The organism is Streptomyces sp. NPDC002467, from assembly GCF_042889825.1.
GTDB lineage: Bacteria > Actinomycetota > Actinomycetes > Streptomycetales > Streptomycetaceae > Streptomyces.
The window spans coordinates 113,944-169,370 of the sequence record NZ_JBIARJ010000002.1; the positions used below are offsets into that span (position 1 = coordinate 113,944).

The 55,427-nt window shown below is 72.5% G+C and carries 52 protein-coding genes and 1 pseudogene (2 of these 53 only partly in view); 31 read left to right on the forward strand and 22 right to left on the reverse strand.

Features of this window, described 5'->3' with window-relative positions; genetic code table 11:
• From ACFYYJ_RS03860 to ACFYYJ_RS03875, 4 genes are all read right to left on the reverse strand, one after another.
• Positions 1 to 170, reverse strand: the 5' portion of a protein-coding gene (locus ACFYYJ_RS03860) for a metal ABC transporter permease (protein WP_389128206.1). It extends 706 nt beyond the left edge of the window; the window shows 170 of its 876 coding nt (coding positions 1–170); the start codon lies at positions 168 to 170; the stop codon falls past the left edge of the window.
• Complete coding sequence (locus ACFYYJ_RS03865) at positions 167 to 802, reverse strand: ATP-binding cassette domain-containing protein (RefSeq protein ID WP_385357761.1); 636 nt, start codon at positions 800 to 802, stop codon at positions 167 to 169. Before ACFYYJ_RS03865 ends, ACFYYJ_RS03860 begins: the two co-directional genes overlap by 4 nt.
• Before the next feature lie 140 nt (positions 803 to 942).
• Complete coding sequence (locus ACFYYJ_RS03870; protein WP_385357759.1) at positions 943 to 2,154, reverse strand: RCC1 domain-containing protein; 1,212 nt, start codon at positions 2,152 to 2,154, stop codon at positions 943 to 945.
• 52 nt (positions 2,155 to 2,206) lie between these two features.
• Entirely contained in the window at positions 2,207 to 3,421 is a 1,215-nt protein-coding gene (locus ACFYYJ_RS03875; protein WP_389128208.1) for an RCC1 domain-containing protein, read from the reverse strand.
• Between the two features lie 680 nt (positions 3,422 to 4,101).
• Here ACFYYJ_RS03875 and ACFYYJ_RS03880 point away from each other — a divergent pair.
• From ACFYYJ_RS03880 to ACFYYJ_RS03910, 7 genes are all read left to right on the forward strand, one after another.
• Positions 4,102 to 4,593 carry a hypothetical protein gene (locus ACFYYJ_RS03880; RefSeq protein WP_389128210.1) on the forward strand — a complete coding sequence of 164 codons (492 nt, stop codon included), beginning with the start codon at positions 4,102 to 4,104 and terminating at the stop codon, positions 4,591 to 4,593.
• On the forward strand, positions 4,590 to 5,825 hold the full coding sequence (locus ACFYYJ_RS03885) for a hypothetical protein (protein WP_389128212.1): 1,236 nt from the start codon (positions 4,590 to 4,592) through the stop codon (positions 5,823 to 5,825). The genes ACFYYJ_RS03880 and ACFYYJ_RS03885 overlap by 4 nt, the downstream gene beginning before the upstream one ends.
• Positions 5,822 to 6,715 (forward strand): hypothetical protein, encoded by an 894-nt coding sequence (locus ACFYYJ_RS03890; protein ID WP_389128214.1) that lies wholly within the window; start codon positions 5,822 to 5,824, stop codon positions 6,713 to 6,715. Before ACFYYJ_RS03885 ends, ACFYYJ_RS03890 begins: the two co-directional genes overlap by 4 nt.
• Positions 6,716 to 6,728: 13 nt before the next feature.
• Complete coding sequence (locus ACFYYJ_RS03895; RefSeq protein ID WP_385357747.1) at positions 6,729 to 8,144, forward strand: hypothetical protein; 1,416 nt, start codon at positions 6,729 to 6,731, stop codon at positions 8,142 to 8,144.
• 83 nt (positions 8,145 to 8,227) lie between these two features.
• On the forward strand, positions 8,228 to 8,647 hold the full coding sequence (gene panD, locus ACFYYJ_RS03900) for an aspartate 1-decarboxylase (RefSeq protein ID WP_385125226.1): 420 nt from the start codon (positions 8,228 to 8,230) through the stop codon (positions 8,645 to 8,647).
• Positions 8,648 to 8,659: 12 nt separating this feature from the next.
• On the forward strand, positions 8,660 to 9,004 hold the full coding sequence (locus tag ACFYYJ_RS03905; RefSeq protein ID WP_385125317.1) for a GNAT family N-acetyltransferase: 345 nt from the start codon (positions 8,660 to 8,662) through the stop codon (positions 9,002 to 9,004).
• Positions 9,001 to 9,669 carry an aspartate/glutamate racemase family protein gene (locus ACFYYJ_RS03910; protein ID WP_389128217.1) on the forward strand — a complete coding sequence of 223 codons (669 nt, stop codon included), beginning with the start codon at positions 9,001 to 9,003 and terminating at the stop codon, positions 9,667 to 9,669. Before ACFYYJ_RS03905 ends, ACFYYJ_RS03910 begins: the two co-directional genes overlap by 4 nt.
• 244 nt (positions 9,670 to 9,913) lie before the next feature.
• Here ACFYYJ_RS03910 and gndA read toward each other — a convergent pair whose 3' ends face one another.
• Positions 9,914 to 11,359, reverse strand: a complete 1,446-nt coding sequence (gene gndA, locus ACFYYJ_RS03915) for an NADP-dependent phosphogluconate dehydrogenase (protein WP_389128219.1) — start codon at positions 11,357 to 11,359, stop codon at positions 9,914 to 9,916.
• Positions 11,360 to 11,544: 185 nt separating this feature from the next.
• Here gndA and ACFYYJ_RS03920 point away from each other — a divergent pair, with 185 nt between their 5' ends.
• Complete coding sequence (locus tag ACFYYJ_RS03920) at positions 11,545 to 12,795, forward strand: transglycosylase family protein (RefSeq protein WP_389128221.1); 1,251 nt, start codon at positions 11,545 to 11,547, stop codon at positions 12,793 to 12,795.
• A 24-nt stretch (positions 12,796 to 12,819) separates the two neighbouring features.
• Here ACFYYJ_RS03920 and ACFYYJ_RS03925 read toward each other — a convergent pair.
• Positions 12,820 to 13,632 (reverse strand): annotated as a pseudogene (locus tag ACFYYJ_RS03925) (DMT family transporter); the annotation flags it as partial.
• 270 nt (positions 13,633 to 13,902) lie between these two features.
• On the opposite strand from ACFYYJ_RS03925, the gene ACFYYJ_RS03930 reads away from it, so the two are divergent.
• Complete coding sequence (locus ACFYYJ_RS03930) at positions 13,903 to 15,390, forward strand: SDR family NAD(P)-dependent oxidoreductase (protein ID WP_385125220.1); 1,488 nt, start codon at positions 13,903 to 13,905, stop codon at positions 15,388 to 15,390.
• A gap of 32 nt (positions 15,391 to 15,422) precedes the next feature.
• Here ACFYYJ_RS03930 and ACFYYJ_RS03935 read toward each other — a convergent pair whose 3' ends face one another.
• On the reverse strand, positions 15,423 to 15,893 hold the full coding sequence (locus ACFYYJ_RS03935) for a hypothetical protein (protein WP_389128223.1): 471 nt from the start codon (positions 15,891 to 15,893) through the stop codon (positions 15,423 to 15,425).
• A 339-nt stretch (positions 15,894 to 16,232) separates the two neighbouring features.
• Here ACFYYJ_RS03935 and ACFYYJ_RS03940 point away from each other — a divergent pair, with 339 nt between their 5' ends.
• Positions 16,233 to 16,406 (forward strand): hypothetical protein, encoded by a 174-nt coding sequence (locus ACFYYJ_RS03940; protein WP_384589656.1) that lies wholly within the window; start codon positions 16,233 to 16,235, stop codon positions 16,404 to 16,406.
• A 240-nt stretch (positions 16,407 to 16,646) separates the two neighbouring features.
• Complete coding sequence (locus tag ACFYYJ_RS03945; protein ID WP_385125217.1) at positions 16,647 to 17,630, forward strand: NAD-dependent epimerase/dehydratase family protein; 984 nt, start codon at positions 16,647 to 16,649, stop codon at positions 17,628 to 17,630.
• Here ACFYYJ_RS03945 and ACFYYJ_RS03950 read toward each other — a convergent pair.
• The 3 genes from ACFYYJ_RS03950 to ACFYYJ_RS03960 are packed head-to-tail and all read right to left on the reverse strand — an operon-like array spanning position 17,616 to position 20,508.
• The gene (locus ACFYYJ_RS03950) at positions 17,616 to 19,067 is read right to left on the reverse strand and encodes a lipase maturation factor family protein (protein WP_389128225.1); all 1,452 of its coding nucleotides are present in this window, start codon (positions 19,065 to 19,067) and stop codon (positions 17,616 to 17,618) included. The two genes, ACFYYJ_RS03945 and ACFYYJ_RS03950, sit on opposite strands and share 15 nt — an antisense overlap.
• A gap of 20 nt (positions 19,068 to 19,087) precedes the next feature.
• Positions 19,088 to 19,621, reverse strand: coding sequence for a DUF1990 family protein (locus ACFYYJ_RS03955; RefSeq protein ID WP_389128227.1), 534 nt, complete (start codon positions 19,619 to 19,621; stop codon positions 19,088 to 19,090).
• Positions 19,618 to 20,508, reverse strand: a complete 891-nt coding sequence (locus ACFYYJ_RS03960) for a YndJ family protein (protein WP_389128229.1) — start codon at positions 20,506 to 20,508, stop codon at positions 19,618 to 19,620. Before ACFYYJ_RS03960 ends, ACFYYJ_RS03955 begins: the two co-directional genes overlap by 4 nt.
• A 116-nt stretch (positions 20,509 to 20,624) precedes the next feature.
• Between ACFYYJ_RS03960 and ACFYYJ_RS03965 the strand changes: the two genes are divergently transcribed.
• The 5 genes from ACFYYJ_RS03965 to ACFYYJ_RS03985 all read left to right on the forward strand — a co-directional run bounded on the left by ACFYYJ_RS03965 (position 20,625) and on the right by ACFYYJ_RS03985 (position 25,790).
• Positions 20,625 to 21,941, forward strand: coding sequence for a DUF6777 domain-containing protein (locus tag ACFYYJ_RS03965; protein ID WP_389128232.1), 1,317 nt, complete (start codon positions 20,625 to 20,627; stop codon positions 21,939 to 21,941).
• A 7-nt stretch (positions 21,942 to 21,948) separates the two neighbouring features.
• Positions 21,949 to 24,012 (forward strand): SpoIIE family protein phosphatase, encoded by a 2,064-nt coding sequence (locus tag ACFYYJ_RS03970; protein ID WP_389128234.1) that lies wholly within the window; start codon positions 21,949 to 21,951, stop codon positions 24,010 to 24,012.
• A 347-nt stretch (positions 24,013 to 24,359) separates the two neighbouring features.
• Entirely contained in the window at positions 24,360 to 25,220 is an 861-nt protein-coding gene (locus ACFYYJ_RS03975; protein WP_389128236.1) for an Fpg/Nei family DNA glycosylase, read from the forward strand.
• A gap of 26 nt (positions 25,221 to 25,246) precedes the next feature.
• The gene (locus ACFYYJ_RS03980) at positions 25,247 to 25,639 is read left to right on the forward strand and encodes a hypothetical protein (protein WP_389128238.1); all 393 of its coding nucleotides are present in this window, start codon (positions 25,247 to 25,249) and stop codon (positions 25,637 to 25,639) included.
• 22 nt (positions 25,640 to 25,661) lie between these two features.
• Positions 25,662 to 25,790: a hypothetical protein gene (locus ACFYYJ_RS03985; RefSeq protein WP_389128240.1), complete on the forward strand. Its 129-nt coding sequence runs from the start codon at positions 25,662 to 25,664 to the stop codon at positions 25,788 to 25,790.
• On the opposite strand, the gene ACFYYJ_RS03990 is transcribed toward ACFYYJ_RS03985, so the two are convergent.
• On the reverse strand, positions 25,766 to 26,230 hold the full coding sequence (locus ACFYYJ_RS03990; RefSeq protein WP_389129034.1) for a hypothetical protein: 465 nt from the start codon (positions 26,228 to 26,230) through the stop codon (positions 25,766 to 25,768). The two genes, ACFYYJ_RS03985 and ACFYYJ_RS03990, sit on opposite strands and share 25 nt — an antisense overlap.
• A gap of 217 nt (positions 26,231 to 26,447) precedes the next feature.
• Entirely contained in the window at positions 26,448 to 26,987 is a 540-nt protein-coding gene (locus ACFYYJ_RS03995; protein WP_389128242.1) for a sigma-70 family RNA polymerase sigma factor, read from the reverse strand.
• Between the two features lie 332 nt (positions 26,988 to 27,319).
• Here ACFYYJ_RS03995 and ACFYYJ_RS04000 point away from each other — a divergent pair, with 332 nt between their 5' ends.
• A complete protein-coding gene (locus ACFYYJ_RS04000) occupies positions 27,320 to 28,504 on the forward strand; it encodes a CapA family protein (RefSeq protein WP_389128244.1) in 1,185 nt (394 codons plus the stop codon).
• 191 nt (positions 28,505 to 28,695) lie between these two features.
• On the opposite strand, the gene ACFYYJ_RS04005 is transcribed toward ACFYYJ_RS04000, so the two are convergent.
• Positions 28,696 to 29,157, reverse strand: a complete 462-nt coding sequence (locus ACFYYJ_RS04005) for a universal stress protein (protein ID WP_384589622.1) — start codon at positions 29,155 to 29,157, stop codon at positions 28,696 to 28,698.
• 60 nt (positions 29,158 to 29,217) lie between these two features.
• Between ACFYYJ_RS04005 and lysX the strand changes: the two genes are divergently transcribed.
• A complete protein-coding gene (lysX, locus tag ACFYYJ_RS04010) occupies positions 29,218 to 32,523 on the forward strand; it encodes a bifunctional lysylphosphatidylglycerol synthetase/lysine--tRNA ligase LysX (protein WP_389128246.1) in 3,306 nt (1,101 codons plus the stop codon).
• A gap of 70 nt (positions 32,524 to 32,593) precedes the next feature.
• Positions 32,594 to 33,514 (forward strand): polysaccharide deacetylase family protein, encoded by a 921-nt coding sequence (locus ACFYYJ_RS04015; protein ID WP_389128248.1) that lies wholly within the window; start codon positions 32,594 to 32,596, stop codon positions 33,512 to 33,514.
• A gap of 117 nt (positions 33,515 to 33,631) precedes the next feature.
• On the opposite strand, the gene ACFYYJ_RS04020 is transcribed toward ACFYYJ_RS04015, so the two are convergent.
• Positions 33,632 to 34,294, reverse strand: a complete 663-nt coding sequence (locus ACFYYJ_RS04020) for a class F sortase (protein WP_385125197.1) — start codon at positions 34,292 to 34,294, stop codon at positions 33,632 to 33,634.
• Between the two features lie 363 nt (positions 34,295 to 34,657).
• Between ACFYYJ_RS04020 and ACFYYJ_RS04025 the strand changes: the two genes are divergently transcribed.
• Positions 34,658 to 35,161, forward strand: a complete 504-nt coding sequence (locus tag ACFYYJ_RS04025) for a hypothetical protein (RefSeq protein WP_384759339.1) — start codon at positions 34,658 to 34,660, stop codon at positions 35,159 to 35,161.
• 101 nt (positions 35,162 to 35,262) lie between these two features.
• On the opposite strand, the gene ACFYYJ_RS04030 is transcribed toward ACFYYJ_RS04025, so the two are convergent.
• From ACFYYJ_RS04030 to ACFYYJ_RS04040, 3 genes are all read right to left on the reverse strand, one after another.
• On the reverse strand, positions 35,263 to 35,826 hold the full coding sequence (locus ACFYYJ_RS04030; protein ID WP_385365730.1) for a hypothetical protein: 564 nt from the start codon (positions 35,824 to 35,826) through the stop codon (positions 35,263 to 35,265).
• A gap of 202 nt (positions 35,827 to 36,028) precedes the next feature.
• Positions 36,029 to 36,799, reverse strand: coding sequence for a hypothetical protein (locus ACFYYJ_RS04035; protein ID WP_385365729.1), 771 nt, complete (start codon positions 36,797 to 36,799; stop codon positions 36,029 to 36,031).
• A gap of 30 nt (positions 36,800 to 36,829) precedes the next feature.
• Positions 36,830 to 37,516 carry a hypothetical protein gene (locus tag ACFYYJ_RS04040; protein WP_389128251.1) on the reverse strand — a complete coding sequence of 229 codons (687 nt, stop codon included), beginning with the start codon at positions 37,514 to 37,516 and terminating at the stop codon, positions 36,830 to 36,832.
• Positions 37,517 to 37,831: 315 nt separating this feature from the next.
• Between ACFYYJ_RS04040 and ACFYYJ_RS04045 the strand changes: the two genes are divergently transcribed.
• Together ACFYYJ_RS04045 and ACFYYJ_RS04050 are read left to right on the forward strand one after the other, a co-directional pair.
• Positions 37,832 to 38,662: an SAM-dependent methyltransferase gene (locus ACFYYJ_RS04045; protein ID WP_389128253.1), complete on the forward strand. Its 831-nt coding sequence runs from the start codon at positions 37,832 to 37,834 to the stop codon at positions 38,660 to 38,662.
• Positions 38,663 to 38,778: 116 nt separating this feature from the next.
• Complete coding sequence (locus tag ACFYYJ_RS04050; protein ID WP_389128255.1) at positions 38,779 to 41,016, forward strand: putative bifunctional diguanylate cyclase/phosphodiesterase; 2,238 nt, start codon at positions 38,779 to 38,781, stop codon at positions 41,014 to 41,016.
• A gap of 57 nt (positions 41,017 to 41,073) precedes the next feature.
• Here ACFYYJ_RS04050 and ACFYYJ_RS04055 read toward each other — a convergent pair whose 3' ends face one another.
• Positions 41,074 to 42,144: an FAD-dependent monooxygenase gene (locus ACFYYJ_RS04055; protein WP_389128257.1), complete on the reverse strand. Its 1,071-nt coding sequence runs from the start codon at positions 42,142 to 42,144 to the stop codon at positions 41,074 to 41,076.
• 127 nt (positions 42,145 to 42,271) lie between these two features.
• On the opposite strand from ACFYYJ_RS04055, the gene ACFYYJ_RS04060 reads away from it, so the two are divergent.
• Both ACFYYJ_RS04060 and ACFYYJ_RS04065 read left to right on the forward strand, forming a co-directional pair.
• A complete protein-coding gene (locus ACFYYJ_RS04060; protein ID WP_385365725.1) occupies positions 42,272 to 42,931 on the forward strand; it encodes a TetR/AcrR family transcriptional regulator in 660 nt (219 codons plus the stop codon).
• Positions 42,932 to 43,067: 136 nt separating this feature from the next.
• Positions 43,068 to 43,232 carry a hypothetical protein gene (locus tag ACFYYJ_RS04065; RefSeq protein ID WP_385365724.1) on the forward strand — a complete coding sequence of 55 codons (165 nt, stop codon included), beginning with the start codon at positions 43,068 to 43,070 and terminating at the stop codon, positions 43,230 to 43,232.
• 262 nt (positions 43,233 to 43,494) lie between these two features.
• Here ACFYYJ_RS04065 and ACFYYJ_RS04070 read toward each other — a convergent pair whose 3' ends face one another.
• Complete coding sequence (locus ACFYYJ_RS04070; protein WP_389128259.1) at positions 43,495 to 44,373, reverse strand: LysR family transcriptional regulator; 879 nt, start codon at positions 44,371 to 44,373, stop codon at positions 43,495 to 43,497.
• Positions 44,374 to 44,445: 72 nt separating this feature from the next.
• Here ACFYYJ_RS04070 and ACFYYJ_RS04075 point away from each other — a divergent pair, with 72 nt between their 5' ends.
• The 4 genes from ACFYYJ_RS04075 to ACFYYJ_RS04090 all read left to right on the forward strand — a co-directional run bounded on the left by ACFYYJ_RS04075 (position 44,446) and on the right by ACFYYJ_RS04090 (position 48,753).
• A complete protein-coding gene (locus tag ACFYYJ_RS04075) occupies positions 44,446 to 45,150 on the forward strand; it encodes a succinate dehydrogenase (RefSeq protein ID WP_385127997.1) in 705 nt (234 codons plus the stop codon).
• Positions 45,151 to 45,152: 2 nt separating this feature from the next.
• Positions 45,153 to 47,147, forward strand: a complete 1,995-nt coding sequence (locus ACFYYJ_RS04080; protein WP_385127998.1) for a fumarate reductase/succinate dehydrogenase flavoprotein subunit — start codon at positions 45,153 to 45,155, stop codon at positions 47,145 to 47,147.
• Positions 47,144 to 47,884, forward strand: coding sequence for a succinate dehydrogenase/fumarate reductase iron-sulfur subunit (locus ACFYYJ_RS04085; protein ID WP_376655114.1), 741 nt, complete (start codon positions 47,144 to 47,146; stop codon positions 47,882 to 47,884). The genes ACFYYJ_RS04080 and ACFYYJ_RS04085 overlap by 4 nt, the downstream gene beginning before the upstream one ends.
• Before the next feature lie 215 nt (positions 47,885 to 48,099).
• Positions 48,100 to 48,753, forward strand: coding sequence for a hypothetical protein (locus ACFYYJ_RS04090; protein ID WP_389128263.1), 654 nt, complete (start codon positions 48,100 to 48,102; stop codon positions 48,751 to 48,753).
• 21 nt (positions 48,754 to 48,774) lie between these two features.
• Here ACFYYJ_RS04090 and ACFYYJ_RS04095 read toward each other — a convergent pair whose 3' ends face one another.
• Both ACFYYJ_RS04095 and ACFYYJ_RS04100 read right to left on the reverse strand, forming a co-directional pair.
• Positions 48,775 to 51,174, reverse strand: a complete 2,400-nt coding sequence (locus ACFYYJ_RS04095) for an ABC transporter (RefSeq protein ID WP_389128265.1) — start codon at positions 51,172 to 51,174, stop codon at positions 48,775 to 48,777.
• 38 nt (positions 51,175 to 51,212) lie between these two features.
• Positions 51,213 to 52,202 (reverse strand): MsnO8 family LLM class oxidoreductase, encoded by a 990-nt coding sequence (locus ACFYYJ_RS04100; RefSeq protein ID WP_389128266.1) that lies wholly within the window; start codon positions 52,200 to 52,202, stop codon positions 51,213 to 51,215.
• 52 nt (positions 52,203 to 52,254) lie between these two features.
• Between ACFYYJ_RS04100 and ACFYYJ_RS04105 the strand changes: the two genes are divergently transcribed.
• Positions 52,255 to 52,746, forward strand: a complete 492-nt coding sequence (locus tag ACFYYJ_RS04105; RefSeq protein ID WP_384725539.1) for a hypothetical protein — start codon at positions 52,255 to 52,257, stop codon at positions 52,744 to 52,746.
• A gap of 33 nt (positions 52,747 to 52,779) precedes the next feature.
• Here the strand turns inward: ACFYYJ_RS04105 and ACFYYJ_RS04110 are convergent, their stop codons facing one another.
• Positions 52,780 to 52,995, reverse strand: a complete 216-nt coding sequence (locus ACFYYJ_RS04110) for a dodecin (RefSeq protein WP_385128002.1) — start codon at positions 52,993 to 52,995, stop codon at positions 52,780 to 52,782.
• A gap of 167 nt (positions 52,996 to 53,162) precedes the next feature.
• On the opposite strand from ACFYYJ_RS04110, the gene ACFYYJ_RS04115 reads away from it, so the two are divergent.
• Positions 53,163 to 54,428 (forward strand): extracellular solute-binding protein, encoded by a 1,266-nt coding sequence (locus ACFYYJ_RS04115; protein WP_389128269.1) that lies wholly within the window; start codon positions 53,163 to 53,165, stop codon positions 54,426 to 54,428.
• 167 nt (positions 54,429 to 54,595) lie between these two features.
• Positions 54,596 to 55,427: the 5' portion of a GNAT family N-acetyltransferase gene (locus ACFYYJ_RS04120; protein ID WP_389128271.1), read on the forward strand. It continues 17 nt past the right edge of the window; only the first 832 of its 849 coding nucleotides appear in the window; the start codon lies at positions 54,596 to 54,598; the stop codon falls past the right edge of the window.

A 55,427-nucleotide genomic window follows, 5' to 3' on the forward strand; every position in this document is an offset into this window, starting at 1 on the left:
GCCACGTGCATCATCGCGAACCGGACCGGCATGATGTCGAGCCCGACGACGACGACCCCGATGACGGGCAGCCCGATCGCGGCGAGCAGCAGGGCGAGGCCCGCCCGCTGGACCGGCACCAGTTGGAGGAGCGCACCGAGATCGGCGCCGGCGAGGGTCGCCGAGGTCACCGCACCTCCCGCAGCCGGCCCGCGGCCATCTCCATGACGCGGTCGCAGCGATCGGCCAGGGCCCGGTCGTGGGTGACGACGACCAGGGTGACCGGCAGGGAGGTCAGGACGTCCGCGGCCTCCGCCTGCCCGTCGAAGTCGAGGGCGGCGGTGGGCTCGTCCGCCAGCAGCACCTGGGCGCCCGCCGCCACGCAGCCGATCGCCCGGGCCAGGTACATCCGCTGCAACTGGCCGCCGGACAGGGTGTGCAGGGGGCGTTCGACCAGTGCCCCGACCCCCAACCGGGCGGCGGCCTCGTCCGCCGCCTCCGGCGCCGCACTGCTTGCCAGGAGCTCGCGCCCGAGCAGGGGGAAGCGGCCGACGGCCGGCTTCTGGGGGATCCAGGCGCAGGCGCGTCGCCGTCGGGCCCACTCGGCGGCGGAGCCGGCCTCCCGGCCGCCGACCGCTATGGAGCCGGTCGTCCGAGGGTGCAGGCCGAGCACCGCGCGCAACAGCGTGGTCTTTCCCGATCCGTTGGTTCCGGTCAGCGCGACGCGCTCACCGGCGGCGATCTCCAGGTCCACGTCGGAGACCGCCTCCACCCGGCCGTGCCGGCAGGCCACCGCCCGCATGCGCACATCCAGACCGCCCATCCCGCACCTTTCCGCCGCTCCGGTCCATGTGGAGCGACGGTGTCCGCCGCCCATGTCCCAGTAGTCGGACGGCGAGGGACGGGAGTTCCCGCGAACCGGGGATTCCGGGGGTGCGACCCCGTGGTCAAACCGGCGAGCGGTCAGTACGCGTAGCTGGACCTGCCGTTCGTGGAGGCGGAGACGTGGCTGATGTCGCTCCCCGGAGGGAGGGCGACGACCGGAGAGTTCGACGCGGTGTTGACGCTTCCGTTGCCGAGCTGGCCGTTGGAGTTCGAGCCCCACGCGATCACGGAGCCGTTGTCGAGTGCGGCGATGGTGTGGTCCGGGCCGCCGGCGATCTCCTTCACGCCCCGGACGCCGTCGATGGGAACGGCGGTGGTCCGGTCGTCGGTGTATCCGTCCCCGAGTTGTCCGGAGCCGTTGTCTCCCCAGCCCCTGACGCTGCCGTCGTCCAGGACGGCGAAGCTGCCGTTCGTGGTCGCGGACACCTTGGCGACCGAGTCGAGGTACTGGACGGTGACGGGCACCGCGCTCTTCGTCGTGCTGTCGTTGCCCAGTTGACCGTCGAGGTTGCGGCCCCATGATTTGACGGTGCCGTCCGCGGCCAGGGCCAGGACGTGGTTGCAGCCGACCGAGACGGCCACGACGTCGGTGAGGTCCTTCACCTGCTTGGGGGTGTTGCTGGTCGTTTCGGCGCCGGTGCCCAGGCGGCCATCGGCGCCCGAACCCCATGCCCAGACGGTGCCGTTGTCGCGCAGGGCGACGCTGAAGTCGCAGCCGGCTCCGACGTCGACGACCCTGTCCAGGCTCTGCACGCGCACGGGGGTCTTCTGGACCCCGCCGGGGTCGGCGGCGTTGACGCCGTTGCCGAGCTGTCCGGAGGCGTTGCTGCCCCAGGACAGGACGCGGCCGTTCTGTACGGCGAGCGCGTGGTTGAGTCCGGCGGCGACGTGGCTGATGCCCGAGAGCCCGGCGACCGCGGCCGGTGCGTACTGGATGGTCTGGGTGCCGTTTCCGACCTGCCCGGAGGTGTTGGCGCCCCAGGACATCACGGTGCCGTCCTTGAGCAGGGCGACCGCGAACGCCGTGGCGGCGGTGGCCGGGGTGCCGGCGACGGCGTCCGCGCCGCCCGCTGCCAGTTCCTGTACGTCCTGCCGGGCGATTCCCTGGACATTGGTCGGGGTGGGCTGCTGCTGACTGCTGTAGTTGCCGAGCTGGCCGCCGGAGTTGTTTCCCCAGCTGCGGACCCACGGGTTGCTGCTGTCCGCGTGTGCGGTGAGGGCGGGCGCGCCGAGTGCCGTGAGGGCGAGCGCGGTGGTGAGGGTGACGGTGGTGGTGCGGGCGAGGGGCATGCCTGGGCCTTTCGACGGGGCGGGGGAGGCGGGTGCGTTCGCGGCGTTCACGTCAGTACGCGTACGAGGTGTTGCCGCCGAGCGAGGCCGTGACGTCCTTGATCGCGGAGCCCTCGTCGAGGATGTCGACGGGCGCGTAGCGGGCGGTGTCGGTGCCGTTGCCGAGCTGGCCCTCGCTGTTGTCGCCCCAGGTGAAGACCTTGTCGGCGGTGACGGCCATACCGTGACGCGCGCCCGCCGCCAGGTGCTGGACGCCCTCCAGACGGCGGATCTCGATGGGCGCGGTCCGGTTCGTCCGGGCGACGCCGGCCTCGAAGTTCTCGTCGGCTTCGAGGAGCTGACCGTACTGGTTGCTGCCCCAACCCCAGACCCTGCTGTCGCTGGTGCGGGCGTAGTTGTGGTCGGCGCCCGCCTCGATCTCGACGACGCCCTCCAGCCAGTCGACGTCGACGGGCACGGTGGAGGACGTGGTGCTCGAAACGCCCAGCTGGCCGTACAGGTTGTAGCCCCAGGACTTGACCGTGTTGTCGGAGGTCCTGGCGAGGGCGTGGTGGCAGCCCGCGTCGATCTCGACGATGTCGTCCAGCCCCTGGACCTTCACGGGTACGGAGCTCAGCGCGCGGCTGCCGTTGCCGAGTTGTCCGTGGACCCCGCGTCCCCAGGCGTACACGGCGCCGTTCTCCAGGAGGGCCAGGCTGAAGTCGCAGCCCGCCGAGATCTGCGAGACCCTCGGCGGCAACTGGACCCGGTCCGCGACGGTGCGGCCGTCGCCGGTGCGGTTGTTGCCGAGCTGGCCATAGGCGTTGTTGCCCCAGGAGTAGACCTGCCCCCGGGTGTCGAGGGCGAGGGCGTGCGACCCGCCGGCGGCGATGTCCTTGATGCCGTTCAGACCCGGGACGGTGGCGGGCACCGCCTGGGCGGCGCGTCCGCCGTTGCCCAACTGGCCCGAGGAGTTGTGCCCCCACGCCTTGACGGTCTTGTCCGTCAGGGCGAGGACGAACGAGTCGGACGAGGAGGTGCCGCCGGCCGACATCTTGTCCACGTCGTTCCTGAAGAGGCTCGTCACCGAAGCGGGAGAAAGGCTGTCGGCCCGGGAGCCGTTGCCGACCTGGCCGGTCCGTCCCGCACCCCAGGCCAGAACGGTCGGATTCCCCTCGTTGGCGCCGGCCGACGGGGTCGTGGCCGGTACGGCGGTCAGTGCCACGGCCGCCACGGCGGCGGTGGCGAGCGTACGCGGGGCCAAGGTGCGGCTCTTCGGACGGGGCATGGAGTCTCCTCGACGGGGGGTGGGGGCAGGCGGGGACGCGCCGGAGTGGCGCGGCGGGCCATGGCGCGCGGTGTTCGGGACGCGGCAGGGCTCACGGTGCTCGACGGTCGGAAAGGTGCCGAGGGCGTACGAGGCCCATGGCGGTGTCGGACGGACACCGGCACGCGAGTCAGGGATACCAGCGGATCGTCCGAATGATTCCGGAGTGTGAGCGGAAACCGCCGAACCCACCCGTGCGCCCGCCCTCCGTACGGGTTGCGGTGATCGGCGGTGCGCCTGCGCCGTTGCGGTGAAACCGGGACCGCCGCGGCGCGCCGCGGTGCGTTCCGCGCGGACGCGGCCGGTCGGCCGCGCCCACGGGGGTGAGCCGATCGCGTCCGAACGGCGTGTCGGTGGCCCGCGGTGCATCGAACGGATTCCGCGCGTCGGGGTCGTCGGCGGGCCGGGAGGGTGCCGCCCGCGTGTCGGAGGCCCTCGAACGGCTGTGGATCCGGCGGTTCCCCCGGGCCTCGCGCAAGATCGGCCGATGAGGTGAGCGGACCGCGCACCCCGCTCGGCGCATGGCGCACAAAGTGACGAATAGTTACTTTGAGTGCGCACCTCGATCGGTGCCACACCCCCCTTCGCCGTCCCCCGGAGCGGTCATGCCCCCGTGCGTTCGTCAGTCCCGTTCTCTGCTCGTGCTCGCGTCCCTCCTCACCGCTGCGGCCCTCTGCGGGCCCGCCTCCACGGTGGTCGCGGCGGCGGCACCCGCACCCCACTCCCGTCCGGCACCCGGCGACGACGAGGAGCCGTGTCCCGGTGGCGAACCGAAGCCGTGCGGTGCGGCACCGAAGGAGCGCGACTCCGTCGAAACCGACCGCAAGGACGTCACGAAGGACATCGGCAAGGCCAATGGCGACATCTCGGATGCCAAGAAGCAGATCGCGGAGTGCCGGCCCGACTCGAAGACGTGCATGACCGGCCTCGCCGGATCCGGGACGGAGGAACACAAGGGCATGGACGAGACCCGCAAGGGCCTGGACGCCTTCAAGCCCGCGCCGGCCGACAACGCCGGCGGGGTGGTGAAGGGAGCCTGCCCGGCGTTCGCCGCCGAGCTCCCCGCCGTGTTCGCGGCACCGGGCGGCGGCTCGTCCGAACTGACCGGCGTCTGCGAGCTGATGAACCCGTGACCGAAGCCAACCCGTCCGTCCGCCGCCCCGGCGCCCCCGGGGCCGTCGCCCTCGCCGCCGCCCTGGCACTGGTTCCCGCCCTGCTGCCCTCACCCGCGGCCGCCGAACCCGCGCCCAAGGCCCCCGCGATCCCGGCCGTGCAGGCCTTCGACGGCGACAAGCCGCTGGCCTCGGCGGCCCGTGTCCGCGAATACTGCGCGGCCCACCCCGGAGGCTGCCGCTTCACGATCGACCCCCTCGCGTCCGGCGAGTACTACAGCGCCGTCAAGTCCTTCGGAAACGCCGTGGTCAACTGCACCAAGGACCCGGTCACCGTGGTGCGCGACATCACCCTGCGCACCAGCAGCACCGACAACCTCGGCGGCGAGATCACCGGCAAGATCGCCGTCGAGGGCCAGATCAGCGCCACGGGCGAGGTCACCGCCGGGGTCACCGCCAAGGGCACCGGGGAATTCACCACGCCGAACAAGCAGCAGGGCCCCAGCGCCACGGTCGGTGCCGAGGCGGGGGTCAACGGCAGCGGCAAGGTGGGCGGCTCCGTCGGCGTCAAGGCCGCCTTCGAAGGAGCGTTCAAACTCTCCTACCAGCGCAGCTGGGTCACCGACCAGACCGAGAAGACCACCTACACCACCACGGTCCGGCCCGGCGAGGCCCTCGCCTTCGGCGCCAGCGCCGCCATGCAGCGGGTCGCCGGCACGCTCGCCACCGGCACCGGCCTCAGCGCCCGCAAGGTCGTCGTGGACGGCCCGTCCACCGTCAACAACAGCACCTTCATGGCGGACACGTTCCAGGTGCCCCGCTCGGTGTGCGACCGCTCGGGCACCAAGGGCAAGAGCGACGTCGAGATCAACGCCGAGGCGGCGCAGCAGATCACGGCACGCCAGGAGAAGAACCGGACCGCCGCGGAGACGACCGCCAAGGGGATCAAGGCCGTCGGCGACAAGATCGCGCAGTGCCCACCGGACTCCGCCACCTGCATGGAGAAGCTGTCCGGAAAGGGCGAGCGCGAGGAGGGCGGGATCAAGGGCATGGCCGACGCCATCACCTCCTTCCGGCCGGAGCCTTCCGACAACGGCGCCGACGCGGCCTCCACCGTCTGCAAGAACTTCCCCGGCTCCCTTCCGGGAGGCGCGGCGGACCAGGGCCAGGCACCCTTCCCCGCCTCGCAGGTCTGCTCGCTCCTCGAATCCGAAGCGGCACCCACAGCCCCACGGAAGGAGACCTCCCCATGAACCACCCCACCCGGCGCGGAGGCCGCCGGCTCCTGCCCGTCCTCGCCCTCGGCCTCGGCATCGGCCTGGTCGTACCGCCCGTCGGCACGGCCGCCGCCGACGCCGGTGCCCGGCCGGGCCCGGAGACCGTACCGGTGGCCAGGGGCCTGACCGCCGACGACCGCGAGGTGCGGGCGGACGAGATCGTGGAGTACTGCGGAACCCGGCGCGACGCCTGCACCTTCCTGATCGACACGGCCCGCAGCCGCGAGTACTCCACCGCCGTCACCTCCCTGGGCAACGCGGTCGTCAACTGCACGACCGACCCGATGACCGTCGACCGCACCGTCACCCTGCGCACCGGCAGCTCCGACAACATCGGCGGAGAGATCTCCGGGCGGGCCACCACCGAGGGCACCGTCACCGCGACCGGCGAGGTCACCGCCAACCTGGCCGACGAATCGTCCAACGGCCACAAGACCCCCTACCTCAACACCGGTCCCACGTCGGAGAACGGCACCAGGAACACCGTCTCCAGCGGTTCGAGGGAATCCGGTTCGACCAGCGTCAAGCAGGCCTTCGAGACGGCGTACAAGTCGACGTACTCACGCGCCTGGACGACCGAGAACACCGAGACCACCACCTACCGCACGACCGTCAAGCCCTACGACATGCTCGTCTTCGGCGCGAGCGCGGCGATGCGACGGGTCGTCGGAAGCCTCGTCACCGACCAGGGCAAGAAGCTCACCGACGTGGCGGTGGAGAGCCCCTCCATGGTCAACGCGAGCCGGTTCGTCGCCCAGACGTACGCCGTCCCCGACGGCCTCTGCGGACGCAAGCGCCCCGGCGGCGACACCGCCGCGGACGAGGACAACGCCCTTGCCGACCATGGCCGGCGCCCATCCCGCTGAGGAGTCCACCGCCATGTCACACCTTCTCCGTCCGGCCGTCCGCCCCGCCCTGTGCACGCTCGCCGCCGCCGGACTCGTGCTCCCCGCGATGCTCGCGACCGATGCCGCGGGAGCGGACGATCCCGCGAGGGCGGCCGCGGCCGCCGTCCGCAACGAAGTACCCGTCCTCAACGGTGACTTCACCGATCCCGCCATCAAAGGCGACCAGTCCACCGTCGCCCTGAACCACTGGACCGGACTCAACCAGCGCTTCTCGGCCGCCGCTTCGGGCCGGACCGACGGCGCGAACGGCGTCGGCCTCTCCAAGGCGGACAACACCCTCCAGCAACGGCTGCGCGGCGTGCGCACCGGATCGAGGGTCACCGTCACCTACGAGGACAGCCCCGCCGTGTCCAAGGACTGCGCCCCGGGAGACGTCGACGCCGGCCAGCCGTACACGGTGCACGGCAGCGGCGGCCCCGTCCAGGCGATGACCACGGCACCCGACCCGGGCCGCACCAAGGGCAAGCCGGGGCCGGGACGCTGGACGAAACGGACGTACGAGTTCACCGCCGACGAGAACGAGCCGCTGCTCACCTTCACCTCGAAGGTCACCTCCACCCTCACCCAGGTGCCCTGCTCGCCCATGGTCACCCGCGTCCGCGCCGGCGAGGTGCCGCTCCCGGCGGACAAGACGATCGACAAGTACGCCCTCGGGACCGCCGAGGCGTACAAGGACAACGAACGCGAGGCCTGGCTGCACAACGCCGCCGCCGCGTGCAACGGCGAGAACGCGTGCACCTTCCAGCCCGACCCGCGCGGCTCGTTCCGCTACTACGACAAGTCGCGGGTGATCGGAGAGGCCTTCGTCAACTGCACCCGCAACGCACTGGACCACAGCCGCACCCTCTCCTACACGGAGCGCGGCCACGACAGCATCTCCCAGACCTACGCCGCCGCCAATCTCCGCCTCGACGAAGTGGCCCGACTGCCCACCACCGGAGACCGGACGGAGGACAAGAAGCGGCTCGCCGCCCGCCCGATGGCAGCCCAACTGGCCCTCGCCTACGAGACCGCCTGGCAGCGCCCGTTCCAATGGTTCAGCAGCGACCAGCGAACGGTCGTGGAGCGGATCCAGCCCGGTGAGGTCAGCTGGGTGGAGATGCAGCCCAGCCGGGAGCGGGTCGAGGGGTGGTTCGTGAGCGGGAAGGACGACTACCGGCTGCACGCGGTGATCGACGCACCCTCCCGCGCCGTGCCGGACCGGATCTTCCAGCGCACGGGCCCCATGGCGGAAGCGGAGAAGCAGCGCTGCGCCGCCGCCCGCCCGATGACGACGACCCCCGTGGGAAGCGACGCCCCGGCCGCCTCGGCGGACAAGGGCCTCCTGGAGATCTCCCCACCGACCGCACCGAGCGTGCGCCCGGCCCGCAGCATCCCCCTGCCCTGACATGCGAATGGTTGTAGGGTGCCGGGGACAGCCCTTGACCCGCGAAGAGCGGGCAGGGAGCGGATATCTCGGGAGTTGTCGCCATGCTTCGCACCATGTTCAAGTCCAAGATCCACCGGGCCACCGTCACCCAGGCCGACCTGCACTACGTCGGCTCCGTGACCGTCGACGCCGATCTGCTCGACGCGGCGGACCTGCTGCCCGGCGAGCTCGTGCACATCGTGGACATCACCAACGGCGCGCGGCTGGAGACCTACGTCATCGAGGGCGAGCGCGGCTCCGGGGTCGTCGGGATCAACGGGGCGGCCGCGCATCTCGTGCACCCCGGGGACCTGGTCATCCTCATCAGCTACGCGCAGGTCGAGGACGCGGAGGCCCGGGCGCTCAAGCCCCGAGTCGTGCACGTCGACGCGGACAACCGGATCATCGAGCTGGGTGCGGATCCCTCCGCCCCGGTGCCGGGTACCGATCAGGAGCGCAGCCCCCACGCGGTGGCTGTCTGAGGGGGAGCGGGAATCGTGGCGGTCGAGTTCCAGGACGAGCGCAAGGCCGGGCGGCTCTTCGCGGTCGAGGACGGGGCGGTGGTCGGTTTCATCGCCTACTTCGTGCTCGCCGAGGCTCCCCACGCCCTGGTGGCGGTGCACACCATCGTCGAGCCCGACCACGAGGGCCGGGGCATCGCCGGCGGGCTGGTGAAGACCTTCTACGGGATCGCCGCCGCCGAAGGGGTGCCCGTGGTCCCGCTCTGCCCGTACGCGGCCGGCTGGGCCGCCAAACACCCCGACCAGGCGCCCCAGGCGCCGGCCGAGGTCGTGGCGGCGGCCAAGGCCCAGCTCGACGCGGACTCCGACCTCTGGTGACGGATCGGACGGCCCGGAGGGACCCGACGACCCCCGGGCTCGTCCTGCTGCACACCTCCGCCGCGCACGTCCCGGCCTTCGACGCACTGCGCGACCGGAACCACCCGGGGGCCGTCCTGCGACACCTGGTGGTTCCGGAGCTGCTGGACCGTGCCCGGGCCGAAGGGCCCGGTGCCGCGGCTCCGGCCCTGCTGGAGCTGCTCGCCGGGGAGGGCCCCCGCACCGGGCCCGTGCTGGTCACCTGCTCCACCATCGGGGCCACCGCCGAGGCGCTGGCTCCGGTGCTCGGTGCCCCGGTGCTGCGGGTGGACCGGCCCATGGCGGCCGCCGCGGTGCGCACGGGTGCGCGGATCGTCGTACTGGCCACCGTGGAGTCGACCCTCGCCCCGACGGCGGAGCTGCTGGCCGAGGAGGCCGGCGGGCGGCCCGTGTCGATCCGTACGCACCTGGTGGACGGGGCCTGGGAGCGGTTCGCGGCCGGAGACGGCGCCGGTTCCCTCGCCCGCGTGGCGGCCGCCGCGGACGCCGTGACCGACGCCGACGTCATCGTGCTGGCCCAGGTCTCCATGGCCGGGGCCGCGGAGCTCGTCACCACGCGGATCCCGGTCCTGTCCAGCCCCGCCGCCGGCCTGGCCGAGGGGCTGCGCCAGGTGGCGGCGTCGTAGGGGGCATTCCTCGGGGTATCCCGGGAAGGTGGTCCGTATGGTGCGAATGGTGCGAAATCCCGAAGAGACGCAGCCGCCGGTCCCCGAGCCCGAGCCGGCTCCGGATCCGAGCCCCTTCCCGGACCCCGGGCCGATCCCGCGCCCGGTGCCACCCGTGCCCGGTCCCTTCCCGGAGCCGGACCCGGTTCCCCCGCCGCCAGGACCCGCGCCGGTACCGCAGCCCGGGCCCTGGAGCTGAGGGCGCTCAGCCGGTCTGGACCTCGGAGCGGTCGCCGCTCCAGAGGGTGTGGAACGAGCCCGCGCGGTCGGTGCGCCGGTAGGTGTGCGCGCCGAAGAAGTCGCGCTGCCCCTGGGTGAGGGCGGCAGGGAGCCGCTCCGCGCGCAGCGCGTCATAGTACGCCAGTGAGGCGGAGAAGGCGGGCACCGGGATGCCGTGCTGCACGGCCGCGACCAGAACGGCCCGCCAGTCCTGCTGCGCCGCACCGATCTCGCCCGCGAACTCCGCGTCCGCCAGCAGGCTCGGCAGATCGGGCCGCGCGTCGTACGCCGCCCGGATCCGGTCCAGGAACGCGGCCCGGATGATGCAGCCGCCGCGCCACAGCGAGGCCACCGCGCCCAGGTCCACGTTCCAGCCGTACTCCTCGCTCCCGGCCCGGATCTGGTGGAAGCCCTGCGTGTACGAGACGATCTTCGAGGCGTACAGGGCCTGCTCCACCTGGGCCGCGAACGCGTCCGCCGCCTCGGGGGACAGTGGCGCGGCCGCCGGCCCCGGGAGCCCGCGCGAGGCCGCGCGCAGGTCGGCGTGGCCCGAAACGGAGCGGGCGAAGACCGCCTCGGCGATCCCGGACACCGGAACGCCCAGGTCCAGGGCGATCTGCACCGTCCAGCGGCCGGTGCCCTTCTGCTCGGCGGCATCGGCCACGACGTCGACGAACGGGCGGCCGGTCGCGGCGTCCGTGTGCGCCAGCACCTCCGCCGTGATCTCGATCAGGTACGAGTCCAGGCGCCCCCGGTTCCAGGTGCGGAAGGTCTCCGCGATCTCGGCGGGGGAGTAGCCGGCCACCTCGCGCAGCAGGTGGTAGGCCTCGGCGATCAGCTGCATGTCGGCGTACTCGATGCCGTTGTGCACCATCTTGACGAAGTGTCCGGCGCCGTCGGGGCCCACGTGCGAGACGCACGGCGTGCCGTCCTTCGCCTTCGCCGAGATCTTCTCCAGTATCGGACCGAGCGACGCGTACGACTCCGCCGAGCCGCCCGGCATGATGCTCGGACCGAGCAGCGCGCCCTCCTCGCCGCCCGAGATGCCCGCGCCCACGAAGTGGATGCCCTGCTCGCGCAGCTCCTTCTCGCGGCGGCGGGTGTCCTCGAAGTGGGCGTTGCCACCGTCGATGATGACGTCGCCCTCCTCCAGCAGCGGAGCGAACTCGCGGATCACGGCATCGGTCGGCTCACCGGCCTTCACCATGATGACGAGGCGGCGGGGGCGCTCCAGCGCGTCGACGAACTCCTTCGCCGACTCGGCCGCCACGAAGGAGCCCTCGTGCCCGAACTCCTCGACCAGGGCCGTGGTCTTCGAGGCGGTGCGGTTGTGGACGGCCACGGCGAAGCCGTTGCGGGCGAAGTTGCGGGCGAGGTTGCTGCCCATGACCGCGAGCCCGGTGACGCCGATCTGGGCTGTGCTCGTGCTCATCGTTGCGCTCCTGCGTGCGTCGGTGTGCGGGGAACACCGACGCTACCCCGGTGCCGGGCCGGATGGATCTCCAACTCGTCGTGGCGGGGTCAAATCCCGCTGGAGTGCGCCCTGTTGCGCCCCTTGTCATGCCCTGGTCGCATCGTTAGGTTGTGGGGTTCCTGATGTCTTCGATGGGGGCTCCCATGGGTGTACGGGGCCGGCACCGCCGGTATCAGCCGAGCAGCATCAACCGCGCTTCGCTCGTCGTCACCGCGGGCGGGGCCGGGATCGCGCTCCCCTTCATCGGCGCCGGATCCGCGCACGCCGCGTCCGTGGACACCTGGAGCAAGGTCGCCGCCTGCGAGTCGACGAACAACTGGCACATCAACACCGGTAACGGCTACTACGGCGGCCTCCAGTTCAGCCAGAGCACCTGGCGGGCCTTCGGCGGCACCGCCTACGCCCCCCGCGCCGACCTGGCCACCAAGGACCAGCAGATCGCGGTGGCGGAGAAGGTGCTGAAGGGCCAGGGCCCGGGGGCCTGGCCGAACTGCGGCAAGGCGGCCGGGCTGTCGCGCGGGGGACAGGCGCCCGCGGTCGACCCCCAGGGCAAGGCGGCGCAGCCGCAGCAGAGCGGGCAGTCCCCGCAGCCGCAGACCAAGGCGGTCCCGGCACAGGGCACGGCGCCGCGCCCCACCGGGACTTCCGTGCTGCCGAACCCGTACGTCGTCGCGCCCGGCGACTCGCTGTCCGCGATCGCCACCGAACAGCACGTCGAGGGCGGCTGGCAGGCGCTGTACGAGACCAACCGGGCCACCGTGGGCGGCAACCCGGACCTGATCTTCCCGGGGCAGCGACTCACCCTCCGCGTGACCGCCTCCCCGGCGCCGGTCGCGCCGCCGCCGCAGAACCCCGAGAAGCCGCCGCGCACCGCGGAACCCGTGAAACCGGTGGAGCCGGCGGCAGCGAAACCCACCGAGAAGCCGGCCGAGAAGCCGGCCGAAAAGCCCGCCGAGAAGCCGGATTCAGCGCAGCAGCAGCCCGCCGCCGGTGGATTCTCCGCCCCCGTCGACGCCGCCATCGGCACGCGCTACCACGTGGCGGGATCCTCGTGGTCCAGCGGCTACCACACGGGCGTCGACTTCCCGGTGGCCACCGGTACGACCGTCAAGTCCGTCGGCCCGGGCCAGATCGTCTCCGCCGGCTGGGCCGGGGCGTACGGATACCAGGTCGTCATCCGACACACCGACGGCCGGTACTCCCAGTACGCCCATCTCTCCGCGCTCGGTGTGAAGGCCGGCCAGCAGGTCTCCGGCGGCCAGCGCATCGGCCGCTCCGGCTCGACGGGCAACACCACCGGCCCCCACCTCCACTTCGAGATCCGCACGGGACCCGGCTACGGCTCCGACGTCGACCCCCTCAAGTACCTCCGCGGGCACGGGGTCGACATCTGACCCCCGCGCGTGCGGGGGCACGGACGTCAGCAGGATCAGGCCCGCGGCCGCCGTCAACGCGCTGAACAGCGCCGCCGTCGTGCCGAGGGCCCCGTAGCGGAAGCCCTCGCCGAACAGCGTTATGCCGACCGTCGCCGCGACCACCGGGTTGACCACGGTCACCGTGGCCAGCGGCGCGGTCAGCCCCGCGCCCCGGTAGGCGGCCTGCGAGAGCAGCAGGCCGCCCGCCGCCAGCACCGCGATCGCCGCGAGGTCCGGCCACAGCCCTCCGAACGCACCGCGGTCGGCGGACTCGGCCACGGACTTGGTGAACACCGAGGCCATGCCGAAGGCCGTACCCGCCGCCGCGGCCAGCAGTACGGCGCGCAGCACCGCCCGGTGCACCCGGTGCGCCGCCAGGAACAGCACGGCCACCACCGACGCGGTCACCATGAGCAGAAGACTCGACTCGGAGTTCGCCGGCGCCCGCTCGGCACGCGCGTTCCCGCCGGTCAGGGCCAGCAGACCGGCCAGACCCACCGTGGCCAGCACCGCCCCGCGCCACGCCGCCGCACCCGCGCGGCGCCCCACGAAAAAGGCCGCCATGGGCAGCGCGAAGACGATGGTGAGGGCGCCGAGCGGCTGGACGAGACTGAGCGGACCGTACGCGAGGGCCGCCACGTGCAGCAGCGCACCGAGGCCGTTGAGCCCGACCGCCACCCACCAGCCGCCACGGCGCAGGGGCGCGTAGGGCCGGTCCGGCGTGCTCACCGCCACCCGTTCCTGGACGATCGCGCCACCCGCGTACGCGACGGCGGACACGAAGCAGAGCAGGACCGACAGCGCCAGTGCACTCATGAAGTCCACAATGCCCGACCCAACTGCGCTATTCCTCCGCCCACAGGGGGTCACGAGTCATACTCCGGACGTAGTACAGGAGTACTCGATCACGCGCTCCCGGAAGGGCTCGCGGCCCGGAATCCGACGCACGGGGTGATGCCCCGGTCGCGGTGCGTGAGGGGTCGGGTGACGGGTTTGGTTCCGGCCGCATGGGATCCGTACAGTTTCCCTTTTGGGACTTCCGCAGCAGGCGGATGCGGACGAGTGATCAAGGAACGGGCAGCGGCCATGACGGTGACCGACGAAACCAACGACCACGCGCAGGCGTACGGGCCCGGCATCGACCCCGAGCGCCTCGCCGTCTGCCTCAGCGTGCTCGACGAGCTCGACAAGATCGACGTCGACCACCCGGACGCCATCACCGTACGCCGCGCCACCGCGGGCATCTACCGGACGGTCAAGCAGCGCCGCCGCCAGGAGCGCCGCGCCGCGAAGACCGCCAACGACAAGGCCGTCACCGAGGCCACCGCGACCGGCTCCGCCGAGCGCATCGACGACGAGACCGAGGGCATCCTGCCCTCCTCGGTGACCGAGGCCGGCCGGATCGCCGGGATACTCCAGCGCCCGCGCTCCTGCTACATCTGCAAGACGCGGTACGTCGAGGTCGACTACTTCTACCACCAGCTCTGCCCGGACTGCGCCATCGAGAACCGCAGCAAGCGGGAGGCCCGCGCCGACCTCGCCGGCAAGCGCGCGCTCCTCACCGGCGGCCGGGCCAAGATCGGCATGTACATCGCGCTGCGACTGCTGCGCGACGGCGCCCACACCACGATCACCACGCGCTTCCCCAAGGACGCCATCCGCCGCTTCAAGGCGATGGAGGACTCCGCGGACTGGATGCACCGCCTGGAGGTCGTCGGCATCGACCTGCGCGACCCGGCCCAGTCCGTGGCGCTCGCCGAGCAGGTGTCCGCGGCCGGCCCGCTCGACATCCTGATCAACAACGCGACGCAGACCGTGCGCCGCCTGCCCACCGCGTACGCGGCGCTGGTCGAGGGGGAGAGCGCCCCGCTGCCCGCCGGCGAGCTCCCCGCCCACCACGTCATCGGCGCCTTCAACTCCGGTGCGGTCGACGGCCTGGCGGCGCTGCCCGTCGGCGTGAGCGGACTCGAGGCGCAGAAGGTCGCCGACCTCGCCCTGGTCGCGGGCAACGCCAGCCTGGAGCGGCACATCGCCGGCACCGCCATCGACGCGGGCGGCCTGCTGCCGGACGTCGTCGACACCAACACCTGGGTGCAGACCATCGACCAGATCTCCCCGGTGGAGCTGCTCGAGACCCAGCTGTGCAACTACACCTCGCCGTTCATCCTGATCAGCGCGCTGCGGCCGTCGATGGCCGAGGCCGCCCGCAAGGCGGCCAGCGGGCGCGCGTACGTCGTGAACGTCTCGGCGATGGAGGGCGTCTTCAGCCGCGGCTACAAGGGTGCGGGCCACCCGAACACCAATGCCGCCAAGGCCGCCATGAACATGGTGACGCGGACCAGCGGCCAGGAGATGTTCCAGACCGACCGCATCCTGATGACCTCGGTCGACACCGGCTGGATCACCGACGAGCGCCCGCACTTCGACAAGCTGCGCCTCGCCGAGGAGGGCTTCCACGCCCCCCTCGACCTGGTCGACGGCGCCGCCCGCGTCTACGACCCGGTCGTCCGCGGCGAGGCCGGCGAGGACCTGTTCGGCGTCTTCCTGAAGGACTACGCCCCCGCGAACTGGTAGGCCGTCCCGGCCCCCGGCCCCCAGGCCCGGTCCTACGGGATCCCCGCGATCGACCCCCTCGGCGAACCGAGGGGGTCGTCGCCGTTCGGGGGTCGTGCCGGGCGGGCGTGGCGTACGGGCCGGTAGGCCCCGGCCGCGACCAGTTCCAGTACCGGCTGCCAGTCCTCCAGTACGCCCGCGTCGAGGCCGGCCGCCGCGGCGGCGTCCCGGGCCTGGCTCAGGGTCGCGGCCGCCTCCCGGATCTCCTGCGTCGCGCCCGTCGGCCCGCTCCCCGTGTTCCCGGCGAGAACGAGGAGCAGGGCCACCCGTTCGCCGAGGAGGGACCGGACCGCCGTCGCCGCCGCGTAGTCGGCGCGAAACGCGCGGTCACCCGGACAGAGCAGCGTTCCGATCTCGTGCACCAAGCCCGCGACCTGGAGTTCCTTGTCGAAGGGATGCGAGCGGCGCAGCAGGGCGGCGGTCCCGAGACCCAGGCCGCCGCGGCACGCGTACAGAAGGTCCATGAGCTCCACCACGCTTGTGACGCAAGGGACTTCGGACCCCGACACCCCGGACCTGGCCACTGCCGTTCCTCTCCGTAGCACCGCGTACACCCGCCATCGAGCAGACCACCCGCCGGGGACCCGCCGTCCTACGACTTGCTGAACTCGCGGCGAAACTGGGTGAACGGAGCGGATTTTGCCTTTCCATCGAGCGGGGGTCCGCTCATATGTGTACTCTGGGGCATCAAGACGGCCCCCATCCGGGCCGCGCTCCATAAAGGCGCCACCGCGTCCGGAACCCTTTCCCTCCCTGCCCGGCGCGGTCAGCCCGCCGGGTTACGCGACACAAAGGAGTGCGCGGTGACTGAAAAGACGAAGCCCGAACCGGAGTTGCTGGAGCGACCGGCCTCGCGCCGCAAGACGCGGTCCGACGAGCTCGGAAGCCTCGAAGTGTGGGCACGATCCGCCCCGATCCGACTGGCGGGGTACGAGGACGACCTGGCGGAATCGCACATCCTGCCCGGCATCGACTGACGCGAAGCAGCACCAAGCGCCCCCGAGCCTCCCGCGCCGGGGGCGCTGCCCCTGCCCGGACCCCGACCGTCCCGACTCCCGACCGTCCTGTGTTCCGGCCGGCCCGGAATCAGGCCTGGTCGGAGTGGCGGTCGACCGTCCGACCGGGCCGTGGAGTTCCCCGAACCCGTACGCCGTGAGCGTCATCGCCGAGAGCGATCAAGGGTTCCGCCGCCCCCTCCGCCCGGGCAGGCTGCCTGCATGAGACTCCTGATGCTGGGTGGCACCGAATTCGTCGGACGCGCGATCACCGAGGACGCCCTCGCCCGGGGCTGGGAGGTGACCGTCTTCCACCGCGGACACCACGCGCCCCCGCCGGGCACCACCGCCGTGCACGGGGACCGTACGGCCCCCGGAGGCCTGGACGCCCTCGCCGAGGGTGAGTGGGACCTCGTCGTCGACACCTGGAGCGGCGCGCCCACCGCCGTACGGGACAGCGCCAGGCTGCTGCGCGGTCGGGCCGGCGGGTACGTGTACATATCCAGCCGCTCCGTGTACGCGTACCCCGCTCCGCCCGGGCTCGCCGAGGACGGGCCGGTGGTCGAGGGTTCGCCCGACGCCGAGGAGAGCGCCTACGCGGAGGACAAGCGGGGCGGTGAGCTCGCCGCCCTGGACGCCTTCGGCGAGCGCGCCCTGCTGGTGCGCGCCGGGCTGATACTCGGCCCCTACGAGAACGTCGGCCGACTGCCCTGGTGGCTGAACCGGATCGCCCGCGGCGGCCCCTTCCTCGCACCCGGACACCCCGGACAGCTGCTCCAGTACATCGACGTGCGCGACCTCGCGCGCTGGTCCCTCGACGCGGGCGCGGCCGGGCTCGGTGGCGCCTACAACGTGGTCTCCCCGGCCGACCACGCCACCATGGGCGGCTTCCTCGACGCCTGCGTCACCGCGACCGGCGCGGAGGCCGAACCGCGCTGGACCGACGCGGCGGTCATCGAGAAGGCCGGCATCGAGCCCTGGACCGAGCTGCCCGTCTGGCTCCCCGAGGGTGAGCTGCACGACTACATGTGCCGCGGCGACGTCACCAAGGCCCTGGAGGCGGGTCTCGTCTGCCGCCCCGTGGAGGAGACCGTGGCCGACACCTGGGCCTGGGTCCGGTCACTCGGCGGAGTCGTCCCACAACGGTCCGACCGCCCGCAGAAGGGCATATCGGCCGAGCGGGAGGCGGCGCTACTGGGGCTCTGACCGGGCGGCTTCCGCGAGCCGGGTCGGCGGCAGGTACTCGCGCACCAGCGTGCGGTGCCACCAGTCGCCCGTCTCGCGCAGCTCCCGCCAGGTCGTGTAGCGGTAGCGGTAGAGCCGTGCCCGGACGTACCGGGGAGGGGCGTCGGGGAAAGGGTTGTGGCGCAGCAGTCGCAGCGTGTCGCGGTCGCCCGCCAGCAGCCGCTCCACGAACGGCCCGAACCAGTCCTCCGCGTAACCGGGGGAGATCGCCGCGAACCACATCAGCCAGTCCAGGCGCAGGTGGTAGGGGGCGAACTGGCGCGGCAGCCGGTGCGGTTCCCCCGGCTTGCCCTTGAAGCCGTACTCCCGCCAGGAGTCCTCGTCCGGCGGCGCCCGGTGGGAGCCGCCCTCGGTCGTGCCCTCGACCGCCACCTCCATCCGGACCCGGCCGACCGAGCCGAAGGCCCCGTAGGTGTTGACCAGGTGCAAGGAGTCGAAGGAGCGGTTCATCACCTGCCGGCGCGAGATCATGTTGAGCACCGGGTGACGGCTGAGGAACAGCACCAGGGCGGTCACCGCGCACACGACCGCCACGTACCAGACCGGCGCCTCCCGCGAGGCGGCGGCCGGGGGAGCACCCGCGATCCCGGTGAAGTCCACGGCGGCGACCGCCACCGTGATCGTGATCCAGTTCAGCCAGGCGAAGTTCCCCGACAGCACCAGCCACAGTTGCGTCGCGATGATGATCGCGGCCGCGTACGAGGCCACCGGCTGCGGGGTGAAGAGCAGGACCGGGACGACCAATTGGGTCACGTGGTTCGCGGCGCACTCCACGCGGTGGAGGGGCTTCGGCAGATGGTGGAAGAACCAGCTCAGCGGCCCCGGCATCGGCTGAGTCTCGTGGTGGAAGTACAGGCAGGTGAGCTTGCGCCAGCAGGAGTCCCCGCGCATCTTGATCAGCCCCGCCCCGAACTCGACGCGGAACAGCACCCACCGCAGCAGCCACAGCACCAGCACCGGCGGCCCGGCGCGCGCGTTGCCGAGGAAGACGGCGAGGAACCCCACCTCCAGCAGCAGCGACTCCCAACCGAAGGAGTACCAGGTCTGCCCCACGTTCACGATGGAGAGGTAGAGCAGCCACAGCACGGCCCACATCCCCATGGCCACAGGCAGCGGCACCTCGTCCCCCGCACCGAAGGCGAGGGCCGCGGCGAGAGCCGCCCCGGCCCAGGCGCAGCAGGCGAAGAGCCGGTCTGAGTAGCGCAGTTGGAACAGGCTGGGCGCGCGCCGGAAGGGCACGTACCGCACGTAGCGCGGTACGGGCAGCATGCCGTGCGCCCCGATCAGGGCCCGGAACTGAAGGGCGGCTCCGACGAAGGCGAAGACGTAGACGCCGGCCAGGGCCCGCTGGAAGACCATCCGGGCCAGCCAGTAGCCGGGCGCCGTGAACCAGTCCATCGCCTCCAGTATCGGACGGGTCAGGCTGCCGCGGCCAGCCTGCGCACGTGCCTGCCCAGCCATCGGGCGTAGCGGAGCTGGAGGAAGGGGACCACCGGACCCGCGAGCCGGGTGTACCAGCTGTTCGGGCGGCTGAAGGCGGTCACCGTGAACCACACCGTGCCGTCGGGGTCGATCTCCACGACGAAGGACTCCTCGCCGCATTCCGGGTGGCCGGTCAGGGTCCCGTACGCGAATCCCACGCGGGCCGGTTCGCAGGCCGTCCAGATCACCTCGCACGGGGCCTCGATCCGCAGCGGCCCGAAGCCGATCCCCACGACCACCCGGCCGCCGGGACGGACGGCGCCTCCCTCGGCCCGGACCCGCATGCCGGAGGCGCGGTGGGCCTGGAACGTGGTCACCGCGGTCCCGGCGGCCTCGAAGGCGGCCCGGCCGTGCCCGATCAGGGTCCGGTGGCGCAGGTGGTTGTATCCGGCGGGCAACGGCAGACGGGCCGTGGCACCCCGGTCGGGGTAGCAGACCGTTTCCCGTCCGGCGCCGATGAGGCGGGTCATGTCGATGTCTCCTCAAGGTGTGCGGTCGGGCGGGCGTCCGCACGGACGCCCGGGTGGATGTCGGAGCTCAGCCGGCGCCAGGCCAGCAGCGAGCACACGGCGAATCCCAGGGCGTTCCCGAGGCCGTGGGTGGCGGCCATCCAGGTCAGGGTGGGGTGCACGATGCCGGTGGCCTCGCCCGCCGCCCACCACAGGGCGAGCAGCATGGTGGCCGGCAGGACCGTCGACGAGGTGGCGAGCAGCACCCGTGTGGTGCGGTCCCGCGACCCGGGGCGGATCTCCCGCCAGGTCAGCAGGGCCACGGCCCACATGCCGGCGGTCAGGACCGAGGCGCCCACCAGCTCGGCCCAGTCGTCGACGAAGTAGCCGAGCAGCACCAGCGCGGTGCCCGCGGGGACGCTGTAGGCCGCCCCGAGTGACAGCCGGTTCGGGGGACCGGCGGGGGCGGCCCGGCAGACCAGCCCGGCGACCAGGGCGGCCGTGAACCCGGCGAAGTGGAAGTGCGGCACGGTCAGCGCCAGGACGTCGAGGTCGAAGCCGAAGAGCCGGTACCCGGCGCGCTCGGCGACCAGCGCGATCCCCGCGACCGAGGGCGAGACCAGGGCCGTGGCCACGGCGATCCCGGCCGGACGGGCGAGGGGCCGACGGCCGCGCGGCAGCCCGGCCGGGGCCCGCGCGGCGAGGGCCAGGCAGGCGGCGGCGTACAGTGCCGCGAGCACGGTGGCGGGTGTTCCGCGCGGCAGCCAGAGGGACACGGCCCCGGCAGCGGCCGGCAGGGGCCAGAGCCGGGCGGCCCGGCGCAGTCCCGCCGGGTCGATCAGGCGCAGGCCGGCGGGGACCACGTAGAGCATGCCCAGGGTGACGATCGTGTTCACCAGTGCCGTCACCCTGGACTCCCCCCATATGCGCGGCCAACGCGTTGAACGCGTTCAACTCACGATGATGACCTTACGAGGTTGCTTGAACATGTTCAAGTGACGCTCCGGTTGCGACACTCCCGGGCATGCGTCAGACAAGAGTGAGCAACCGGGGCGAAAGGGAGATCCACGTGTACGGACCGACACCTCCGACACCTCGTCAGGCACCACGTCGTCAGGTACCGGCGGGCGCTGCCCTGTTCGCCGCGCTGGGCCTGCTCGCGGCAGGCTGCGGCGGACACGACAAAGCCACGGCGAACGCCGGACCCGAGAGCCAGGAGGTCTACCTCCAGCCCGTGGCCTCGGCCGGCCCCGACCCCTTCACCACCTCCTCGGCCACCGCCGAGTCCGCTCCCGTACAGCCCCCGCTGCCCAATCCGACCGGGCGCGGCATCCGCACCGTCAGCGCCGACACCCCCGGCCTGTACGGAGGGACCCAGCGGCTGGGGAGCTGCGACGTGGAACAGCAGGTCCGCCACCTCACGGAGGACAACGCCAAGGCCCGTGCCTTCGCCGAGGCCGCCGACATCGAACAGGCGAAGATCCCCGAGTTCCTGCGGGGGCTGACCCCCGTCGTGCTCCGCGCCGACACCCGGGTCACCAACCACGGATTCCGCGACGGCCGGGCCGACGGCTACCAGTCCGTCCTCCAGGCGGGCACGGCCGTCCTCGTCGACGAGCACGGAATGCCCCGGGTCCGCTGCGGGTGCGGCAACCCGCTGGCCTCCCCGCGTGCGGCGAAGGGCTCTCCGGTGCACAAGGGCGACGCGTGGAACGGCTACCAGCCGAACCAGGTCGTCGTCATCGAGCCCACCATCCACGTGATCAACAGCCTGGTGATCGTCAACATCGCCGACAACACCTGGCTCGAACGCAAGCACGGCGACGACGGCGCCCAGGACCGCCCGCCACAGGTGGCGCCCCAGTTCGACCCCGCCGACGGCATCCCGTCCGGCCCCTCCACCAACCCCGGGGGCAGACCGCCGGGCACCGCCCCGGGCGACCCGTGCGCGGGTCCCGGCGACAACGGCCCGGCCAAGACCTCCCCGCCGGCGACCCCGGCGCCCACGCCGACGGACTGCCCGCCCGGCGCCCCGCTCTCGCAGGACCCGGCCGCCCCGTCGAATCCGGCCTCGCCGCAGCAACAGCCGCAACCGCTGCCGCCTTCCGACACACCGACGGACACCCCGTCCGACCTGCCGCCGCAGTTCCCTTCCGAGTCCGGAGTCCCCCTGGAGCCCGACGGCTCGACGCCGCTGCCGACCGACCCGAACGACCCCTTCGCCAATCCGCCCGCGGATCCCTACACGGACCCGTACTCCAACCCCAACGGCGACCCGAACGCGGACCCGAACCTCACGCCGCCGGCCTCGGACCCGGGGTACTCGCTGGAGAGCGCCTGACCGGCGGGTGTGTCATGGTGGATCGGTGCCGACCACCGTATCGCTGCCGGACGACTGGCCCGCACACCCGGACCGGTCGCTGTCACTCAACCGCATGGGCAGTTTCGACTGGGACCTGATCACCGGTCTCATGCACATGGACGAAGCCGCCCTCGACGTCTTCGACACGACGCCGGACGAGTACGAAGGCCGACCCGAGTCCCTCTCCCCGCGGGTCCCGCCCGACGAGGGGGCCCGGCTCGACGCCCTGGTCTCCTCCGCCCTCAAGAGCGGCGTGGACACCTACGGCGCCTACTTCCGCATCCGCTGCCACGACGGACGGCTGCGCTGGACGCACACCCAGGGCCGCGTCATGCGCGGCCCGGACGGGCGCCCGTACCGGATCATCGGCATCGTGCGGGACGCCACCGAGGAGCTCAGCCACTCGGCGGAGCGGCTCGGCCTCGACGAGGAACGGCGCCGGCAGACCTCGGTGGTGGAGTCCACCACCGCCGCACTCGCCCACGCGCGCACCGTCCAGGACGTCATCGACGCCCTCGGCGACGCCCACGGCCTGGAACGGCTCGGCTCCATGGGCATGGTGATGGGCCTCGTCGAGGCCGGCCGGATCCACCTCGTCGCCGAAGGACCCGAAGGCAGCTTCGTCCCCGGCACCCGGTACACCCGCATCGACGAGCCGTACCCGATGAGCGAGGTCGTCCGCTCGCTCCAGCCGCGGTTCCTCGACTCGGCGCAGGAGTTCGCCGAGGACTACCCCGCGCTCTGGGCCAAGATCTCGTACATGGACATCTCGGCGGCCGCCTACCTGCCGCTGATCGCCCAGGCCAGGCCCATCGGCGCGATCGGCCTGCTCTACCAGGACAAGGACGGCTTCACCCAGGACGAGCGCAACCTGCTCGTGGCGCTGGGCAGCAGCATCGCGCAGAGCCTCCAGCGGGCCATGCTGCTGGAGCAGGAGCACGACCTCGCCGAGGGACTCCAGCAGGCGATGCTCCCGCGCCGGATCCCGTCGGTGCAGGGCGGCGAGATCGCGGTCCGCTACCGCTCCGCCCGGATGGGCCAGGACATCGGCGGCGACTGGTACGACGTCATCCCGCTGCCGGGCGGCCGGGTCGGCGCGGTCATCGGCGACGTCCAGGGCCACGACACGCACGCGGCGGCGGTGATGGGCCAGCTCCGGATCGTGCTGCGCGCGTACGCGGCGGAGGGGCACTCGCCGGGGACGGTGATGGCGCGGGCCTCCGTCTTCCTGCACGAACTGGACACCGACCGCTTCGCGACCTGCACGTACGTGGAGGCCGACCTTGCGACGGGCGTGCTGCAACTCGTACGGGCCGGCCACATCGACCCGCTGCTGCGCACCCCGGACGGGGACTGCCGGCGCCTCCCGGTGAGCGGTGGCATGCCCCTCGGGCTCTCCGTGGAGTTCGGCCGCCTCGAATACCCGGTGACCACGGTGGAACTGGACCCGGGAGAAACGCTCCTGCTGTGCACGGACGGCCTCGTGGAACAACCCGGCGCCGACCTCGACGACGGGATCCAGCTGCTGACGTCGTTGGTCCGCCGCGGCCCCGGGGACCTCCAGCGGCTGGCGGACCTGCTGTGCGGGGTGATAGACGAACGCGGCGGCGACGACGACATGGCACTGCTCCTGCTGCGCCGGCACGCGCCGACCACCCCCGGGGGCGGGGGCCGCCTTCGGCAGCACGTGGCCCCGGGCGACCCCGAGGCGCTGGTCGCGGCGCGGCACATGATCGGCGCGGCGGTGCGCGCGTGGGGCGCGCGGGAACGGGCCGACGAGATCGAGCTCGTCGCGGACGAGCTCATCGTGAACGCGCTGATGCACACGGACGGCCCGGCGATCGTGACCCTCCGGGTCCTGGAGGGCCCGCAGCGCCGACTCCGAGTGGAAGTGGAAGACCGCTCCAGCGCCCTGCCGAGGCGCCGGGAGGCGGGCGAGGCGGGGGTCTCGGGCAGGGGCCTGATGCTGGTGGACCGGCTGGCGGACGTGTGGGGGGTGGAGCCGAGGGGGAGCGGCAAGTGCGTGTGGTGCGAGTTCGTGATGGGCTGACGTGACCCCTGCGGGGGCTCGGCGGTCGGGGTGGTGTCCCCTGGCGGGTGCATGCGCCAGTCCGGCCGGGCCCGGGGTGCGGGGCTCCGCCCCGGACCCCGCGCCTCAAACGCCGGCGAGGCTGGATTTGCCCGCCGATCCAGCCCCTCCGGCACTTGAGGAGCGGGGTCCGGGGCGGAGCCCCGAGGTCTTCCAGCCCGTCCGGCGTTTGAGGACCGGGGGTCCGGGGGCGGAGCCCACGGTTTCGGGAAGGGGCGGGGTGGGGGAGCGGCCCCGCGCAGCGGCACCCCGCAACCGGCAGGCACGGCCGGCTCGCGCTCCGGCCACGGCGGCGGCAGGCTGGAGCCATGCCCGAGCTGCCCGAGGTCGAGGCCCTGCGGGAGTACCTCGACGCGCACCTGCCCGGCCGGACGGTCGAACGCGTCCATCCGCTCGCCGTCAGCGTGCTCAAGACGTACGACCCGCCCCTGACCGCGCTCGAAGGGCGGACCGCCGCCGGCACCGCCCGCTTCGGCAAGTTCCTGGCCGTGCGGATCGGGGAGCTCCACCTGGTCACCCACCTGGCCCGCGCCGGCTGGCTCCGCTGGCACGAGACCCTGCCCGCGGCACCGCCCCGCCCCGGCAAGGGACCGCTCGCGCTGCGCGTCGTACTGGAGGGCGGCGGCGGGTTCGACCTCACCGAGGCGGGGACCCAGAAGCGTCTCGCCGTGTACGTGGTCCGCGATCCCCACGAGGTGCCCGGAATCGCCCGCCTCGGCCCCGATCCGCTGGCCGAGGAGTTCGACCGGGACGCCTTCGCCGCCCTCCTGGAGGGGGAACGACGCCAGATCAAGGGCGTGTTGAGGGACCAGAGCGTCATCGCGGGCATCGGGAACGCCTACAGCGACGAAATCCTGCACCGGGCGAAGGTCTCGCCGTTCAAACTGGCCGCGTCCTTCGGGGACGAGCAGGTCACCGAGCTCCACGCGGCCGTGCGGGACACCCTGCGCGAGGCGGTCGCGCGGGCGCGCGGGCTGGCGGCGGGCGAGCTGAAGGCGGAGAAGAAGAGCGGCCTGCGCGTGCACGGCCGGGCCGGGGAGGCGTGTCCGGTGTGCGGGGACACGGTCCGCTCGGTGTCCTTCGCCGATTCCTCGCTGGAGTACTGCCCGACCTGCCAGACCGGAGGCAGGCCGCTCGCCGACCGGCGGCTCTCCCGCCTCCTCAAATAGCCCCGCGCTGCGTAGACTCCGGCACCATGCCCGAGGAGCAGCAGTCGCCGCCCCGGCGCGAGATCGTCATCGGGCTGGCCCGGGGTGATCGCCGCCGTCCGCCCGCGCACGCGCCGGCCCGCTCGGAGATCTCCGAGCAGACCACCCTAGGCGCCACCTACGTACGGGCTCTGATGCGCAGCCAGCTCCGGGCCGGACTGGGCGCGCTGGCCGCGCTCGGGCTGTTGGTGGGCTCGCTTCCGCTGGTGTTCGTACTGCCGAGCGGGAGTTCGCGGACGCTGGTCTGGCCGGCGCTCGGCGTGCTCGTGTATCCGGTGATGTGGCTGCTCGCGCGCTGGTACGTCACCCGGGCGGAGCGCAACGAGGCCGACTTCACGGGCCTGGTGATGGATCCCGCGGAGCGTTCCCCGGACCGGTAGCGCCGTCGGCATCGTCGTGCCGGTGCGGCGCACCGGCGGAAGGGACCTGAACCGGGCCATCCGCGCCGACATCGGCCTCGCCACCGCGCGGCGCGCCCCGCTTCCCGAGCTCGTGGGCTCCGTGCCTCAGAACAAGTGCATCGCCAAGTGACCCAACGGCAGGCCGAGTTGCCAAGCCGGGGTCCACACGCGGGCGTTCTCGTCCAGGGCCGCCGGGGTGTCGGAGTGGCCGTGCCGGCCGGGGTCGAGGTTGGTGGCGAGGAGCTCGGTGCTGTCGAGCCAGCGCCAGGCCACCCGGGCCAGTTCCAGATCGGGGTCCTCGCCGCGGCCGCGCTCCCTGGCCTCCTCGCCCAGCGCGAGGAACCGGGTGTGGACCCAGTCGCGCCACGGATGACCGTACGCCGTCAGCGACAGCCACTCGTCGAGCTGGGAGACGACCCGGATCCCGGACAGCTCGCCGGCCGCGTCCGAGAGGTAGATCGTCAGGGCGAGCGTGTCGCGGCCGGCCCGGAATTCCAACGTGCTGACCGGGATCAGCCGGCCCGTACGAAGCAGTTCGTCCGCGATGTACTCGGCATAGAGCCACGCCATGGGCACCGCGAGCCCGCCGTCACTGGTGCCGTTCGTACCCTCGGGCTGCACCGTTCCACCTTCTCCCACGCGTCCAGCCTCCCGCCGTCGGTCACGAGCCTTCACCCGGCGGCTCGTGGAGCGGGGGATGTTTACTCAACTTGCACGCTCTGATGCCGAAATCGATGTATTTTCTGTCCGGTTCGCGTACGTTCGAGGCGCTCCCTGACCGGGGTCGTCAGGCGCCGAGCCCGTACCCGTATCCCTGGAGCCCCTTCCTGAGGGCGCGCAGGGCGTAGTGCGTACGGGACTTCACCGTGCCGGCCGGGATGCCGAGCTCTGCGGCGGCCTCGGCGACGGACCGGTCCTGGAAGTACACCTGCATCAGCACCTCCCGGTGCTCCGCGCCCAGTGAGCCGACCGCGCGGCGGACGTCGATCGCCGTGACCGAGCCGCTCACCGCGTCCTCGGGGGCGGGCGCCTGCTCCAGCCCTTCCGGGTCCACCTCCTGCGGCCGGGACAGCCGGGCCCGCCGCGCGTCGATCGCGAGCCGCCGGGCGACCGTGAAGAGCCAGGGCCGCATCGATTCGTGCTCGGTGGACAGGACCTCCGGATGCTGCCAGACCCGTACGAAGGTCTCCTGTACGAGGTCCTCCGCGCGTTGGGCGTCACCGGCCGTGAGGCCGAGCAGGAATCCGAACAGCGCCCGTCCGTGATCGCGTTGGAGTTCGGCCAGGGCCTCGGGGGCCGTGTGCCGGCGGGTGGGGGAGAGCGGCACGAGGGGCTCCTTCCGGGGGGTGCGGGGGCCGACGGGTTGGCGACGCGTTCACCCTGACCTGCGGCGGGCCGCCTCGGAACCGTTCCGTCCAGTCCGTGCGCCCAAGCACCCCGGTCGGCCGGTGGGCGGCCGTGCCGGTCGGCGAACGGTCGAACGGCGCGGCGAACGGCAGGCGGGCGAGGGGCCGCGGGGCCGCCCGGGAGGGATCCGTATCGGCCGTCGGGGTGAGTGCGCGGCAGGCGGACGGATCCGTTCCTTGACTTGGGACGTCCTGTTATGTGGATTGCAGGTGATCGGATATCAGATAGTCGTACTAACGAGAGCTGGGGCAGATGACCAAGCCCACCGCGCGAACGGCCGCCCTCCTGTCCGCACTCCTGCTGTCGGCCGCCGCGGCCGGCTGCTCGGCCGCCGGGAAGTCCGGTCCGGCCCGCCTGGCGGACACCGGCCGACCCACGCCCTCCCACGCCGCCGGATCCGCCTCGGCCCAGGGCTTCACCCTCGTCGCGAGCGGCGACGTGCTGCCGCACACCTCGGTCATCCAGCGCGCCGCGAACGACGCCAACGGCGACGGATACGACTTCAAGCCGATGTTCTCCGACGTCAAGTCCGTGGTCTCGGGCGCCGACCTCGCCCTCTGCCACATGGAGACCATCTACGGCGAGGAGGGCGGCCCCTTCTCCGGCTACCCGGCCTTCAAATCCCCGCCCGAGGTCGCCGACGCGCTCAAGGCGACCGGCTACGACGGCTGCTCCACGGCCTCGAACCACACCCTCGACGACGGCGGCGACGGACTGCGCCGCACTCTGGACCGCTTCGACAAGGTCGGACTGAAGCACGCCGGTTCGGCCCGCACGGCTGCCGAGGCGACCACCGTGACCACGTACAAGGCGGGCTCCGCGAAGGTCGCGCACCTCGCCTACACCTACGACACCAACGGCTACCCGATGCCGGACGGTCAGCCGTGGGCGGTCAACCTGATGAAGCAGGACAAGATCATCGCGGACGCCAGGGCCGCCCGGAAGGCCGGCGCGGACGTGGTGCTGGTGAGCGTGCACTGGGGCACGGAATGGCAGACCGAGCCGGACGAGACCCAGCTCTCCCTCGGCAAGGCGCTGACCGCCTCGCAGACCGGCGGCCGCCCCGACATCGACCTGATCCTCGGCACCCACGCGCACATCCCGCAGGCCTACGAGAAGGTCAACGGCACGTGGATCGTCTACGGCATGGGCGACCAGGTCGCCGGCGAGATGTTCAACTACACCGGCGCGCGGGACATGCGCGGCAACTACGGGTCGATCGGCCGCTTCACCTTCGCACCGCCGGCCGCCGCCGGGCAGCGCTGGCAGGTCACCAAGGCCGAGTTCGTCCCGCAGATGATGGACCTGTCCACCGGCCGCGTCGTCAACCTCGCGCTCCACTCCGAAGGGGAGGAGTACGAGAGCGCCAAGGAGACCGTCACCGAGGCGGTCCTCGGCCGGGGCGCAGCGAAGGACGGCCTCACCATGGCGAAGTGAGGCCGCGCCGCGCCCGGCCGGGGCCGCCTGGAAACGGCGCCGCGCCCGACGGGGCCACAGGGGTACGGTGCCGCGCCCGACGGGGCCACAGGGGTACGGTGCCGCGCCCGACGGGGCCACATGGGTACGGCGCCGCGGTCCGACCGGGTCCGTCGGTCACGGCGCCGCGGCCGCCCCCTCCGGCCGCGGTACTACGGAACCACCGTCACCGGCCAGCGCCCCGCCTTGACCAGGCGGACCGCCACCGAGCCGACGATCCGATGGCCCGCCTGCTCGGAGGCGCCGACCACCACGGCGTCCGCCGTCAGCTCCTCCGCCGCGCTCACCAGACCCGCGTAGGGGTCGCCGCGGAAGGTGTGGAACTCCCAGCGCACCTCGTAGATGCCCTTGAGCCGCTCCGCGGATTCCCGGATCTCGGCGACCAGACCCTCCGCGATCTCCTCGGTCGTCTCCGCCACCGGCGCGCCCAGTGAGACCCCGGCCGCCATCACGGGCTGTACGTACACCAGCGCCAGCAGCGCGTTCTGCCGTCTGGCCAGCCCAGCTGCGTAGGCCGCGGCCCGCAGCGAGGACTCCGAGCCGTCGACCCCGGCCAGGATCACCTTCGGGCCGTCGGTACCGCGTTCGAATCCCGTGTTCACGTGCTCCGTCACCCTCCCCACGCTATCCCGCTCGGCGCGCGGACGGCCGTCGGCCTCCCTACAGTGCGAACCATGAGTGCCACCGTGGAGGAGACGCGCGGGACCCGGAACCGCTTCCTGAACCGGGTGCCCGACGCATTCGGGGCGTTCTTCGGAGCGCTCGGCCTGCTGTGCGCGCTGCTCGCCCTCTCCCCGACGCTGCGGCGGCTCCTGCGGCACGTCGTGCGCTTCCTCGACCTCATCGTCGTGCCGGTCAGCGCGAACCTCGCCTACGCGGTCTTCCTCTTCCTCCTCGCCGCGGCCCTGGGCATGCGCAAGAAGGTCGCCTGGTGGATCGTCATCACCTATTTGGCCCTGCTGGTCCTCGTCGACGTGCTGATCATCGCCGCGGGAGACTACTGGATCGGCGTCCCGTCGATGGGCGTCGGCGTGGCCGCCATGGCCGTGCTGATCGCAGCCCGCCGGGAGTTCTACGCGGCCTCCCGGCCCGGGGCCCTGTGGCGGGCCCTGCTCGTGCTCGGGCTCGGGCTGCTCGCCGCCGTACTGGTCGGCTGGGGGCTCGTCGCGCTCTTCCCCGGCACCCTGCCCGAGGGGGAGCGGCTGGACTGGGCCGCCCGTCAGGTCTTCGGCGGGCTCTTCTCCGACCGGCAGTTCGACGGCCGACCGCCCAGGCCCCTGTACTTCCTGCTCGGCCTCTTCGGCGCCCTGGCCCTGCTGAACGCCGCCGCCACCCTCTTCCGCTCCCAGCGGCTGACCGCCGCCCTGCATGGCGACGAGGAGCCGCGCATCCGCGCGCTGCTGGGCGCCTACGGGCGGGGCGACTCCCTCGGCTACTTCGCCACCCGGCGCGACAAGGCCGTCGTCTTCGCCCCCAACGGCAAGGCCGGCGTGACCTACCGCGTCGAGGCCGGGGTCGCCCTGGCCAGCGGCGACCCCGTCGGCGACCCCGCCGCCTGGAGCCCCGCCATCGACGCCTGGCTGGCCGTGGCCCGCCGCTACGGCTGGCAGCCCGCCGTCATGGGCGCCTCCGAGGACGGCGCCAACGCCTACGCCCGATCCGGCCTCGGCGCCCTCCAACTCGGCGACGAGGCCATCCTGCACGTCGCCCACTTCGACCTCGACGGCCGCGACATGCGCGTCACCCGCCAGGCCGTCAACCGCGTCAGACGCGCCGGGGCCTCCACCGTCATCCGCCGCCACTCCACCCTCTCCGAGGAGGAGATGCACACCATCGTCGACCGGGCCGACCGGTGGCGGGACACCGAGACCGAGCGCGGCTTCTCGATGGCCCTGGACCGGCTCGGCGACCCGGCCGACGGGGACTGCCTGCTCGTGGAGGCCTTCGACGCCCAGGGCGAGCTGATCGCCCTGCTCTCCTTCGTCCCCTGGGGCAAGGACGGCATCTCGCTCGACCTGATGCGCCGCGACCGTGCCGCCCCCAACGGGGTCATGGAGTTCATGGTCGCCGAGCTGTGCGCCGCCGCCCCGGGCCTCGGCGTGCGCAGGATCTCCCTCAACTTCGCCGTCTTCCGCTCCGCCTTCGAGGAGGGCGGCCGGATCGGCGCCGGCCCGGTGCTGAAGATGTGGCGCAGGCTGCTGCTCTTCTTCTCCCGCTGGTGGCAGCTGGAGGCCCTGTACCGCTCGAACGTCAAGTATGGCCCCGAGTGGTACCCGCGCTTCCTCTGCTACCAGGACGCCGGCTCGCTCGCCCGCGTCAGCCTCGCCTCCGGCATCGCCGAGGGCTTCGTCTCCGTACCCAGCATGCGCACCCTGTGGGGCAACGCCCACCACCGGGGCCTGACCGCACCCGCCACCACCGAGGGGCTGCCCCCCATCGACTCCCTGGGTCTGGAGGCGGTGGGGGAGGAGGCCGACCGCGCCGCGGCGGGCGAGCGGCTGCCCGAGCAGGTCCGCGTACGGCACGCCAAGCTGGACCGCATCCGGGAGTCCGGCACCGATCCGTACCCCGTCGGCATCCGGCCCCGTACGCACACCGTGGCCCAGCTGAAGGCCGCGCACCCCGGCTACCCGGCCGGCACCCGCACCGGCGAACAGGCCACGCTCGCCGGGCGCGTGATGGTCGTACGGGACCTGGGCGGCGTGGTCTTCGCCGTCCTGCGCGACTGGTCCGGGGACGTGCAGCTGATGTTCACCCGCGACGAGACCGGGGCCGGCGCACTGGACTCCTTCACCTCCCAGGTCGACTTCGGCGACCACGTCGTCGTCAGCGGCGAGGCGGCCGCCAGCAAGAGCGGCGAGCTCTCCCTCCTCGTCGACTCCTGGCAGCTCACGGGCAAGTGCCTGCGCCCCCTGCCCGACAAGCGCAAGGGCCTCGCCGACCCGGAGGCCCGAGTCCGGCGCCGGTACCTCGACCTCGTCGCGAGCCCCGCGGCGCGCGACGTCGTACGGGCCCGCTCCACCGCCGTCCAGGCGCTGCGGCAGGGGCTGCTCGACCGCGGCTACCTGGAGGTCGAGACCCCGATGCTCCAGCAGATCCACGGCGGCGCCAACGCCAGGCCCTTCCGCACCCACATCAACGCCTACGACCTCGACCTCTACCTGCGCATCGCCCCCGAGCTGTACCTGAAACGGCTCTGCGTGGGCGGCATGGAGAAGGTCTTCGAGATGGGCCGCACCTTCCGCAACGAGGGCGTCTCCTACAAGCACAACCCCGAGTTCACGATGCTGGAGGCGTACCAGGCCTTCGCCGACTACGACGTCATGCTCGACCTCACCCGCGAGCTGATCCAGGGCGCCGCCACCGCCGCCTTCGGCTCGCCCATCGCCCACAAGGCCGGCCCCGACGGGAAGCTCGTCGTCCACGACATCTCCGGACCCTGGCCGGTCAAGACCATGTACGGGGCCATCAGCGAGGCCCTCGGCGAGGAGGTCGACGCCGACACCGAGGAGCACGTCCTGCGCGTGCTGTGCGACCGGGCGGGCGTACCCCACGCCCCGGAGGACACCCGCGGGGACGTGGTGCTGGAGATGTACGAGCGGCTCGTGGAGGAGCGGACGAAGCTGCCGACCTTCTACAAGGACTTCCCGACCGACGTCTCGCCGCTCACCCGACAGCACCGCAAGGACCCGAGGCTCGCCGAACGCTGGGACCTCGTCGCCTTCGGCACCGAACTGGGCACCGCCTACTCGGAGCTGACCGACCCCGTCGAGCAGCGGCGCCGGCTCACCGCCCAGTCCCTGCTCGCGGCCGGCGGCGATCCGGAGGCCATGGAACTCGACAACGACTTCCTGGACGCACTGGAGTACGCGATGCCGCCGACCGGTGGTCTGGGCATCGGAGTGGACCGCCTCGTCATGTTCCTGACCGGCCTGACGATCCGCGAGACCCTCCCGTTCCCCCTGGTGCGGCACGGCTGATCGGGTGGCGGGAAGGGGGCGCGTCCGCGCCTCTCGACATCTGCGGCGGTGTCGTTGATACGTAGTAGTAATGAAAAATGACGAGCCGACAGTAGGGCGTCGCGCGCTCCTGCGCACCGCCGTCTTCCTCGGAGTCGCCGCCGCCTCCGGACTGCTCACCGCGAACGGCGAAACCGGCACCCCGGGGGCCGGGACCGGGACCGGGACCGGCTCGGGTTCCGGACCGGGCGCCTCCACCCCGCTCGCCGGTCCCGGCCCGCACCCCGCCGCGGCGGGGCCGCCCGGCATGCGGGCCCAGGAACTGGCCGAGAAGTCCTACCGGCTGCGCCCCATGACCGCCGAGGCCCCCGTCCGACCGCCGGCCGCCAAACCCGCCGTGCGCACCCGGCCCATCCTCGAACTCCCGGGGGGAGCCGCCACGTCGAACGGCATGGTGCTCACCTTCGACGACGGCCCCGACCCCCGCTACACCCCGGCCATCCTCGACACCCTGGCCCGGTACGGCGTCCGCGCCATGTTCTTCGTCTGCGGGGAGATGGCCACGGACAACCGGGACCTGCTGCGCCGGATGGCCGACGAGGGCCACGTCATCGGCAACCACACCTGGACCCACCCGCTCATCCCCACGCTCGGCCGGTCCGCCCTGGCCTCGGAGATCGGCCGCACGAGCGAGGTCGTGCAGAAGGCCGTCGGCGAGGCCCCGCTCTGGTTCCGGGCGCCCTACGGGGCCTGGAACCGCGCGGCCTTCGAGATCGGGTCCGAACTGGGCATGGAGCCGCTGGCCTGGACGGTGGACACCCTCGACTGGAAGGAACCCGGGACGACGACCATCGTCTCCCGGGTCCTGGGCGGCGCCGCGCCCGGCGTGATCGTGCTGTCCCACGACGCGGGCGGCAACAGGTCGCAGAGCGTCCAGGCCATCAACTCGTACCTGCCCCAGCTGCTGGCCAAGGGCTACCGGATGACCCTGCCGGTGCTGCCGCCCCGCTGAGCCGGGCCGGATCGGGCCGGGACCGGTGCCATCCGGCCCTGTGGGTTCCGGCTCTGTGGGTTCCGGCTCTGTGCGTTCCGGGCCGGCGCGTTCCGGCCCGGCGCGGTCCTGGTCGGCTCAGCGGGCCTCCACCATCCGCGCGAAGACCACCACGTTGCCGTCGTAGCCCTGCGACTTGGAGTAGGAGCCGCCGCACGTGATCACCCGGAGTTCCGGGTGTCCGGTGTCCCCGTAGACCCGGGCTCCGGGGAACTGGTCCTTCGAGAACACCTCCACGCCGTACACCTCGAACACCGCGGTGCGCCCGTCGTAGCGCTCCACCTCGATGTGGTTGCCCGGCTTGACCGAGCCCAGCCCGTAGAAGACGGCCGGGCCCTGCGCGTTGTCCACGTGGCCCACGATCACCGCCGATCCGCGCTGCCCCGGCGAGATGCCGTTGAGGTACCAGCCGGCCAGGTTGCGGTCCTGTGGCGGCGGGGCGTCGATCCAGCCCTCCGCGTCCAGCCCGACCGTCATCACAGGCGCGTCCACGTTGATCGTGGGAATGCGGATGCGCTGCACCGACGAGTGCTCCAGCACTTCCATGTCCGCCGGCGGTGTCGGCGGGTGCGCCGGCAGCTGATCGGCCGTCACCGCGACGGCCGAGGCCGCGGTGGGCTGCGGCGGCCCGCCGCCCATGTCCACACCGTTGCGCACCATGGCGAGGCCGGTGAGCATGACGAGGGCGAGTACGCCCCACGGTGAGCGTTTGCGTGACTGCCCTGTCTCGTCCTCGCCCATCGTTCTCCCTTCCCGACGCGGGGGTCCCGACCCGCGTTCCTGTCCCACCCCTGTACGCCCTACTTCACGCACGTTAAGGCCGGGTCGGTGGGACGGCGATCGGTGGAGGGCGAACGGGTGGCACGGCCCGGAAGGGGCCGGAAGGGGTGCGCCCATCCAGGTAATCGTCACATAAATGCCTGACGGGTCGTGACCTGCGGATCCGTCAGCTGCGACGTCCGCGCTTCGGCGTGTCGCTCAACCGGGCGGCCCAAAGGCGGAAATGCGGAGATTGCGGGCCGACCCGAGGGTTCGATCAGGGAGGCGTTCTCGTCGATCATCCGGGGCCGACGCTCCGGGGCGCTTCCCGCTGGAGGATCCACCATGCGTGCTTTCCGCGCTCTCACCGTGACGGCGGCGGCCTGCGCCGCGATCGGTCTCAGTACCCCGTTCGCCTTTGCCAACTCTCCGGCGGGTGGGGGCGGGGGCCCCAGCAACATCTCGGTCAACCCGTACTCCGTGCACCAGGGCGCCACGATGCAGGTGAGTGCCTCGGGCTGCCACCGCGGAGGCGTCGTCACCTCGCCCGGGAACTTTCCCGAGGCCCGTCTGTCCGACGGCTCGATCGGGTTCGCCACCGTTCGGATCTTCAACCACGCCTCACCGGGCCCCCACACCCTGTCGGTCCGGTGCAACGACAACAGCCTGGTCGCCACGCACCGCTTCAACATCCTGGAGGGGCGGCCCTCGCAGGGCGGCCTCGGCGGCTCCATCGGGCCTTCCACCGCCGAGACCGCCATCGGTGCGGGCCTCGTGGGCGCCGCGGCGCTCGGCGCGGGCGCCCACGTGGTGCGCCGTCGCCGTCCCTCGCTCCGCGGCCGGGCCTGACCGGCCACCTCCCCGGTCGTCCCCACCGCCGGTCGCCCCGGGTCCGGGCCAGGACCCGGGGCGACCGGCGGTGGGGAGGGGTCTTCACCCGACCGCGGTCTTCAATGACCCCGGCCGGACCGGCGGCGGCGCAGGGCGAACGCCGTCCCGCCGACGGCGGCCAGCAGCAGACCCGCGCCGGCGCCGAGCTCCAGGGGATCCATGCCGGCCACGCTGCCGCCGAGGCCGCCGCGGACGGCGCCGACGACGCTGCGGGCCGGACTGGTCGCGGTCCGCGTGGAACTCGTGGTCGGTCTCGTCGAACCGCCGGAGATCGTCAGATCGGCCGAGCCCGTCTCCCCGTTGCAGGTGAAGGAGACCGAGTACAGGGCCCCCGGCCGGGCGTCCCGGTCCACCGTGACCCGTGCGGTCTGGCCGCGCGCGATGCTGACGGTGTCGAAGACCCCCGAGGAGGCGGTGGCATAGGCGGCGTTGCAGCCGGTGACGGAGAGCACCGTCTGGCCGCCGGGGGCGACCGTCGACGGGGTGATGGTGAAACCGAACGAAGTGACCTGCCGACCCTCGGCCGCCGTGGCGGCGGGCGCGCCGAGCGCGCCGAGCGCGAGTACGGCGCACGTGGCGCCGGCGCTCAGCAGGGCAGTCGCGGAGGTACGTATCGCACCCATGGTTGATTCTCCGGATCCCCGAGGAGCAGCCGCGGAACGGTTTCCGCACGTGGGGGGTCGTGCGCCTCGATGTCCGCCACGCTAGGTCCGGGCGCGGTGCCCCGCGATCAGGAACGGGCGAATGGGGCATGCCCCTACGCCGAACCGGGGACGGAGGGACCGTCCCCGGTTTGAGGGTGGGCGTGCGGGATCCGGTCGGGCCTCAGCCGCCGAGCTCCAGATGGGAGAACTGCGTCAGGAACGGTTCGGCGGTGGCCGCGACACCCCGCCCGAAGGGCGCGTCGAAGTCCCAGATGAGGAAGAGCAGGAAGGCGATGAGCGCGCTGAACAGGCCCGCCAGCAGCAGTTCGCGGAACGACCGCCGGATCTGCAGGGTGAAGATCAGCCCCACCGTCACCAGCGCCCCCGCGATCAGCCCGAACCACACCACCCCCGGCATGGTGGCCCCGGCGCTGTCCCCGCGCGAGCTGCGGGCGTCGTCGGCCAGCGCGACCTGGTCGACCAGCGGCTGGTACGCCTGCCCCTCGTGGTCGGTCTTCGGCTCGTAGTCGGTGACGTCCCGGCGGATACGTTCCAGCAACTCCCCGCCGCGGTCGGTGATCTCGCCGCGCTCGGCCATGGCCTTCCACTCCGTGTCGACCACGTAGGTCACGTACGCGTCGACGTCGGCGCGGATCTGCTTGCGCACCTCGGGCGGGTAGACCTCGGAGCGGACGCTGACCTCGTGGAGGGCCTGCGCCTCCTGGCGGACGTACTCCTGGGCGGCCCCGCGGCCCTCCCAGACGCCGGCGATCGCCAGGCCGAGGACGATCGCGTAGATCACCCCGATCATCATCGTCATGTACTCGATGACGTCCGGGGTCTCGTTCGGATCGTCGTCGTCGCCGATCCTGCGGTGGTTGAAGAAGGTGATGGACAGCACCACGGCGCAGGCCGCTGCCATCGCGATGGACAGGACGAGCCATTCCGACAAGATGACTCCCGATGGGTCATGGGCCGCGGGCTATCGGGGGCGCAGCGCGACGATCGCGAGCACCGCGGGAGCCGCGGTCATCAAAGTGAAGGTCACCGGCGAGATGTGGTGCTCCGCCGGTTTGCGTGCCGCGGCGTGGTACGCCGGTCGTGCCACCGGTTTGGCCGCCACGGGAACGGGCGCGGGCGCCTTGACCACCGGCGGCGGGGGCGGCTCCGGCGGGACCGGTTTCGGCACCGGCTTCGCCACGGGCTTCGGGGCCGGAGGCGGTGGCGGCGCGGGTTCGGGCGGCGGGGCCGGTTCGGGAGGCGGCGGCGCGGGCTTGGGCGGAGGGGGCTTCGGCGTCGGCTTCGGGGGCGGGGTGGGAGGCGGCGGGGTGGGCTTCGGCGTCGGTGTCGGCTTCGGTGGGCACGGAGGGGGAGGCGGGCAGTGGTGGCCACCCTGGTGGCCCTTGCCGCGGCCCTTGTCGTGGCCGTTGCCGCGCCCCTTGTCGTCCCGGTCGCCCCGCTGGTCACCGTGATGTCCGCCACCCGAGCCGTCCCCGCGGCCGCTGCCGCCGGCCACCGCGACCGCCGTGGTGACGCCCGCGGCGGAACCGTTCCCGATCGTCGCGTAGGCGCAGCTATCGGCCACGGCCGGCGTGATGGACGCGCAGGACAACGCCGCCCACAGCAGCGCCGGGACCGCGAGCGTGCGCCTGGCTAAGGCTTTGTTCACCCGGGGATCATGGGGCCGGGGGCGCCCCCGTACGCCCGGCCCCGCCTCCGGTTCGCCTGAACGGGTGGAGCGTCGACCCAGGAGGTTTGAGCCAATCATCGACCGTGTCGGACCGCGGACCGGTCAATTCCCATAGGGGATTTGTCGGTATCGATCACCCGGGGCGTTCCGTCCGGCACGTGACTTTGGTGTGTGACGAAGAACGGATCGCCAATTTCCGCTTTTGCTCGCCCTGTTGGCTAATGATCAGTACATTCGGCTCGGACAGAGTCCGGTCCCCGGAGGGGCCGCCGCGGAACAAGGCTTGGAGATCCGATGGAGCGCCCCGCCTGGGCCCCGCCCGGCATCGACATATCGGTGCCCAGCGTGTCCCGCATCTACGATTACTACCTGGGCGGCTCCCACAATTTCGAGGTCGACCGCGAGGCCGCCCGCCGCGCCATGGAATTCATCCCGGGCCTGCCCAAGATCATGCAGGCGAACCGGGCATTCATGCGCCGCACCGTCCGCCACGCGGTCGCCGAGGGCGTCACCCAGTTCCTCGACATCGGTTCCGGCATCCCCACCTTCGGCAACGTCCACGAGATCGCCCGCGCCGCCAGCCCGGAGGCGCGCGTGGTCTACGTGGACCACGACCCCGTGGCCGTGGCGCACAGCCGGGCCGTCCTCGGGGACGACGAGCAGACGGGCGTCGTGTCCGCCGATCTGCGCAACCCCAAGGACATCCTGGCCGCGCCCGAGGTCGCACGGCTGCTCGACCTCGACCGGCCCGTGGCGCTGCTCCTCGTCGCCGTCCTGCACTTCCTGGAGGACGCGGACGACCCGTACGGCGCCGTGGCCGAACTGCGGGACGCGCTGGCCCCCGGCAGCCTGCTGATCCTCACGCACGCCTCGTTCGAGGGGATCCCGGTCGCGGAGGAGGTGGCCGGCGGCGCCGTCGGCGTGTACCGGGACATCCGCAACCCGCTCGTCATGCGCAGCGGCGAGCGGATCCGCGCCTTCTTCGACGGGTTCGAGATGGTGGAGCCGGGCCTCGTGTCCATGCCCGACTGGCGGCCGGACCGCGTCGAGGGCGACACGGAGGGCGAGGTCCCCGAGGACCCGTACGCCTTCTCGGGCTTCGGCGGTGTGGGGCGCAAGGCGTGAGACTTCCCGTTCAGATGTCGGCCCCGCGGCAGCCGGGCGCGCCGGTCCCCGGGCCCGGTGCGTCCGCGACCGCGTCCGGCATGCCCGCCGGCGAGCCGGCGGAGCCTCCCGCGGCCATGACCCCGGAAGGAGCCGGTCCGAGATCGACCGGATCCAGGTCGGCCGGTTCGGGATCCGCCGGGTCGGGATCCGCCGCTCCCGGGGTGTCCCCGAAAGGCGGTCTGGAGGACCGGATCGCGCGCTTCGCGACCATCTGGGGCCGGGCGATCTTCCCGGTCACCGCGACCTCCCTGACCCGCCCCGAATTCGAACGGCACCTCGTGCCGCTCACCCGCACCCTCACCGAGGCCCTGCACGCCCGCGCCTTCGACGCCTCGACCGCCCAGCGGGTGGGCGCCGAACTCGTCGCCGTGCACTGCACCGACCCGGAGGCACTGGCCGGCACCCTCGGCGTCATCGAGTCCTACCTGGTGCTCTACTGCGGCGGAGCCGACGGGGCCGGCGGTTCCACGGAGGAGTGCCGGGCCCGCTGCGCCCGGCTCCAGCACGGGATCGCGGCCGGCTACGCCCGCGCCCTGCGCGAACGCACCCTCAGGGAGCAGGAGTCCATCGCCCGCTCCGCGCTGACGGCACGCACCGACGCCCAGGAGGCCCTGCACGCCAGCGAGGCGCGCTTCCGGGCGGTCTTCGAGGGCGCGGCCGTCGGCATCGGCATCGCCGACCTCGAAGGGAACATCCTGGAGGTCAACGACGCGCTGCTGGAGATGTTCGGCGGCATGGAAGGGCACGTCCGGGGCCGGAAGGTCACCGAGTGGGGCCACCCCGACGACACCCCGCACGTGTGGCGGATGCACGGGGAGCTGGTGCGCGGCGAGCGGGAGAGCTTCCGCGTCGAGAAGCCGTACTACCGGCACGACGGAACCGTGCTGTGGACCAATCTGACGGTGTCGCTGCTGCGCGACGCCGCGGGGGAGCCGCAGTACCAGCTGGCGCTGATGGAGGACACCACCGAACGCCGGCTGCTGAACCTGCGCCTGCGCTACGAGGCCACCCACGACGCACTGACCGGACTCCCCAACCGGACCCTGTTCTTCGAACGGCTGGAGAAGGCCCTGAACGGCTCCGGCGGCGACCGCTTCGGGCTGTGCTACCTGGACCTGGACGGCTTCAAGGCGGTCAACGACAGCCTCGGCCATTCGGCGGGGGACCGGCTGCTGGTGGAGGTCGCGGACCGGCTGCAGAGCTGCGCCACCGGCCCCGGCGAGGTCGTCGCCCGGCTCGGCGGCGACGAGTTCGTGGCCCTGACCACCGGCTGCGACACCGAGCAGAAGGTCACCGACCTCGCGGTCCGGATCCTGTCCGCCCTGTCCACGCCGATCCGGCTGGAGGGCCGCGAGCTGACCGTCCGCGGCAGCATCGGCATCGTCGAGGGCGGCGTCAAGGAACGCACAGCGGCGGAGGTGCTGCGCAGCGCCGACATCACCATGTACCGGGCGAAGGCCGCCGGCGGCAATCGCTTCGAGTTCGCAGACGCGGAGGCCGACGCCCGCGCCATCACCCGGCACGGACTGACCAACGCCCTGCCCGCGGCACTGGAGCGCGGGGAGTTCTTCATCGAGTACCAGCCGCTGGTGCACATGCACGACGGCACCGTCCACGGGGCCGAGGCGCTGGTGCGCTGGTCGCACCCGCAGTACGGGGTACTGGGGCCGGACCGCTTCATCCCGCTCGCCGAACGCACGGGCCTGATCGTGCCGCTCGGCCGCTGGGTCCTGGAGGAGTCCGTCCGGCAGGCCCGCAACTGGCAGTCCAAGCACGGCGGCGCGTCCCTGCGGATCAACGTCAACCTCTCGCCGACCCAGCTGCACCACCCCGGACTGGTCGCCGACACCGTGGCGGTGCTGGAGAAGTCCGGCCTGGCCCCCGGCGCCCTGTGCCTGGAGGTCACCGAATCGGCCCTCATAGGAGCCGACGACGAACTCCTCGAACCGCTGCGCCGGCTCGCCGCGCTGGGCGTGGACATCGCCCTCGACGACTTCGGCACCGGCTACTCGAACCTGGCCAATCTGCGCCGCCTTCCCGTCAGTGTCCTGAAGCTGGACCGCTCCTTCACGAAGGGGATGCAGCAGAGCCCCGCCAACCCCGTCGACGTCAAGATCGTGGAGGGCATCGTCGCCCTCGCCCACAGCCTCGAACTCGCCGTGACCGTGGAGGGCGTGGAGACCGGAGCCCAGGCCGCCCAACTGCGCGCCCTCGGCTGCGACACCGCCCAGGGCTGGTACTACGCCCGCCCCGGCGCCCCCGACCGCATCCACACCCTCTCCCTCTCGGACGCCGTGCCCTCCTCTCCCTGACGCCGGCCGGTGCGGCAGGGGCGGGCCGGTGCGGCAAGGGCGCCCGGTGCGGCTGTGTCAGCCCATGCCCGCCTCCGTGCCGCGGCCGGGCTCGCGGATCGCGACCCGTACCCGCTCGTGCCGCGCGGCGGTGTCGGCCAGTACGCGGGCGGCCGCCGGGAGCCGCTCGGCCTCGTAGGCGTCGAGCACGCCCTCCGTCGCCGGGCCGGCGAGGGCGCCGAGCAGGGCCCGGCCGAGGGCGGCCGCGTCCTGTATCCCGGTGTTCATGCCCAGGCCGCCGGCTATGGGGTGCACGTGCGCGGCGTCCCCCGCGAGGAATATCCGGCCCTCGCGGATCCGGCCGGCCATGCGGATGTTGACCCGCCAGGCCGAGAGCCAGGTGGGATCCGCCAGGCGGATCCCGGGGACCCGGGCATGCCGGTCGAAGAGCCTCTGGAAGCTCTCCAGTGAGGGCGGCAGCACCTCGCCGTTCTCACTGAGCTCCGGTGAGGCCTGGAGCTGGAAGGAGTCGGTCCCCGGCATCGGGCACAGGAGTATCCCGCCGCCCTCCGAGGTGAACCACTGGTGCCAGTACGCACGGCTCAGCCCGGGCGCCCGCACGTCCCCCAGCACCATCGTCTCCGTCTGCTCCGTGCGTCCCTCGAAGGGGATCCCGAGGAGCCTGCGCACCGAGCTGTGCCCGCCGTCGCACCCGGCGGCGTACCCGGCTCGGACCGAACGGCCGTCCGCGAGCGAGGCGGTGACTCCCGCCCCGTCCTGGGTGATCTCCGTGACCCGCGCTTCGTACTCGACCGTGACGCCGAGGTCGGCGAGCCGCCGGCGCAGCGCTTCTTCCACCTGCCACTGGCCGATGAGGATGCCCTCGCCGCCGCTCGGGGTGTCGTTGACGTGCGCGCCGTCGAAGTACTTGCGCAGGACCACGCCCCGGGTCCCGATGGCCTCCAGCCCCTCGGCCGCACCGAGTCCGGCGAGCACCTTCAGGCTGTCCGGGGTCAGGCCCTTGCCCCGGGACTCGCGATGGGGTCCGGAGCGCGCTTCGAGCACGCGGACGGTGGCGCCGCCCGAGGCCAGTTCGCACGCCAGGGTGAGCCCGGTGGGGCCGGAGCCCACGATCAGTACGTCGGTCATCGGAGTGTCCTCTCATCGCTGCGCGTTCGTTTCGAGTCGTCGATGAGTCAAGGAAAGCGCAACCGAGGCAGAAATGCAACCCGGTAACGAAATTAACCCGGTCATGATTTCGTGCTACGCTGGAGGCATGGAGAACACGACGGGTCCGCGCACGGGTCTGCGCGAGAGCAAGAAACTGCGTACGCGCCACCAGCTGGCGGCCACCGCGCTCGAACTCTTCCTGGAGCGCGGCTTCGACGCCGTGTCGGTGGCCGACGTCGCCGCCGCGGCCGAGGTCTCCAAGCCCACCCTGTTCCGGTACTTCCAGAGCAAGGAGGACCTGGTCCTGGACCGGTTCGCCGACCATCAGGACGAGGTGGCGCGCATCGTGCGCGAGCGCCCGGCCGGTCGGACCCCGGTGGGGGCGGTCCACGAGCACTTCCTGGCGGCGCTCGCCGAGCGGGACCCGATCACCGGGCTGTGCGACCACCCGAACGTCCTCGCCTTCCAGGGTCTGCTGTACTCCACGGCAAGCCTGGAGACCCGGATCGCGCACTACACGGCGCGCGAGGTGGAGCTCCTCGCGGAGGCCCTGGAGGCCGAGTCGGTCCCCCCGTTCGGCGCCCGGCTGGCAGCCCTGCACCTGGTGACGGTCCGCCACGAGCTGGGCCGGGAGAACTGGCGCCGGCTCTCGGCCGGCCAGAGCGCCGACGAGGCCTATCCGGCCGCCGTCGCCGAAGCCGACCGCGCCTTCGCCATGCTGGCGGACGGGCTCGACCGGACCCTCGGGCCGCTCATACCCTCCTGACGGGGTCGACGGGGTCGACGCGAAGTCGGTTCGCGAAAGCGGGTGTTGTGCGTGGTCGCCAGGCATGTCACCGAGCTGATCGGGGCGGGGAGCGGTACGGGGGCCGGCCGGCGACCGGGGTCGGGCGGGACGTCCTGTGTACTCCCCGGTGCTGGACGGCGTGTACCGGCTGACCGGGGTGCCGGCCGACGCCCCGGTGGGCCGCGCCGGTGAACCGGTCCTGCCCGCGGGCGTGCCCATGGCGCCCGAGGCGCCGCCGGGCGTAGCCCGCCCCGCCGGCCTGCCGGCCCACCACCCCTGACCCACCGGTCCTGCCCACGGGGCCCGAGGTGCCCGGCCCGAAGCGCCGGGCCCTGCCGGCCCGCCCGCCGGGCACGACCCGACAGTCCGCCCCCGGCCCGCCCGCCGGGTTCGACGCCCGCCCGTCGGGCCCCACATTCGGGTCCCTGGTCGGTCGTGACCGCCGGCGTTCCGTGGGGCTTCGGTGTGGCGCGGGGTGCGTGGACTCGGTTGGTGACGACCGCCGCAGCGTCGGATCGGGCTCGGGGTGGCCTCGTCGGGGGTCAGTCGACCAGGATGCGTTTCAGTTCGCGGGCCGCGCGGGGTGGTGCCACGTCCGTGCGGTGGGCCAGGGCGATCGTGCGGCGCAGGGGGGAGCCCGCGAGCGGGGTGGCGCGCAGGCCCGGACCGGAGTGCTCCACCACCATGTTCGGTACCACCGCGATGCCCAGCCCGGCCCGTACGAAGCCGAGGACCGCGTCCATCTCCCCGCCCTCCACCGTGAACACCGGCTCGAACCCCGCCGCCCGGCACGCCGCCACTGTCAGGTCGCGCAGGTCGTAGCCGTGGCGGAACATCACCATCGGCTCCTCGCGCAGGTCGGCGATGGTCAGCTCGCCGCCGCCCGCCGGGGGCGGGAGGTCCGCGGACGAGACCACGACCAGGTCCTCCGTCAGCAGTTCCACCGTCGTCAGCGCCGGGGCCGACGGCGGCAGCGGCAGCGCGATCAGGGCCAGGTCCAGGGCCCCGCGCGCCAGTTCCCGTACGAGGTCCAGCGACCCGCTCTCCTCGATCAGCAGCTCGATCCCCGGATGGGCCGTGTGGAAGGCGCGCAGCACGTTCGGCAGCAGGCCCGTGCACACGCTCGGCGTGGCCCCGAGCCGGATCCGCCCGCGCCGCAGCTGCGCCAGCTCCTGCACCTCCTGCCGCGCGGTGTCCGCGTCCGCGAGGATCCGCCGGGCCAGCGGCAGCAGGGCCTCACCCGCGTCCGTGAGCGAGATGTTGCCCCGCGCCCGACTGAAGAGTTCGGCCCCCAGCTCCCGCTCCAGGGCCTTGATCTGCTGGGAAAGCGAGGGCTGGGCCACGTGCACCCGTTCCGCGGCCCGCGTGAAGTGGCGGGTCTCGGCGACGGCGACGAAGTACAGGAGCTGCTGGAATTGCATAGTCCATGTCTATCAAGATGACCGACATCATGTCTTGGACCTTTCGGGTCCTTCGTCCCTACCTTCGAAGACATGGCTCTGGCAACGCGGACCCGGACAGGCGGCCCCAAGCCGCCGACCTTCTGGGGCTCCACCATCGGAAAGAAGACCGTCATGGCGGTCTCCGGGCTGATCATGCTCGGATACCTCGTCGTGCACATGCTCGGCAACCTCAAGATCTTCTTCGGGGCGGACGAGTTCAACGGCTACGCGCACTGGCTCCGGACCCTCGGCGAGCCCTTCCTCCACTACGAGTGGGCCCTGTGGATCGTCCGCGTGGTCCTGCTCGCCGCGGTCGTCGCCCACGCCGTCTCCGCGTACCAGCTCAGCCGCCGTGACATCACGGCGCGCCCGGTGAAGTACGCCCACAAGCGCCGCCGCGCGAGCTACGCCACCCGCACCATGCGCTGGGGCGGCGTCATCCTCGGCCTCTTCATCGTCTGGCACCTGCTCGACCTCACCACGCTCACCGTCAACGAGCGCGCCTGGGCCGGGCACCCGTACCAGAACGTCCTCGCGACCTTCTCCACCTGGTACGGAAACACCGTCTACATCGTGGCGATGGCGGCCCTCGGCCTGCACATCCGGCACGGCTTCTGGAGCGCCGCCCAGACCCTCGGAGCCGGCAACGCCCGCCGCGACCGGACGCTGAAGCTCCTCGCGAACACCCTCGCCCTCGTCCTCTTCGCGGGCTTCACGTCCGTCCCCGTCGCCGTCATGACCGGAGTGGTGAACTGACCATGAGCGACCACACGCACCACGCGCAGCACACGCACCACGCGCAGCACACTCACTACGCCAACCACACCACCGGCGAACCCCTCCGTGACACCAAGGCCCCCGAGGGCCCCGTCGCGGAGCGTTGGGACCGCCGTCGCTTCGAGGCGAAGCTGGTCAACCCGGCCAACCGCCGCAAGCACACCGTGATCGTCGTCGGCACCGGCCTGGCGGGCGGTGCCGCCGGCGCGACTCTCGCCGAGCAGGGCTACCACGTGGTCCAGTTCTGCTTCAGCGACTCCCCGCGCCGAGCACATTCCATCGCCGCCCAGGGCGGCATCAACGCGGCCAAGAACTACCGCAACGACGGTGACTCCGTACACCGCCTGTTCTACGACACCGTCAAGGGCGGCGACTTCCGCGCCCGCGAGTCCAACGTCCACCGCCTCGCCCAGATCTCCGTCGAGATCATCGACCAGTGCGTGGCCCAGGGCGTCCCCTTCGCCCGCGAGTACGGCGGCCTCCTCGACACCCGCTCCTTCGGCGGCGTCCAGGTCTCCCGCACCTTCTACGCCCGCGGCCAGACGGGCCAGCAGCTCCTCCTCGGCGCCTACCAGGCGCTGTCCCGGCAGATCGCCGCCGGCAACGTGGAGATGCACGCCCGCACCGAGATGCTCGACCTGGTCGTCGTCGACGGGGTCGCCCGCGGCATCGTCGCCCGCGACCTGATCACCGGCGAGATCTCCACCCACTACGCCGACGCGGTGGTCCTGGCGAGCGGCGGCTACGGCAACGTCTTCTACCTCTCCACCAACGCCATGAACTCCAACGCGACCGCCGTCTGGCGGGCGCACCGGCGAGGCGCCTACTTCGCCAACCCCTGCTTCACCCAGATCCACCCCACCTGCATCCCGCGCACCGGCGACCACCAGTCCAAGCTCACCCTGATGAGCGAGTCCCTGCGCAACGACGGCCGGATCTGGGTCCCCAAGGCCAAGGGCGACACCCGCCCCGCCGCCGAGATCCCAGAAGCGGAACGCGACTACTACCTGGAGCGGATCTACCCCTCCTTCGGCAACCTCGTGCCCCGCGACATCGCCTCCCGCGCCGCGAAGAACGTCTGCGACGAGGGTCGAGGCGTCGGCCCCGGCGGCCAGGGCGTCTACCTCGACTTCGCCGACGCCATCCGCCGCATGGGCCGCGACAAGGTCGCCGAGAAGTACGGCAACCTCTTCGAGATGTACGAGCGGATCACCGCGGAGGACCCGTACGAGGTCCCCATGCGGATCTACCCCGCCGTGCACTACACGATGGGCGGCCTGTGGGTCGACTACGACCTCCAGACCACCGTCCCCGGCCTCTTCGCCATCGGCGAGGCCAACTTCTCCGACCACGGGGCCAACCGCCTCGGTGCGTCCGCGCTGATGCAGGGCCTCGCCGACGGCTACTTCGTGCTCCCGTCCACGATCAACGACTACCTCGCGCGCCATCCGCACCGGGACACCGTGGACGACACCCACCCCGAGGCCGTCGCCGTCGTACGCGAGACCCGCGAGCGCCTCGCCCGGCTCCTCGCCGTCGACGGGGACCGCACGCCCGACTCCTTCCACCGCGAGATCGGCGAGCTGATGTGGGAGTACTGCGGGATGGCCCGCACCGACGAAGGCCTGCGCAAGGCCCTCGACCGGATCCCGCAGATCCGCGAGGAGTTCTGGCGGCGCATCAAGGTCCCCGGCAGCGGCGAGGAGTTCAACCAATCGCTGGAGAAGGCCAACCGGATCGTCGACTACCTCGAACTCGCCGAGCTGATGTGCCTCGACGCCCTGCACCGCGAGGAGTCCTGCGGCGGCCACTTCCGCGAGGAGTCCCAGACCCCCGACGGAGAGGCCGAGCGGCGCGACGAGGAGTTCTCGTACGCGGCGGCCTGGGAGTTCACGGCCACCGGCGCCGCCCCCGTCCTGCACAAGGAAGACCTCGTCTTCGAGTACGTCCACCCCACCCAGCGGAGCTACGCATGAAGCTCACCCTGCGCGTCTGGCGCCAGCGCGGCGCCGACGCCCCCGGTCACATGGCCTCGTACGAGGTCGACGGGATCTCCGAGGACATGTCCTTCCTGGAGATGCTCGACACCCTCAACGAGGACCTCATCCTGCGCGGAGAGGACCCGGTCGCCTTCGACCACGACTGCCGCGAAGGCATCTGCGGCGCCTGCAGCCTCGTCATCAACGGCGACGCGCACGGCCCGGAGCGCACCACCACCTGCCAGCTGCACATGAGGTCCTTCGCCGACGGCGACACCATCGACGTCGAGCCCTGGCGGGCCGCCGCCTTCCCGGTGGTCAAGGACCTCGTCGTCGACCGGGGCGCCTTCGACCGCATCATCCAGGCCGGCGGCTACATCACCGCCCCCACCGGCGCCGCACCCGAGGCGCACGCCACCGCCGTGCCCAAGGCCGACGCGGACTACGCCTTCGAGCACGCCGAGTGCATCGGCTGCGGGGCCTGCGTGGCAGCCTGCCCCAACGGCTCCGCGATGCTCTTCACCTCCGCCAAGGTCAACCACCTCAACGTGCTGCCGCAGGGCTCGCCGGAGCGGGAGACGCGCGTCCTGGACATGGTCGCCCGGATGGACGAGGAGGGCTTCGGCGGCTGCACGCTGACCGGCGAGTGCGCCACCGCCTGCCCCAAGGGCATACCGCTCCCGTCGATCGCCGCCATGAACAAGGAGTGGCTGCGGGCCGTCCGCAAGGGCTGACCGCCGCGCTCCCGCACACCCCCGTACGAGCCGCCGCCGGCCCGGGACCCGCCCGCCCCGGCCGGGGTCCCGGCCGACCCGGGTTCCCCCGGCCTGGGCCGACCGGCTGACCCGATCCGCCGACCGGCTGACCCGATCCGCCGACCGGGGGCTCGTACGGGCCGTACGCCGCGCCGCGCCCCGGCGGGCGCCGCCCATCGGCGACAGTGGGCGCCATGCCACACGCCACCGCCGGGTCCGGACCGCGCCGACGAGCCGTACTGGCCGCCGCCCTCGCCCCGCTGGCGGTGGCCGGCTGCTCCGCGGAGGAACCCGCCCGGGGACCCGCGCCCGGAGCGCCGACCGGGGCCAAGGACGCCCTGGTCATGGTGATCCGGCACGCGGAGAAGCCGTACGCAGGCGACACCGGCACGGACGACGAGGGCGAGGACGACCCCGGTTCGCTGGCCGGGCGCGGCCGGCGCCGGGCCGAGGAGCTCCCGCGGCTCTTCGGACCCACCCGCGGCGCGGCCCTGCCCCGCCCGGCCGCCGTCTTCGCGGCCGGTGGCGGTAAGCCGGGCACCCCCGCACGCTGCCGGCAGACGGTGGCCGCGCTGGCCACGGCCCTGCACACCCCCGTACGCACGGAGTTCGCCCTGGGCGCCGAACCCGCCCTCGTGCGCGCCGCGCTGGCCGCCCCGATGCCCGTACTGGTCTGCTGGGAGCACACCGGCGTCCCCCGCCTGGTCCGCGCCCTCGGCGCCGACCGGGTGCTCGGACTCCCCGCGACCTGGCCCGACCGCTACGACCTCGTCTGGATGTTCACCCGCCGCCAGGGCCAGTGGAGCTTCCGCGAGCTGCCGCAACACCTGCTCCCGGGCGACGCCTGAGGCCGGATCCGTACGAACCGGTCAGCCCCGAAGGGCGCGGGCCAGGTAGGGCGCCGTACGTCCCGCGCCCGAGGCCGCCACGTCCGCCGGAGTGCCCGCCGCGAGGATCCGGCCGCCCTCCGTGCCGCCGCCCGGGCCCAGGTCGATCACCCAGTCCGCGCCCGCCACCACCTCCATGTCGTGTTCCACGACCACCACCGAGTGCCCCGCGTCGACCAGACCGTGCAACTGCCGCAGCAGCACCCGCACATCGGCCGGATGGAGCCCCGTCGTCGGCTCGTCCAGCAGGTACAGCGTGTGGTCCCGGCGCAGCCGCTGGAGTTCCGTGGCCAGCTTGATCCGCTGCGCCTCCCCGCCCGACAGTTCCGTCGCCGGCTGCCCCAGCCGCAGGTACCCCAGCCCGATGTCCTCCAGCGCCCGCAGGCTGCGCGCCGCCGCCGGGACCTCCGCGAAGAAGCCGGCCGCCGCCTCCACCGTCAGGCCGAGCACCTGCGCGATGTCCAGCCCCGCGTAACGGACCTGGAGCGTCTCGGCGTTGTACCGGGCGCCGCCGCACTCCGGGCACGGGGCGTAGGTGCTCGGCAGGAACAGCAGCTCCACCGAGACGAAGCCCTCGCCCTGGCAGGTCTCGCAGCGGCCGCCCGCCACGTTGAAGGAGAACCGGCCCGCCTTCCAGCCCCGCGCCTTCGACTCCGGAGCGGCCGTGAACAGCCGCCGCACCACGTCGAACAGGCCCGTGTAGGTGGCCAGATTGGACCGGGGGGTCCGGCCGATGGGCTTCTGGTCCACCTCCACCAGCCGCCGTACGGGGAACTCCGCCTCCGCGAGCCGCTCCCCGACCTCCCGGGCCAGCGCACGGCCCACCAGCGTGGACTTCCCCGACCCCGACACCCCGGTCACCGCCGTGAACACCCCGAGGGGGAACTCGGCCGTGACGTCCCGCAGGTTGTGCAGCCCGACCCCGCTCAGCCGCACCGACCCGCTCGCCGTGCGCACCGGCCGCACGGGCTCGGCACCCCGTTCGGCGAACAGGTGCCGGGCCGTCGCCGAATCCGCCACCCCCGCCAGATCCCGCGGCGGGCCGCTGAACAGCACCCGCCCGCCGTGCTCCCCGGCCAGCGGCCCCACGTCCACCAGCCAGTCCGCGTGCCGCACCACGTCCAGGTGGTGCTCCACCACGAACACCGTGTTCCCGGCCTCCTTCAGCCGGTCCAGTACGTCGAGCAGCGCCTCCGTGTCGGCCGGGTGCAGCCCCGCCGACGGTTCGTCCAGTACGTACACCACACCGAACAGCCCCGACCGCAGCTGCGTCGCCAGCCGCAGCCGCTGCAGCTCGCCCGCGGACAGGGTGGGCGCGGCGCGGTCCAGGCTCAGGTAGCCGAGCCCCAGCTCGACGACCGGCCCGATCCGCGAGCGCAGGTCCTCGGCGAGCACCCGCGCCGCCTCCCCCTCCACGGGCGCGGAGGCGAGCACGCCGTCGAGGTCGGACAGGGACATGGCCGCGAGCGCGGCGATCCCGTACCCCGCGAAGGTCACCGCCAGGGCCTCCGGGCGCAGCCGCCGCCCCTCGCACGCCGGACACGGGGAATCGGCGAGGAACTTCTCCGCGCGGGCCCGCAGGGTGGCGCTCTTGCTGTCCGCGAAGGTCCGCATCACGTAGCGGTGGGCGCTCATGTACGTGCCCTGGTAGGGCCGTTGGATGCGGTCGGCATCCCGTACCGGGTGCACGGTCACCACCGGCTGGTCCTCGGTGAACAGGATCCACTCGCGCTCCCGCGCCGGCAGCTCCCGCCACGGTCGGTCCACGTCGTGGCCGAGCGCCTCCAGGACGTCCCGCAGGTTCTTGCCCTGCCAGGCTCCGGGCCAGGCGGCGATGGCGCCCTGACGGATCGACAGCTCCGGATCGGGGACGAGCAGTTCCTCGCTGGTCCGGTGGATCCGTCCGAGCCCCTGGCACGAAGGGCAGGCCCCGGCGGCGGTGTTGGGGGAGAAGGCGTCCGAGTCGAGTCGCTCCGCACCCGGCGGATAGGTCCCGGCGCGCGAGTACAGCATGCGCAGGGAGTTGGAGAGCATGGTCACCGTGCCGACCGAGGAGCGCGACCCGGGGGAGGAGCGGCGCTGTTCCAGCGAGACGGCCGGCGGCAGCCCGGTGACGGAATCCACCTTCGGGGCGCCGATCTGGTGGATGAGCCGCCGGGCGTACGGTGCCACCGACTCGAAGTACCGTCGCTGGGCCTCGGCGTACAGCGTGCCGAAGGCGAGCGAGCTCTTGCCCGAACCGGACACCCCGGTGAACACGGTCAGCGCGTCACGCGGGACGTCCACGTCGACCCCGCGCAGATTGTGCTCCCGTGCACCCCGGACCCGTACGAACGGGTCGCGGTCGGCGTGGGGCGCGGGGGACTGGTGCGACTGGTGCATTCGCCCCAGTTTAGAGCCCCGCGCTCGGTACCCCGGGTTCAGAGCCCCGCCACGCGCGCCAGGCGTTCGAAGGAATCCAGCAGCGCCGTGCGGTCGTACGTGGACGTGGTGACCAGCAGTTCGTCGGCGCCCGTCTGCTCGGCGACCTCGGACAGCTGCGCCGCGACCTGCTCCTCCGTGCCGTGGACGTGCCCGGTCAGGGCGCCCTCGTACAGCTCGCGCTCCTTCGGGGCCATCTCCATGGCCTCGATCTCCTCGGCGGGCCGCAGCGGCGGGAAGCTCCCCCGGGTGCGGGAGTACGCGAGGGACCAGGCCTCCGGGACCAGGATGCGGCGGGCCTCCTCCGCGGTGGCCGCGACCGCCACCGTCCCGGAGATCACCACGTACGGCTCCGCGTGCCGGGCGGAGGGGCGGAACTCCTTGCGGTACGTCTCGATGATCTCCGCGACCCGGCCGCGGGTGCGCAGGTCGCCGACGACCAGGGGGAGCCCGGCTCGGGCGGCGATCCCGGCCCCCTCGCCGGTGGCCAGCACGTAGGCCGGTACGCGCAGGCCCTCGGCGGGGCGGGCGTGGACCTCGGGGTGCGCCCGCTGGGTGCCGTCCAGCCAGCCCAGCAGCTCGGCCAACTGCTCCTCGAAGCGGTCCGCGTCGCCCGTGTCGCGGCCCAGGGCGCGCCGGATGCCGTTGGTGAAGCCGACGGAGCGGCCGAGGCCCATGTCGATCCGGCCCGGGAAGAGGGATTCCAGTACCCCGAACTGCTCGGCGACCACCAGCGGCTGGTGGTTGGGCAGCATCACCCCGCCCGTGCCGACGCGGATCCGTGCGGTGGCCGCGGCGACCGCGGCGGCCAGTACGGTCGGCGCCGAGCCGGCCACGCCGGGCACGCTGTGGTGCTCGGAGACCCAGAAGCGGTGGTAGCCGAGCTCCTCGGCGGCGCGGGCCAGCTCCACGGTGTCCCGCAGGGCGTCGGGGGCCGGGTGGCCCTCCCGGGTGCGGGACCTGTCGAGTATCGAGACTTTTCGGATCACACAGGTCACAACGCAGGGGAGGCGTGAGGATTCCCCCGCCTAGGGTGGCGGGATGAGTGAGAACACTTCTCGGCAACTTGCCGTCTTCGACATCGACAACACGCTCGCCGACACCGGTCACCGCCAGCACTTCCTGGAGCGCCGGCCCCGGGACTGGAGCGGCTTCTTCGGTGCGGCCCCGGCCGATCCGCCGCTGCCGAGAGGTGTGGCCCTGGCCGTGGAGAGCGCCGCCGACTGCGAGGTCGTGTACCTGACGGGGCGCCCCGAGCGCTGCCGGGCGGACACGGTCGACTGGCTCGCCCGGCACGGGCTGCCCGAGGGGCGGTTGTGGATGCGCGGGAACCAGGACCGCAGGCCGGCCCGGACGACCAAGCTGGAGGTGCTGGGCCGGCTCGCCCGGAACCGCGAGGTGCGGATGCTCGTGGACGACGACGAGTTGGTGTGTCAGGCCGCCCGTGCCGCGGGCTTCCGGGTGGTCCTGGCGGACTGGGCGGCGGACGCGCCCGAACTCAAGTCGGCCCAGGAGGACGAGGGCCGGACCTGAGCCCGGGTGCCTGCCGGCGGACGGGGTGCCGGGTCAGTCCTCGCCGTCGAGGCGGAAGCCGACCTTGAGCCCCACCTGGTAGTGGGCGATCTCCCCGTTCTCGATGTGCCCCCGGACCTGGATGACCTCGAACCAGTCCAGATTTCTGAGGGTCTGGCCCGCGCGGGCCACTCCGTTGCGGATGGCCTGATCGATGCCCTCGTGAGAGGTGCCGACGATTTCGGTCACCCGGTACGTGTGGTTGGACATGGACGTCTCCCGACAGGTCGTGGCTTTTGCCTGTTTCCACGGTGCCCCAGTAAGTCCGGCTCCGCGAACTTTGGGCGAACAATCACCGGCGAAAGGCTCTTGACCGGCACATTGGTCTATGCCAATTTCGAGCCATCCGAGACGCCGAGCCCCAAAAGGTGACCTTCGTGAAGAGACGCTTCCTCGCCGTGTCCATCGCCCTCGTGGCCTGTACCGCCCTCGCGGGTTGCGGTCAGTCGGCAGGATCGGCGGGAGGGCGTCAAAAAGTGACGCTCTGGCTGATGAAGGGCAGTGCGTCCGACGAGTTCATCACCCGGTTCACCGACTCGTTCGAGAAGGAACACCCGGCGATCGACCTGGAAGTGAAGATCCAGGAGTGGACCGGCATCGGCAAGAAGGTCGACGCCGTCCTCGACGGCACGGGCACGGAGAGCGCCGACGTCATCGAGGTCGGCAACACCCAGGTGGCCCAGTACATCGAGAACGGCGGCATCGAGGAACTCACCATCGAGGGCCTGCGCGAATGGGGGAGCAAGGACTGGCTCAAGGGCCTCTCCGACCCGGGCAGCATCAGCGGCGCCCAGTACGGGATCCCCTGGTACGCCGCCAACCGCGTCGTCATCTACAACAAGGACCTCTTCGCGAACGCCGGCGTCAAGGCCCTGCCCAAGAACCGGCAGGAGTGGATCCAGGCCACCCAGAAGCTCGACAAGGGCGACCAGCAGGGCATCTACCTCCCCGGGCAGAACTGGTACGTCCTCGCCGGATTCGTGTGGGACGAGGGCGGCGAACTCGCCGTCGAGACCAGCGGCGGCCAGTGGGCCGGCACCCTCGACGACGAGAAGGCCCTCGCCGGGATGGAGTTCTACAAGCAGTTGCAAGCCCTGGGCGAGGGACCCAAGGGCGCCGACGAGGAGACGCCCCCGCAGTCGGAGGTCTTCGCCCGCGGCCGCGTCGCCCAGATCATCGGCCCGCCCGGCCAGGCCGCCGCGATCGAGGCCGCCAATCCGGCGCTCAAGGGGAAGATCGGCTTCTTTCCGATCCCGGGGAAGACCTCGGACAAGGTCGGCTCCGTGCTCACCGGCGGCTCCGACCTGATCATCCCGGAGCGCACGGGGAACCGCCGCGGCGCCGTCGACGTGATCACGGCCCTGGTCAGCGAGAAATGGCAGACCGAGCTCGCCCGGACGATGAGCTACGTACCGAACAAGACCACCCTCGCCCATGTGGTCGAGGGCAACGAGGGAGCGACCGCGATGGCCCCCGGCGCCGCGCAGGGCCGGGCCACCCCCAAGTCGGCCCGCTGGGCCGAGGTCGAGGCGAAGAACCCGATCAAGCCCTTCATGACGGCCGTGCTCACGGGGCAGGACCCCAAGCAGGCGGCCCGTACGGCCTCCGAGGAGATCGCCAAGGTGCTCAGCACGGGTCGCTGAGCAGGCGCCGTGCGCCTGCCGCCCCGTGCGCCTCCCGTCGAGTTCAGCGGGAGCACATCCAACTGCCGCTGCGCTGTCATGTCGAATCCAGCCGGTCACGGAAGAAGTAAAGGAGCCAGGTCGCACACCTGCCGGCCTGGCCCTCCGCGCCCGGATCAGGAGCCGCCATGACGATCGCACCCCTGTCTCCGTCCACCCTCCCCGCCTCCCCCCTCCCCACCTCCCCCCTCACCGCCCCGGCCCTCGCCCCGGCCCCCCTCCCCGCCACCGGCGCCCCCACCGCCACCGGCCCCCGCTACGCCGTACGCCTCGCCCGCGACGAGGCCGAGGTGCGCGCCGCCCAGCGACTGCGCCACCAGGTCTTCGCCGGCGAGCTCGGGGCCCGCCTCGGCAGCCCCGAGCCGGGCCTCGACATCGATGCCTTCGACTCCTACTGCGACCACCTCCTCGTCGTCGAGGAGCAGACCGAGCAGGTCGTCGGCACCTACCGGCTGCTGCCCCCGGAGCGGGCCGCCGTCGCGGGCCGCCTCTACTCCGAGGGGGAGTTCGACCTCTCCGCCCTCGCCCCCATCCGCCCGGACCTCGTCGAGGTCGGCCGCTCCTGCGTCCACCCCGACCACCGCAACGGCGCCGTCATCGCCCTCATCTGGGCCGGACTCGCCCGCTACATGGACCGCTCCGGCCACAACTGGCTCGCCGGCTGCTGCTCCATCCCGCTCGCCGACGGCGGGGTACTGGCCGCCGCCACCCGCGAAGCCGCCCTGGCCCGCGCCCTGGCCCCCCGGGAGTACCGTGTCACCCCCCACAACCCGTGGAGCCCCGAGGGCATCGAGTTCCCCGCCCGCATGGAACTGCCCCCGTTGCTGCGCGGCTACCTGCGCCTGGGCGCCTGGGTCTGCGGCGAGCCCGCCCTCGACCTCGAATTCGGCTGCACGGACCTGTACGTGCTGCTCTCCCTGCGCCGCACCAACCCGCGCTACCTGAAGCACTTCCTCTCGC

Coding starts and splice junctions, on each gene's coding strand:
- ACFYYJ_RS03865 (WP_385357761.1), bottom strand. CDS start 802: ATGGGCGGTCTGGATGTGCGCATGCGGGCGGTGGCCTGCCGGCACGGC.
- ACFYYJ_RS03870 (WP_385357759.1), bottom strand. CDS start 2,154: ATGCCCCTCGCCCGCACCACCACCGTCACCCTCACCACCGCGCTCGCC.
- ACFYYJ_RS03875 (WP_389128208.1), bottom strand. CDS start 3,421: ATGCCCCGTCCGAAGAGCCGCACCTTGGCCCCGCGTACGCTCGCCACC.
- ACFYYJ_RS03890 (WP_389128214.1), top strand. CDS start 5,822: ATGAACCACCCCACCCGGCGCGGAGGCCGCCGGCTCCTGCCCGTCCTC.
- ACFYYJ_RS03895 (WP_385357747.1), top strand. CDS start 6,729: ATGTCACACCTTCTCCGTCCGGCCGTCCGCCCCGCCCTGTGCACGCTC.
- panD (WP_385125226.1), top strand. CDS start 8,228: ATGCTTCGCACCATGTTCAAGTCCAAGATCCACCGGGCCACCGTCACC.
- gndA (WP_389128219.1), bottom strand. CDS start 11,359: ATGAGCACGAGCACAGCCCAGATCGGCGTCACCGGGCTCGCGGTCATG.
- ACFYYJ_RS03920 (WP_389128221.1), top strand. CDS start 11,545: ATGGGTGTACGGGGCCGGCACCGCCGGTATCAGCCGAGCAGCATCAAC.
- ACFYYJ_RS03930 (WP_385125220.1), top strand. CDS start 13,903: ATGACGGTGACCGACGAAACCAACGACCACGCGCAGGCGTACGGGCCC.
- ACFYYJ_RS03935 (WP_389128223.1), bottom strand. CDS start 15,893: ATGGACCTTCTGTACGCGTGCCGCGGCGGCCTGGGTCTCGGGACCGCC.
- ACFYYJ_RS03945 (WP_385125217.1), top strand. CDS start 16,647: ATGAGACTCCTGATGCTGGGTGGCACCGAATTCGTCGGACGCGCGATC.
- ACFYYJ_RS03950 (WP_389128225.1), bottom strand. CDS start 19,067: ATGGACTGGTTCACGGCGCCCGGCTACTGGCTGGCCCGGATGGTCTTC.
- ACFYYJ_RS03955 (WP_389128227.1), bottom strand. CDS start 19,621: ATGACCCGCCTCATCGGCGCCGGACGGGAAACGGTCTGCTACCCCGAC.
- ACFYYJ_RS03965 (WP_389128232.1), top strand. CDS start 20,625: ATGCGTCAGACAAGAGTGAGCAACCGGGGCGAAAGGGAGATCCACGTG.
- ACFYYJ_RS03975 (WP_389128236.1), top strand. CDS start 24,360: ATGCCCGAGCTGCCCGAGGTCGAGGCCCTGCGGGAGTACCTCGACGCG.
- ACFYYJ_RS03980 (WP_389128238.1), top strand. CDS start 25,247: ATGCCCGAGGAGCAGCAGTCGCCGCCCCGGCGCGAGATCGTCATCGGG.
- ACFYYJ_RS03990 (WP_389129034.1), bottom strand. CDS start 26,230: ATGGCGTGGCTCTATGCCGAGTACATCGCGGACGAACTGCTTCGTACG.
- ACFYYJ_RS04000 (WP_389128244.1), top strand. CDS start 27,320: ATGACCAAGCCCACCGCGCGAACGGCCGCCCTCCTGTCCGCACTCCTG.
- lysX (WP_389128246.1), top strand. CDS start 29,218: ATGAGTGCCACCGTGGAGGAGACGCGCGGGACCCGGAACCGCTTCCTG.
- ACFYYJ_RS04015 (WP_389128248.1), top strand. CDS start 32,594: ATGAAAAATGACGAGCCGACAGTAGGGCGTCGCGCGCTCCTGCGCACC.
- ACFYYJ_RS04020 (WP_385125197.1), bottom strand. CDS start 34,294: ATGGGCGAGGACGAGACAGGGCAGTCACGCAAACGCTCACCGTGGGGC.
- ACFYYJ_RS04025 (WP_384759339.1), top strand. CDS start 34,658: ATGCGTGCTTTCCGCGCTCTCACCGTGACGGCGGCGGCCTGCGCCGCG.
- ACFYYJ_RS04030 (WP_385365730.1), bottom strand. CDS start 35,826: ATGGGTGCGATACGTACCTCCGCGACTGCCCTGCTGAGCGCCGGCGCC.
- ACFYYJ_RS04045 (WP_389128253.1), top strand. CDS start 37,832: ATGGAGCGCCCCGCCTGGGCCCCGCCCGGCATCGACATATCGGTGCCC.
- ACFYYJ_RS04050 (WP_389128255.1), top strand. CDS start 38,779: ATGACCCCGGAAGGAGCCGGTCCGAGATCGACCGGATCCAGGTCGGCC.
- ACFYYJ_RS04055 (WP_389128257.1), bottom strand. CDS start 42,144: ATGACCGACGTACTGATCGTGGGCTCCGGCCCCACCGGGCTCACCCTG.
- ACFYYJ_RS04060 (WP_385365725.1), top strand. CDS start 42,272: ATGGAGAACACGACGGGTCCGCGCACGGGTCTGCGCGAGAGCAAGAAA.
- ACFYYJ_RS04070 (WP_389128259.1), bottom strand. CDS start 44,373: ATGCAATTCCAGCAGCTCCTGTACTTCGTCGCCGTCGCCGAGACCCGC.
- ACFYYJ_RS04075 (WP_385127997.1), top strand. CDS start 44,446: ATGGCTCTGGCAACGCGGACCCGGACAGGCGGCCCCAAGCCGCCGACC.
- ACFYYJ_RS04080 (WP_385127998.1), top strand. CDS start 45,153: ATGAGCGACCACACGCACCACGCGCAGCACACGCACCACGCGCAGCAC.
- ACFYYJ_RS04085 (WP_376655114.1), top strand. CDS start 47,144: ATGAAGCTCACCCTGCGCGTCTGGCGCCAGCGCGGCGCCGACGCCCCC.
- ACFYYJ_RS04090 (WP_389128263.1), top strand. CDS start 48,100: ATGCCACACGCCACCGCCGGGTCCGGACCGCGCCGACGAGCCGTACTG.
- ACFYYJ_RS04095 (WP_389128265.1), bottom strand. CDS start 51,174: ATGCACCAGTCGCACCAGTCCCCCGCGCCCCACGCCGACCGCGACCCG.
- ACFYYJ_RS04105 (WP_384725539.1), top strand. CDS start 52,255: ATGAGTGAGAACACTTCTCGGCAACTTGCCGTCTTCGACATCGACAAC.
- ACFYYJ_RS04110 (WP_385128002.1), bottom strand. CDS start 52,995: ATGTCCAACCACACGTACCGGGTGACCGAAATCGTCGGCACCTCTCAC.